Source organism: Martinezella multihospitum (genome assembly GCF_900094585.1).
Classification (GTDB): domain Bacteria; phylum Pseudomonadota; class Alphaproteobacteria; order Rhizobiales; family Rhizobiaceae; genus Rhizobium; species Rhizobium multihospitium.
Genome location: NZ_FMAG01000008.1, coordinates 56733 through 113779, shown reverse-complemented (window position 1 = coordinate 113779; position 57047 = coordinate 56733). Strand labels below are relative to the sequence as shown.

Sequence of the window (57047 nt, the reverse complement as noted above, 5' to 3'; positions counted from 1 at the left end):
CTGGTAAAGCCGATGGCGAGGCTTCCCTCCTCTCCGCGGGCATTGCGTCTCGTTGCCTCTATTGCAAGATCGACCTCATGCAGGATAGTCCTTGCCCTCTCCACGAAGGTCTGCCCGGCATCCGTCAGCTCGACGCCTCTCGGCAGACGCCTGAAGAGCGAGGCTCCGACGGTCGCCTCCAGCTTGGCTATCTGCTGGCTGAGCGGCGGCTGCTGGATGCCGAGCCTTTCCGCAGCGCGGGTCATATGGCCCTCGTCGGCGACGGTTACGGCATAGCGAAGATGTCGAAGCTCGATCATGGCATATCTCAAATATATGGATACTCATTAATCCATATATTGGACGCATGGTCGATGAAAGCCTATTTTGCCGTCTTGTTCGACATGAAGCACATAGGCCAAGATATGGACGCCATTTCCCCTCACAGCACCGTTCAACGCGAAGAGCCAACCGTCGCCGAACTCTTCTTCGGTTTTTTCAAGCTCGGCCTCATCGGTTTCGGCGGGGTCTTGCCGCTCGCGCGCCGCATGGTGGTCGAGGATCGCAGGTGGCTGACCGGGGAGGAATTCACCGAGCTCCTCGGGCTCTGTCAGTTCCTGCCAGGCGGTAATATCATCAATATGTCGGTTGCGATCGGCTCGAAATTTCAGGGCGTGGCGGGCGCTTTTTCAGCTCTTCTCGGCCTGATTGTCGCGCCGACGGCGATCGTCATCGGTCTCGGCGTCATTTACGATCAGTTCAACAGCGATCCGCGCATCCAGCACATGTTTGCCGGTCTTGCCGCGGCCGCAGCCGGTCTGTTGATCTCGATGGCCGTCAAGATCGTCCTGCCGTTGCGCCGCAGGCCTGTCGCCTTGGTCATTGCCGCCATTTGCTTTGCTGCCATCGCCATCGTCGGATTGCCCCTGCTGCCGACCATGCTGGTTCTGGCACCTCTCAGCATTATCGCCACCTGGAAGCTTGAACCATGACCTCGACCCTGCTCGCTCTCGCAATCATCTTCACCCAGCTTTCGCTGCTGGCCTTCGGCGGCGGCAATTCCATCCTCCCGGAAATGCACCGGCAGGTCGTCGACGTGCAGCATTGGATGACGGCGCAGCAATTCGGTGCGCTGTTCGCGTTGGCGCAGGCAGCTCCCGGCCCGAACCTGATGGTCGTGCCTCTGGTCGGCTGGCATGTTGCAGGATGGGCTGGAGTGCTGGTGACTTCGGTGGCAAAGTTTGGGCCTTCTTCGGTACTGACCTATCTGGTGCTCCATCTCTGGAACCGCTTCAAGGACAGGCCGTGGCGAAGGATCGTCCAGGCCGGGCTGGTGCCGATGACCGCCGGGCTCGTCACCGCCAGCGCGGCCGTCATCACCGAGGCATCAACTCAGGGCTGGATTCTGGCGGCCATAGCGGCAGCCGGCGCACTTGTTCTTTCGACGACGCGCGTTCATCCGCTCGTGGTTCTGGGCGTTGGCGCGTTGATCGGGCTGAGTGGCATCGGCCAGGTATGAGCAGGAAGTCGCTCGTATCGGATTTGGGATAAATACCCGTTCTGACTGCCGAGACTCATTTTCGCGTAAGGCACGCTGCGGCCATTCGACTGGCTGACGGCCGATGAAGCTCATCGTCGAGCTGCGCCCGTCGGTTGCTTCATGCATTCGCCAACACGTCTGCCGCTTGAAATAACCCGTCTTCAGTGGCTCGGTCGCAAAGGAGGGCTGTTGATATCGGCAATAATCGCAGCGCTCGTGTTTTTAGAAACCAAAATGCAAACAATCCATGCAATATTCCACCGGGAAAGATTGCCGGCAATAAAGCCGGGATAGTCTTTCGATCAGCTGGTGAGGGCCTCCAGTGTCTTGCGATGGAAATGCGATACTCGATCCACAGGCAATCGGCTCCCGCGAGTTCCTGCATTTGCGTGAATTGTTTGATCGATCGTTCAAGGCAGCTCGCATTGGGGTATGGGAATGCAGCCTCCCCGACCAGACGCTCAGCTGGACGGATATGGTCTATGAGCTCTTTGATCTCGCGCCGCAAACGCCGCTGACGAGGGAGGAGATCCTTAAACTTTATACCCCGGAAACGAGAAGACGTCTCGATGAGGTGCGCGAGAAAGCAATTCGCACCGGCGAGGGCTTCAGCCTGGATGCGCAGATCATTACTGCAAGGGGTAATCATCGGTGGATCAGAATAACCGCCTGTGTCGAGTTCGCGAACGGAGCTGCGACCAGAATTTTCGGGATGAAACAGGATGTCACCGCCGAGAAGACGATGGTCGAGCAGCTTCGTCAACTGGCCGAATATGATATGCTCACCGGGCTGACGTCCCGCACCAGATTTGAAACGTTCTTCAACGAAATATGTGCAGCCGAGGGCCGCACCGGCAGAGCGCTCCTGCTGGTGGATCTCGACGGCTTCAAATCCGTGAACGATACTCTCGGGCATCAGGCGGGGGATGATTGTCTCAAAGCGGCAGGGCGCAGGCTTTCGCGCGCGGTCCCCAAGGCCAACATGGTGGCGCGAATTGGCGGTGACGAGTTTGCCGTCATCCACGAATGCCTCTCGATCGAGCATCTTGCAAAAATTGCCGATCGTGTTGTCAGGGGATTGAACTGGACCGTCTCCACGCCGGCGAAGACCATTCGCATCGCAACCTCCGTTGGCGCGGCGATAATCGTGCCCGGCCATTCGTCCAAGGACATATTTGCGAAAGCGGATCGTGGCTTGTACGAAGCGAAGTCGTCGGGGAAGAATGGCTTCCGGATTGCGCCACCGACATGGTCTGCATACAACGCTGCTCTTTAGATCGAGCCTGCCAATCGCTCGCCAATCCAAGCATCGAATAGCGATTTGCCGGCGAGCGGCGGAGAAAAATATTTCTCCATAGAGTATATAGACATTATGCAATTACTTTTCGAATAGCATTGCCACCCCTAGCTTGAGCGCCGGTCTAATTCGTCCGGAGCTGACATGACAAGGTATATTCGATTCAACGCGTTCGACATGAATTGCGTCGCGCATCAGTCTCCCGGGCTATGGAGGCATCCGCGCGACAAGTCGTGGAAATACAAGGATTTGGACTATTGGCAGGATCTGGCGCGGACGCTGGAACGCGGCATTTTCGACGGCATATTCATCGCCGACGTCATCGGCTACTACGATGTCTACAAGGGCTCGAACTATCATGCGATCGAGCAGGCCGCGCAGATACCGGTCAATGATCCGATCCAGCTTGCGGCGCCGATCGCGCTTGCGACCGAACATCTCGGCATAGGAATAACCGCCTCCACGTCCTTCGAGCATCCCTATACGTTTGCTCGTCGGCTCGCGACCGCCGATCACCACACCAAGGGCCGTATCGGCTGGAATATCGTGACCTCCTATCTCGAGAGTGGCGCCAAGAACATCAGTCAAGGTGGCTTGAAGACCCATGACAACCGTTATGAGATCGCCGCTGAATATGTGGAGGTTCTCTACAAGCTTTTCGAAGGAAGCTGGGAGGAGGGCGCCGTGCTGCGCGATGCCGAGCGCGGCATTTTCACCGATCCCACCAAGGTTCACGAGATCGGCCACAAGGGCAAGTATTTCGACGTTCCGGGCTACCATCTCTGTGAGCCGTCGCCGCAGCGGACGCCGGTGCTTTATCAGGCAGGTGCATCCGGGCCTGGCAAGGCCTTTGCTGCCGGCCATGCCGAATGCGTATTCGTCGCGGCTCCGACGAAAAACCTGCTGCGCGCCTACGTCGCCGATATCAGGCAGAGGGCTGCGGCGGCTGGCCGCGATCCGCGGAAGATGCTGATCTATAACCTCACGACGCTGATCATCGCGGAGACCGACGCAAAGGCCCAGCAGCTTTTCGAGGAGTATCAGAGCTACGCGTCCTATGACGGCTCGCTCGTATTCATGTCCGGCTGGAGCGGCATCGACTTCGGCCAATATGCGCCGACCGACGAATTGAAGAAGGTCGAGACCAATGCCATCGTCTCGATGATCGAGCATTTCGGCGGCAAAGACCGAGTCTGGACGGTCGAGGAGCTCGCCAAATGGGGTGGGATCGGCGGCACCGGGCCGGTCTTTGTCGGCTCACCCTCGACTATCGCCGACATCCTGCAGGAATGGGTCGAAGAGACAGACATCGATGGCTTCAACCTCGCTTATGCGGTGACACCAGACAGCTTCGAGGCGGCGGTCGATCTGCTCGTTCCGGAACTGCAGAAACGCGGGGTGTATCCGACCGCCTATCGTCCGGGCACCCTGCGCGAAAAGCTCTTCGGCGAGGGACCTTATCTGCCGGCGACCCATCCGGCCAATGCCTATCGCGATATCGAGGCAGTTAAGCGTCGGGATGCGGAAGTGGCCACACCGTTGCGCCAGTCGGCCGGCGTCTAGGTTTTGCCATATCACCGTTTCGGTTGAAGCATGCGCATATTCGGCCCACTTTGACGATGCTCTCAGGGCCGACGAGCCGGATGGATCGCGGAGATATTCCGTGCAATCAGCTATTTAAGGTAGTAATGCGTTAACGTTCTGTTCACCTTAAGATTACTAAGGTTTCCTGATGAAAAGGAAGGAAGCCCAATGAAAAAGATCTTTGTTCTCGCCATGGCTGCTGTAACGCTGGCAGCGCCCTTTGCCAATGCGCAGGAATGGCCCCGTCATCATCGCGATCGTCCCGACGAAGTTCATCGCAAGATGCCGCCGCGGGGACCGGGACGCCCTGGATGGGGACCATATCGGGGCAAGGACCGTTCGGGTTACTATCACGGCTACAGAGGTTACCACGATCGCCGCCCGGGCTATCGTCGTCACAGCGATGGTCTTTGGTATCCTGCCGCGGCCTTCGCACTTGGCGCCATTATCGGCGGCGCTTTGAACAATTAAAGCGCGTCGCGATCTTTCAGATTCACTAAGCTATTGATTTTGCTTATGTCGCTGACGCAAAACCGCTGAGCACCTTTGCGCGACATGCTTTGGAGCTCCTCCGCTTTTCCGGGAGTTGCTCTTAAGCTTTCGATGATCATTGAAGCGGTTTGGGGGAATGCGATCCGTCATTTCCCCAAACGCACAGGCGGATCGAAGTTCGCCGCGAGCCGGAACAACGAGCGAATTTGCGTGTCTCTTTGGCTGGGGAATATCGGCCGGCACTCGGGCGGTCCGCTTCGTGATGTGTCGCTGAACGATGGTTTCGCTCCGAAATGGAGGAGTTGACCGTTGGACAGTCGTGGTCATTCGGGCCACTAGAAAAAGCCGCTTTTAAAATCGCTCCATCTCGCGGCCGACCTTTGTCAGAAACTGGCTGCGGGAACCTTCCGTCGAGCGGTTCATGTCGTAATGGGCGAGGAAGACGACCGGGGCGAAAGGCTTGATCTGGGCGCGCAGCACACGCTTGACGATCTTCTTTGGCGGGTTGCCAGCAATGAAGGCGCGGAACGGGTCGGCGCCATAGGTCAGCACGGCGCCGAGCTTGCGGATATGCTGCAGCTTTGAGCGCACCTTGCCGTTGACGAGTTCGAAGGAAACGCCCGGAAGCCAGACCCGATCGAAATAGCCCTTGAGAATGGCCGGAAAGCCGAAGTTCCAGACCGGAGTGACGATCACAAGCGCCTCGGTGCGTTCCAGCCGTTCGACATAGGGTTTGAGCGTCTCGGTATTGTCCGGATAGTCATGATAGATCAGCCGATCATGGCGTGAGAGCACCGGGTCGAAACCCTCGGCATAAAGGTTGCAGTCGTCGACCTCATGCCCCGCACGTTTCAGGCTCTCGACGGTCTGGCGATGCAGCGCGCCGCCGAAACTTTCTTCGACCGGATGGGAATGAAGGACGAGAACCTTCATGAGGCCTCCATCAGCGCGGCAAGGCCGGGAAAGAGGTAGTTCTTTCCGGATTTGAAGTCGAAGTTCGGATCGTCCCAGGCGATCATCTTGCCGGGATTGAGCAGGCCCTTCGGGTCGGTTTCCTTCTTGAAGGCAAGCTGGACGGCATCGGTCTGCTTCATGCCGCCTTCCTCCAGCGTATAGCGATGCGGATTGAAGATCGGGCAGCCGTGATCCTGGTGGATCTTGATGATCTCCTCAAGCCGCGCCTCGGAGGTATAGCGCACAAGTGGCAGTCCGGAACATTGGATCTGCCCATCGAACTTGATGAATTCGAGATGGCCGGGCACCTCGTCGCCGAAGATTTCGACCATCTTCTGGACCTTGGCAACGTGATCCGGCCCCGGATACTGCACCTGCAGATAGGTGATCGACGGATCGACCTTGATGGCGCGCAGCGTCGTGTGGTTCCAGGCGAGCTCATAGGCATGCGGGATGCCCTTCATGCTCTCCACCTTGTCGGAGCGGAAAGTGATCTCGCCCTTCTGCTGCGCGGTGAAGGCGACGAATGGGCCTATCGAATGCGGTGCGATCATCAGCGCTACGATCGACTGACCCTCTCGGATATAGGGCTTGTGGCGGCTGAAATATTCGTACGGAATGGGGGCTGCGATCGGCGCGATTTCCTTGACCAGAATGCCGTTGCATTTGGCGAGCGCGTCCGAGAAGCGCACGGCATCCATGAAATCGTCATAGCCGACCAGCACGTCGACCCAGTCATAGGCCGGCGCCAGCGGCATTTCGATCTCGGTGATGATGCCGTTGGTACCATAGGCGTGGCTGACTTTGGTCAGATCCCAGCCGGTGAGATCGAGAGTGCGGGGTTCTGCTTCCATTGTCACGACACGCAGCCGCAGGATATTGCCGAGATCGCGCAGGCCGCCCCAAGTGATAGAGCCGACGCCGCCCGAACCGCCGGCAATGAAGCCGCCTATGGTCGCCGTCTGCGCGGTCGAGGGATGGAAGCGGAGTTCCTGGCCCGAATGGGCTTTGGTCTGCCGATCGAGCTCGGCGATGACGATGCCGGGCTCGCAGATGACACGGCCAGTGTGGATTTCCTTGACCTTGTTCATGGCGGCGAGGTTAAGCACGATGCCGCCGGAAAGCGGCATGGCCTGACCGTAATTGCCGGTGCCGGCGCCGCGCGGCGTGACGGGGACGTCATGCGCATAGGCGACCTTCAGGATGCGGATCACCTCTTCCTCGGTCTTCGGCGTTACGACGAGATCGGCTGTGACATTGTCGAGCTGGGCCTTCAGGATTGGCGAATACCAATAGAAATCGCGACTCTTCTGGCGCACGAGCGCCGGATTGTCTTCGATAGCGATGCCTTCGAGTTCTTTTTTGATGCGCTGATAATCCGGCATGTCAGGCTCCAATAACGCTGTCGAGTTCACGATAGTCCGGCAGGCTGCGGTCGATTACCTTGCCCTTGCGAAGGACGACGCGGTCTGACTGCGGACGGGAGAGGAATTCGCTCCAGCGCCTCGCGCTGAAGAGGACGAGGTCGGCCGGGCTGCCGACGGCGATACGCCCGATATCAGGACGGCCGAGAATGGCTGCGGGCGAGGTGGTGACGACCCTTGCAGCCGTATCCAGCGGGTGGTCGAGATGCAGGATGCGCACGGCCTCGCGGAACACTTCGACCGGATCGAGATCGCCATAGGCGTAGAAGGGGTCGCGGGTATTGTCGGAGGCAACCGCTGTCGGCACGCCGGCGGCGGCAAGCTCGTGCAGCAGGGTGACGCCGCGCCAGCGTGGCGTTCGGCCGGGATGGCGGTCCTGCAGATACATGTTGCACATCGGCAGCGAGACGACGGAGATCCCGGCCTTGGCGACGAGCTCGATGGTGGCACGGGCAACGTCTTCATCCTGCCGGGCAAGCGAGCAGCAATGGCCGGCGGTGATCTTGCCGGTGAAGCCATTGCGAAGCACGGCCTCGGCAATCGCCTTCAGCGTCAGAACTTCTTGATCCTCGGTCTCGTCGACATGCAGATCGATGTCGAGGCCATTGTCGGCGGCGGCGCGGATCAGCTTGTCGAGCTGCGCATCGATATCTGGATTCATCTGCGTGACGCCGCCCATCAGGCCACCCGCGTCACGCACGACTCTTAACAGATCCGCGAAGAAGGCATCGTCCGCCATGCTGTCGAGCGGGAAGAGGGCGACCGCCTGCAGCGCGATCTTATCTTTCCACGCTTCACGGACGGAGGTGAAGACCTCGAAAGAAATGCGGTGCTGCGGCGCCAATGAATCGAGATGGGTGCGAATCAGGCCGGTGCCGTGGGCGTAGGCCGAGCGCAGCGAAAATTCCATGCGCTTGCGCACATCATCGGCCGACCAGTTGGCCTCGCGGTCGGTGCGCACGGCATCGAGCGCGCCCATGAAGCTGCCGTCCGGGTTGGAGCGCCGTTCCCATATATGGCCCTTGTCGAGATGGGTGTGCATGTCGGCGAAGGTCGGCCAGACCATGCCGTCGCGCATGTCGACCCTGGCATATTCGACTGGCGCGGTGCCGGGCGCACGGATATCGCTGACGAGACCATCGGCAACGACGATATCGGCCTTGACCAGCCCCTCGCTGGAAGGCGCCTTGAAGCCCGAGAGCGTCACGGCGGGAACGGTGGCATTGCTCAGCACGAAGCGGGCGGCATTCGGTGGTGACATGAAGGCGTGGGACATCAGTTCTCCCGCTTGAGGCTGCTCTCATGCCAGCGATGCAGGCTCAGCCATGAGATGAAGGAGGTGAAGGCGAAGATAGCGACGCCGAGCGCCGACAGAAGCAGGAGTGCCGCAAACAGGCGCGGCATGTTTTGGCGATATTGGGCTTCCAGCAGGCGGAATGCGAGGCCGGAATTGGGACCGCCGGAGCCGGCGGCAAACTCGGCGACGACAGAGGCGATCAGCGACAAGCCGCCGCCGATCCGGAGCCCGGTCATGAAATAAGGCTGGGCGGCGGGCAGCTTCAAATGCAGCAAGGACTGCCAGCGCGAGGCGCCGTAGAGATCGAAGAGATTAAGGAGATTGTGATCAACACTCTTCAACCCCTGCACCATATTGGACAGGATCGGGAAGAAGGCGACGAGGAAGCCGCAGATCAAGAGCGCCGCTTCGCGCGTCGGCGCATAGATCAGGATCAGCGGTGCGATTGCGACGATCGGCGTCACCTGCAGGATGACGGCCAGCGGATAGAAGGCGAGTTCGATCCAGCGCGATTGCACGAGAAAGATGGCAAAGCCGACGCCGCCGATCAGCGCCAGGACTAGCGATATGAAGGTGATCTGCGTGGTCACCCAGAGTGCCGGCCAGAGAATGCCCCAGTCGGATACCAGCGCTTTGGCGACGGCGATCGGGCTCGGCAGGATATATTGCGGAATGCCGGTGCCGACGACGAGAAGCTGCCAAAGGGCAACCAGGACGACGACGGTCAGGAGCGGCACGGTAACGCCAAGGAGGCGTTCGGCGCTTCTCTTCCCGATTGCCGGCGCAGCTTCGGAGGGGCTGGTGGAAAGATCGGCGGACAGGCTGGTGCTTTCGCTCATCAATGGGCCTCCGGCCAGCCAATGGCTTCGATCAGGGAACGGGATACTTTTTCGCAAACCTGCCGGTACTCTTCCGATGAGCGATAAAGCGGATCGCGCTCGCCGCTGGTTTCCAATGGAAAGTCGGTGTGGACGCGGCCCGGCCGTGCCTTCATGACGACGATGCGGTTGGAAAGATAGGCGGATTCGTAGACCGAATGCGTGACGAAGATCACGGTGATGCCCGTCGTCTGCCAAAGGCGCAGCACGTCGTCATTGAGCTTCTGGCGGGTGATCTCGTCAAGCGCGGCAAAGGGCTCGTCCATTAAGAGCAGCTTTGGCTTCGTCACCAGCGCGCGGGCAATTGACACCCGCATTTTCATGCCACCGGACAATTCGCGCGGGTAGGCTTGGGCGAAATCCTGGAGACCGACCGTTGCCAGCGTCTCCATGATCTGATCGTGCGCCGCTGCTTTCGACACGCCTCGCAGTTTCAGCGGCAGATGGACATTGCCAAACACAGTCTTCCAGGGAAGCAATGTCGGCTCCTGGAAGACGAAGCTGATATCGCCCTCCGGCAGGCCCTTGGCGTTGATGCGCGAACTGGGCCAATCGATCCTGCCGCCCGAAGCACGGCCAAGGCCCGCGATGATGCGCAACGCCGTCGACTTGCCGCAACCGGAAGGGCCGAGCAAGCTGATGAACTCGCCGCTTTCGACGTTGATCGACATGCCCGATAGCGCCAGCGTGCCATTGGAGAAGACCTTGGAGACCTGTTCCATGACGACGAGCGGCCGCTTGCGGGCTTCCGTTCGATTTGTCGCAATGGTTTCCGATAATGTCATTGTTCGGCTCTTTGTGGATCCACCCTCCCCTTGAGGGGGAGGGTCGGAGCGAAGCTCCGGGGTGGGGTGATCTTTTGCAAATCCGAGAACATCACCCCACCCGCCGCGTTGCGGCGACCTCCCCCTCAAGGGGGAGGTGCTAGGGCTTACTTCTTCAGCGACATTCCAACGCCCTTGCAGACGAACTGTGTGTCGAAGGCCTTCTTATAGTCGATGTCAGCGTCGAAGAGCTTGATCTGTACCATCTCGTCGAAGAACTTCTTGTAGTGGGCTTCGGTGATGCAGCCGATGCCTTTATCGAGCGCATCGCCGGACTCGACGATGCCATATTCCTTCATCTTGGCAATGGAATAAGCGATCTGGCCATCCGTCATATCGGGATTGTCCTTCTTGATCAGTTCGTTGGCCGCCTTGTTGTCGCCGTAGAGATAATTGTACCAGCCCTCGATCGAGGCGCTGACAAAGCGCTGCACGAGATCGGGGTTCTTGTCGACCAGCGCTTTCTGCGCCGTGATCATCGTCGAATAGGGCGAATAGCCGGCGTCGGCGATCAGGAAGACTTTCGGCTTCCAGCCGGCCTGCTTCTCGATCTCATAGGGTTCCGAGGTCACGTAGCCCTGCTGTGCGGACTGCTTGTCTGCCAGGAATGGCGCCGGGCTGAAATTGTACGGCTTGAACTGTTCGTCCTTGAAGCCCGGGAAGTTCGCCTTCATCCATTCGAAATAGGTGATGTAGCCGTCCTTGCTCAGAAACAACGTCGGCAGCTTGGCAAGATCCTCGAATTTTTCGACGCCTGCATCCGGGTGGGCGATGAGGACCTGTGGGTCCTTCTGGAAGATGGCCGCGACATCGACGATCGGAATGCCCTGCTTGACCGCATCGATCTCCTGCTGCGGACCGCCCATGTAGAAATCTAGCTTACCGGAGATCAGCAATGCCGAATTGGCCGCGTTGGGGCCACCCTGTACGATGGTGACGTCAAGGCCATATTTTTTGTAGGTGCCATCGGCGACCGCCTGATAGAAGCCGCCGTGCTCGGCCTGAGCAAGCCAGTTGGTGCCATAGGTGACTTTATCGAGCGCATTTGCGGGCTCGGCGGCCATGATCGCGGCAGCGAGGCCGATAGCGGCGAAGAATGCTTGTGTCTTCAATGCTTTATACATGGCTGACTGTTCCCTTTATCTGCCATGGGACGTCGTTGTTGGCGCCCATTTCCTGCATTTGAGCGGTTGCCTTGCGCTTTGAAAAGCATCAAAATTCGTGCGCATTGATGCCTTTTCGGCATCTGTTTCCAGGTCTGTGCCTAAATTGTGCGGCCTGGGCAAAAATTAAGCAATGGGAACTCGCATGCTGCACTCAAGACGGCTTCTCTACATCAATGAAATCGCCCGCTGCGGGTCGATCCGCAAGGCGGCAGCGCGGCTCAACGTGGCTTCGTCGGCGATCAACCGGCAGATCTTGGCGCTGGAAGAGGAAATGGGCGCGCCACTCTTTGAGCGCCTGCCGCGCGGGCTGCGGCTGACGGCAGCGGGCGAACTCTGCATCGAGCACATCCGCGAGGTCCTGAAGAACTACGAACGGCTGGAGGGTCGCATTCGTAGTCTGAAGATGCAGCAGGCCGGCAAGGTCCGCATCGTGGCGACGGTCGGCCTGGCATCAGGGCCGTTGCCGGAGATCATCGCCCGATTTCTTTCCGAGCATCCGCGCGTCTTCATTCAGCTTCGCAACGATTCCGGTTCGACAACGATGGCGCCGGTGCTTTCGGGCGAAGTCGATATCGGTCTCGGTTTCAACATACCAGCGACGCCCGGACTGCGCTCACTCGGCAATTTCGACATCCCGATCGGCGTCGTACTGCCGCCCGGCCATCCCTTGATCGGGCCGGGGCCGATCAACCTGGCTGATGTTGTAGAGGAGCGGCTGTTGCTGGCCCAACCCGGCACGAGTCTGCGCGAAGTCATAAACCTGACGCTGGCGCGGCTTTCGGTGCAGGTTGAGCCGGTGCTGGAGAGCAATGCATCGGAAATGCTGAAGCAACTGGTGAAATGCGGGGCGGGACTGACGCTGCTTAATCCGCTTGATGTCATTACCGAATGTCGGCGCGGCGAACTGGTCTTCCGGCCGATCGCCGAACCGCATTCGCGGTCTCAGCCGATGAAGCTGTTTGCCCGCACGCGGGCACCGCTCGATGCCGCGACCAGCCTTTTCGTCGAATATCTGCTCGCCGAGCTCGCCGGCATGGTCGAGGAGCTGCAGGCGAAAGGGCACATCCTTCCGCCTTCGGAACGTCGCCGCTCCGACGCTTATTTCGAATAGAGATTGGCAAGCGGATAGTCGCGGAGATCGCGCAGCATTTCGATGAAGCCCTCGACCTCATGGTGGCAAATGAGCGCGCCCTTCTCCGCCGTACCGTTGGCGGCATTGCCGACGACGCCGTTCGGATTGAGATCATGAGCGATCCAGGCGAGCGAATGCGGCGGCAGCGGCTGCAGATATTTGGAATGTTCCTTCATCCACTCGGCTTTGGAAGCGAAGTTCTCAGCCTTGTCCATGCGCACGAGTTCCGGTCGGAAATGGAGCATGAGCGAGGTTTCGACATCGCCGCCATGGATGCCGAAGCGCTGTTCGTGCTCATCGATCATGCCGTCAGGCGTACCGAAACGGGTCCATTGGGTGGCAACGACGGCCATCTGATATCGGACGCGCAGTTCGCGTGCGACAATACCCATGATATCGAGATTGCCGCCATGCGAGTTGACGATCACCATCTTGCGCAGGCCCGCCTCAGCTACCTTTGCGCCGATCGCTGTCCAGGCCGGGATCAAAAGCTCCGCGCTGAGCGACAGCGTGCCGGGGCCATAGACGTGCTCATTGGCCTTGCCGATCTCCTGCAGCGGCAGCACGAGGAAATCGAGATCGTCGGGGCGCTGGACTTTCAGTTCTGCCAGCATGCCTTCTGCGATCGCGACATCGGTTGCGATCGGCAGGTGCGGGCCATGCTGCTCCGTCGAGGCGATCGGCAGGATCGCGATGGTGGTGTCGGGTGAAAGATCGGCGAAATCATAGGTGTTGAGTTCATTCCAATAGAAGGGCTTCGCCATTGCCGTGTCCTCTCGTCAGCGCCGTATTTCCCAACGGATACGGCAAGGATGATAGCGGTGGAAAGCATCAATTTGCGGCCGTGCCGCTGCCTTTTTGCGTACGCACAAGGCGAAGCCGCCGGACCTGCGCCTCAGTTATTGATCTTCCGGTCTGACAACTAGGGCCTATGCAGGACATGCGCGGCCTTCACTGCCGCAGATGCACGGTTTTCGACGCCGAGCTTCACATAGATCTGTTCCAGATGCTTGTTCACCGTGCGGGCCGAAAGGCCGAGGATCTCGCCGATGTCGCGGTTCGACTTGCCCTTGGCAAGCCAGAGCAGCACTTCGGATTCGCGCTGCGTCAGCGCAAAGCTCTGACGCAAGGTCTCGTCATCGGCGCTCTGATTGCTGGCCGTCAGGCGAAAGAGATACTCGTCGGCGCCGATGGCGCCGAGGAAGGTGAATTGCAACGCGGCCTGGCGGCCATTGCTGATCGACAGAAGATTGTCGCGTGCCGGGCCGAGCCGTTCGCGTTCGAGCATGAAGGCGGCGATATGTTTCGATGCCAGTTCCAGACCGTCGTCGCTGCCGGTGGCGGCGTTGATCAACCGGGTTGCCTGCGGCGTCGACCAATGGATGGCGCCGTTGCCCTTGGCTGCCAGGAGATGGCGTCCCGCTGCATCAAGCGCCACTCTGGCGCTCTGGGCGGAGCGGGCATTGCGCAGGTGAACGCGGATGCGCGCACGCAGCTCGTCGACATTGATCGGCTTGGTCAGATAATCGACGCCACCGGATTCGAGCGCATGCACCACATGTTCGGTTTCGGTGAGCCCGGTCATGAAGACGACGGGAATCTGGGCAATACCCGCATTGGCCTTCAACCGGCGGCAGGTCTCGAAGCCGTCCAGCGACGGCATGACGGCATCGAGCAGGATAAGATCAGGGGTGATGCGCTCGACGATGTTGAGCGCCGCCGATCCGGAGGTAGCGATCAATACCGAGAATCCGGATTGCTCGAGCGCATCGGTGAGGAAGCCGAGCGCCTCGGGTGAATCGTCCACCAGCAAGACTATGTCGCGGGGAAGGGCGGGCTCAACCAATCTGTTCTACCTTTTCGGTGTCGAAGCTACGCAGCACATTCAGAAAGCCGTCGAGATCGAAGGCCTGGACATGCGCACGCAAGGCATCGGTGAAGGGTTTGTTTTCGTCAAGCTTGGCGAGATCTGCAAGCTTTGCCTCGATGCCTCTGACATAGCCGATTTCACCGAGGCGCATCAGTTCCCGAACATGCTCTATTCCGGGGCTCTTCAAAGGTGGTGGCGGCTTAATCACGATCGGGGCGGAGGCGTCGGCATAAGTCCATTTCAGTCCGAGATGCAGGGCAAGCTTGTCGCGAAGCTGGCGGATGTCGACTGGTTTGGAGATGGCGTCGTTATGGCTGTCGTCGCTGTCGGCGGCAGCAGCGGCATCGCCGATATTGGCCGACAGCATCAGGATCGGCGCTGTCTGACCATTTTCCCGAAGACGCGAGACAAGCTGCCAGCCGTTCATGCCGGGCATAGAGATATCGACCAGGAAAAGATCCGGCTTGATACCCTCGATCAGCGCCAGGCAGTCCGGGCCGCCGGCGGCGGTGAGCACGATGAAATCGAGGGGCGACAGGATCTCGCGCATCAGCTCGCGGTGATCTTCGTTATCGTCGACGACGACGAGCGTGCGCCGTGGTCCTTCATAGCCTGTAATCCGCTGCTCCTGTGCCGGCGGTTTCATGGGGCGGATGACGGCCGACAGCATTAGGCGCACCCGGAAGGTCGAGCCCTTGTCCTTCTCACTGGTGACGGAGACCTCGCCACCGAGCGTATTTGTGAGCAGACGCGTGATGGTCAGGCCGAGGCCGAGGCCGGGCATGGGCCTGACGCTATCGGCCTCGCCGCGCTGGAAGGGCTCGTAGATGCGGGTGAGGTCCTTTTCGGCGATGCCCCGGCCGGTATCCGAAACGATGAAGGTCGCCACCTGATTGCGATAGCCGATCTCGAAGCGGACGCTGCCCGCGTCGGTGAATTTGATGGCGTTGGAAAGCAAGTTGACCAGGATCTGCCGCAGCCGCTTCTCGTCTGTGCGGACATAATCGGGCAGGGCAGCGGAACGCTCATGGATGAAGCTCAGCCCCTTGGCCTGTGCCTGAGGCTGAAACATGTCGGCGATCTGGTCGAGAAAATCCTGGATATTGATCTCGTTGGAATAGACCTGCAGGCGGCCGGCCTCGATCTTCGAAATATCGAGCAGTCCGTCGATCAGGCCGGAAAGATGCTCGGCACTGCGGCGGATGACCTTCAGGGAAGATTGCCTGGGGGCGGGAATGGTCTCGTCACGCTCCAAGATCTGCGCATAGCCGAGCACGGCGTTGAGCGGCGTGCGCAATTCGTGGCTGAGGCCCACGACGTAGCGGCTCTTGGCGCGGTTTGCCGCCTCTGCCGCCTCCTTGGCGCCCTGCAGAGCGGCATCCGTCTTCTTGTGCGCGGCGATTTCCTTCAAGAGTAGCGTGTTCTGGCGCGAGGATTCCTCCTCGGCGACCACGCGGCTGTCATGGGCAAGCACGTAGAACCAGCAGGCCACACCGGCGATGACGGCAAAGACGAAGAAGACGATCAGAATAGTACGGTCGACCACGGATGCTGTCTCGGGCGAGGCGCCGCCGACCTGATGTGCGATCATCGCGAGGATTGCACCCATGGCGGTCAATGCCAGGGCAACGGCAATACCATAGCGGCCGAGGCGCGTGGCCAGCTTCGCGACGATGCTTTCCGGCAGCAAGGTCTTTGCGACGGTGGCGACCTGGGTATTGAGCCGAGCCTTGGGCTTGCACATGTCGTGGCAGCGGCTATCGAGCGAACAGCAGAGCGAGCAGATCGGCGCGGCATAGGCCGGGCACCAGGCCATGTCCTCCGGCTCGAACGGGTGCTCGCAGACCGAACAGGTGATGGTGCTGAGGTTTTTCCAGCTTTGGCGCGGCTTGCGGGCGAGATAATATTTGCCCTGGGTGACCCAGGCGATGGCAGGCGACGCGATGAACGCGACGATCAGGGTGATGTAGGGTGCAAGCGACGCTGCAACCGAGCCGAAGGCGCCGAAATGCGCCATCAGGGCGATGGTTGCTGACAATGCCATCGCGCCGAGGCCAACGGGGTTGATGTCATAGAGATGCGCGCGCTTGAATTCGATGCCGGGTGGTGCGAGCCCCAGCGGCTTGTTGACGAAGAGATCGGCGGAGACGGTACAGAGCCAGGCCATGGCGATGATCGAGAAGATGCCGAGCGTCTCCTCCAGCAGCCGGTAGATGCCAAGTTCCATCAGCAATAGCGCAATGGCGACATTGAAGACCAGCCAGATTACCCGGCCTGGATGGCTGTGCGTCAGCCGCGAAAAGAAATTCGACCAGGCGAGCGAGCCGGCATAGGCATTCATGACATTGATCTTCAGCTGCGAGATCATGACGAAGGCGGCCATCAAGAGCAGCGCGGCATTGTGCCAGGGGATCATATAGCCGAAGGCGGTCAGATACATCTGCGCGGGATCGGCGGCGTGATCGGCCGGTACGCCCGAGGTCAGCGTCAGAACGACGAGGAAGGAACCGGCGAGCAGCTTCGGTGCGCCGATGATGACCCATCCCGGCCCGGCAAGGAAGACGGCGAGGCGATGGCGCCATTTGCGGTGGCCGTCCGGCGGCAGGAAGCGCAGGAAGTCGGCCTGTTCGCCGATCTGCGACATCAGCGCCAGGATGACAGCGGATGCAGCGCCGAACTCGATCAGATCGAAGGGGGCGGCGGTGCCTGGTGCGCTTGCGGGATGATGGATGCCGGCAAAAGCACGCCAAAGATCGAATTTTCCCCAATCGGCAAAGGCGATGAAGACGAAAGGCAGGATGTTGAGAACGATCCAGAAGGGCTGCGTTAGCAGCTGGAACCGGCTGATGAGCCGCACGCCATGAGTGACGAGCGGGATCACCATGACGGCGCTGACGATGTAGCCGATCCACACCGGTATGCCGAGCGTCAGCTCCAGCGCCCCGGACATGATCGACGCCTCGATCGCAAACAGCATGAAGGTGAAGCTGGCATAGATCAGCGAGGTAATGGTCGATCCGATATAGCCGAAGCTCGCGCCGCGCGTCAGAAGATCGATGTCGACGCCGTGGCGAATGGCATAGCGGCTGATCGGCAAGCCCACAGCCAGCATGACGATGCTGGCGACGATGATGGCGTAGAATGCGTTGGTGGTGCCGTAGGAAAGCGTGATCGTGCCGCCGATCGCCTCCAGCGCCAGGAAGGAAATGGCGCCGATCGCCGTTTGCGAGATGCGCTGCGAGGAAAATTGCCGCGCGCTCTTGGCGGTGAAACGCAGGGCGTAGTCTTCCAGCGTCTGGTTCGCGACCCAGCGGTTATATTCGCGTCTTACTGGAATGATGCGTTGCCGCGCCGCCATGCTTACCCTTCAGCAGTCCCGCCATAGTCACTCCGGCAGTTCAGAGATGTCGTAACATGGATCGATACCGTGCTTAAGGGCATGAAGGTGCCGAAAACTGCACATTTCGCCCCGGCGCCTACGTCATTTTACGTATGTGGTTTCCCGAAGGAGCGCCGGATAGTCGCTGAAGGCAACGGTTAATCCTTGTTTACCGGCCGTTGCGGCAGACAAAAAGAGGGGAACCAACGGATGAAATTCAAGACTCTCGTCTCCGGCGCGCTGCTTGGCGCCATCATGTCAACGACGGCATTTCACGGCGCTTTCGCGGCCGACGACACCATCAAGGTCGGCGTCCTGCATTCGCTTTCCGGCACCATGGCGATCTCTGAAACGACGCTAAAGGACGCCATGCTGATGCTCATCGACGAGCAGAACAAGAAGGGCGGCGTCCTCGGCAAGAAGCTCGAGCCTGTCGTTGTCGACCCGGCTTCCGACTGGCCGCTCTTCGCCGAAAAGGCTCGCGAATTGATCCAGAAGGACAAGGTCTCCGCCGTGTTCGGCTGCTGGACCTCGGTGTCGCGCAAGTCTGTTCTGCCCGTCTTCAAGGAACTGGATTCGATCCTGTTCTATCCGGTCCAGTTCGAAGGCGAAGAGTCCGAACGCAACGTCTTCTATACGGGTGCGGCTCCGAACCAGCAGGCAATCCCGGCTGTCGACTATCTGATGAAGAACGAAGGCGTGCAGCGCTGGGTGCTTGAAGGCACCGACTATGTCTATCCGCGCACGACCAACAAGATCCTCGAAGCCTATCTGAAGTCGAAGGGTGTCAAGGACGAAGACATCATCATCAACTACACGCCGTTCGGCTTCTCCGACTGGCAGACGGAAGTCTCCAAGATCAAGGCGTTCGGCGCAGCCGGCAAGAAGACCGCCGTCGTCTCCACCATCAACGGCGACGCCAACGTTCCCTTCTACAAGGAATTGGGTAACCAGGGCGTCAAGGCCGAGGATATCCCGGTCGTCGCCTTCTCGGTCGGCGAAGAAGAGCTGGCTGGCGTCGACACCAAGCCGCTGGTCGGACATCTCGCTGCCTGGAACTACTTCCAGTCGGTCGACACGCCGGCCAACGCCGCCTTCATCAAGGAATGGCATGCCTATACCAAGGACGACAAGCGCGTCACCAACGACCCGATGGAAGCCGCCTATATCGGCTTCAACATGTGGGTGAAGGCTGTCGAGAAGGCCGGCACCACCGATCCGGACAAGGTCATCGACGCGCTTGTCGGCGTCACCGTTCCGAACCTTACCGGCGGCTACGCGACGATGATGCCGAACCACTACATCACCAAGCCTGTCCTGATTGGCGAAGTACAGGAAAATGGCCAGTTCGATGTCGTCTCGCAGACCCCGGCGGTCGTCGGCAAGGAATGGTCGGATTACCTGCCCGACAGCAAGGACCTGATCTCGGATTGGCGCATGCCGATGAACTGCGGCAACTTCAACGTTTCCACCGGCAAGTGCGGCGGCAAGGGCTCCTGATTTCAGCCGATGCAAGACCGCCGCGGGCAGGCTCTTCTGCCCGCGGTAGCTTGAGGGGACTAGCGCAATGTTCGACAAATTCGTTTACCGCATGGCCTTGGCGCTGGTCGCCGGCTTCTGCCTGATGCTGGCGCTGACGGTGACAAGCCTGCGTGCCCAGGAAGATGCCCATGGTCTCATCAATTCCCTCGGCCAGGCCAATTTTCAGAAGGCCGGCGATATCGTCCAAAGCCTCGCGAAGACAGGCGACCCGAAGGTGGTGCCGGCATTGCAGGCATTTTCCGATGGCGATCTCTATGTGAGAAAGTCGGACAACCAGGTGTTCATTGCCAAGTCCTCCGGCGACATGATGGATCTGGTGGACCCGGTGACGGGTCAGGCGGCCGGCCAGGAAGCCAAGGACAATCTCGGCAAGATCAAGATCAACAATAATCTTCGCCGTGCGGTTCGCGCGGCTCTCGGCGGTCTGACGCTGATGAGCCCGGATCGCGCGACCCGCCTGGAGGCGGCCCAATCCATCCTGAAGGCGCCGAGCGCGGATTCGCTCGAAGCCGTTGAGACGGCGCTGCAGGGCGAGAAGGACACGGAAATTCGCGGTGTGCTCGAAAGAGCAAGGGCTGTTGCGATCCTCGGCTCTGACCGTCCGATTGAAGACAAGAAAGCGGCGATCGAGACGATCAAGACCGAAGGCGGAAGGGATGCGATCGGCATTCTGTCTTCGGTTTCCGTCGATGACAGCCTCAAGCCGGATGTCGCAGCCGCCATTGCCGGCATTCAGGAACAGTTGAAGTTCTGGGATGCGGTGCAGAATGTCTGGTACGGCCTGTCGCTTGGCTCGGTGCTGCTGCTGGCCGCGATCGGCCTTGCCATTACCTTCGGCGTCATGGGCATTATCAACATGGCGCATGGCGAGATGGTGATGCTCGGCGCCTATTCCACCTTCATGGTTCAGAGCGTCATCCGCAATTCCTACCCGGAACTGTTCGACTGGTCGCTGGCCATCGCATTGCCGGTTGCCTTCATCGTCACCGGTGCCGTCGGCCTCATCATCGAGCGCGGCGTCATCCGCTTCCTTTATGGCAGGCCGCTGGAAACGCTGCTCGCCACCTGGGGCATCTCGCTGATCCTGCAGCAGGCGGTGCGCTCGATCTTCGGGCCGACCAATCAGGAAGTCGGTAACCCCTCCTGGATGTCCGGTTCCTTCGATCTCGGCTATCTCTCGATCACATGGAACCGTCTCTGGATCATCGTCTTTTCGCTCGGCGTTTTCGTGGCGCTCCTGCTCCTCCTCAAACGTTCGGCCTTCGGCCTGCAGATGCGGGCGGTGACGCAGAACCGGCGCATGGCCTCCTCGATGGGCATACGTACATCCTGGGTCGACGCCTTCACCTTTGCACTGGGGTCCGGCATCGCCGGTATGGCGGGTGTCGCGCTCTCGCAGATCGACAACGTCTCGCCGAACCTCGGCCAGAGCTACATCATCGACAGTTTCATGGTCGTGGTATTCGGCGGTGTCGGCAATCTCTGGGGCACGCTCGTCGGCGCCTTCTCGCTCGGCATCCTCAACAAATTCCTTGAGCCCTATGCAGGCGCGGTGCTCGGCAAGATCCTGGTGCTCGTCCTCATTATCCTCTTCATCCAGAAACGTCCGCGCGGCCTGTTCGCCCTCAAAGGAAGGGCAGTGGAAGCATGATCACCGCCTTCATCCTTCGCTCGCTCGACCGCCGTATCAGCATCGCCATCGCGATCCTTCTTGCCGTCGCAGTGCTCGTGCCGCTGTCGAACCTTTTGCTGCCGGAAACGAGCCCGTTGCATGTGCCGACCTATCTGATGTCGCTGTTCGGCAAGTATCTGACCTATGCGCTGCTCGCCTTGGCGCTCGATCTCGTCTGGGGCTATTGCGGTATCCTCTCGCTCGGCCACGGCGCGTTCTTCGCGCTCGGTGGTTATGCGATGGGCATGTATCTGATGCGTCAGATCGGCTCGCGGGGCACCTACGGCAATCCGATCCTGCCTGACTTCATGGTGTTCCTGAACTGGAAGGATTTGCCCTGGTTCTGGTACGGCTTCGACAACTTCTGGTTCGCGATACTGATGGTGCTGGTTGCGCCCGGCCTGCTTGCCTTCGTCTTCGGCTGGTTTGCATTCCGCTCGCGCGTCAATGGCGTCTACCTGTCGATCATCACACAGGCGATGACCTATGCGCTGCTGCTCGCCTTCTTCCGCAACGACATGGGCTTCGGCGGCAACAACGGCCTGACAGACTTCAAGGATATTCTCGGCTTCAACATCCAGGCCGATGGGACGCGCGCGGTGCTCTTCGCGGTGACAGCGGTATTTCTGGCGTTTGCCCTGATGCTGTCCTCGGCCATCGTGCGCTCGAAATACGGCAAGGTGCTGGTCGGCGTGCGTGATGCCGAAAGCCGAACGCGTTTCCTCGGCTATCGCGTCGAACACATGAAGCTCTTCGTTTTCGTCGTGTCGGCGATGATGGCCGGGATCGCCGGCGCGCTTTACGTGCCGCAGATCGGCATCATCAATCCCGGCGAGTTCGCGCCGGCCAATTCGATCGAAGTCGTCATCTGGACGGCCGTCGGCGGGAGAGCGACTCTGATCGGGCCGATCATCGGCGCCATCCTCGTCAATGGCGGCAAGACTGTTTTCACCGGCCTGTTTCCTGATTTCTGGCTGTTTGCGCTCGGCGGCCTGTTCGTGGCGGTGACGCTCTTCCTGCCGAAGGGCATCGTCGGCACGATAGCGCACTATTTCGGCAAGATGCGTAGGCCGGCAAGCCCGCCGCCCAAGGCTGCGAAGGATGAAGCCAGCAAGCCCGTACAGGCGGCGGAGTGAGATCATGATCCCGGATATCAAGCCCAATAGCATGCTCTATCTCAACAATGTCTCGGTCTCCTTCGACGGTTTCAAGGCATTGAATTCGCTGTCGATCGTCATCGAGCCGGGAGAGCTTCGCGCCATCATCGGTCCGAACGGTGCCGGTAAGACGACGATGATGGATATCATCACCGGCAAGACGCGGCCCGACGAGGGCGAGGTGTTCTTCAATGGTCAGATCGACCTGACGAAAAAGGACGAGGCCGATATCGCCCAGCTCGGCATTGGCCGGAAATTCCAGAAGCCGACCGTCTTCGAAAGCCATACGGTCTGGGACAATCTCGAACTGGCGCTGAACCGCAATCGCGGCGTCTTTGCAACGCTGTTCTACCGGCTGACGCCCACTGATCGTGACCGTATCGACGAAATCCTCGAAACGGTGCGGCTGTCGCATCGGTGCGACGAGCTGGCGGCCAATCTCTCGCATGGCCAGAAGCAATGGCTGGAGATCGGCATGCTGCTCGCGCAGGAGCCAAAGCTGCTTTTGGTCGATGAGCCGGTGGCGGGCATGACGGATGCCGAGACGGCGGAAACGGCCGTGCTCTTGAAGGAAATCGCCAAGACGCGTTCGGTCGTGGTGGTCGAGCATGACATGGGCTTTATCCGCGATCTCGGGGTCAAGGTGACATGCCTGGCGGAAGGCTCGGTCCTGGCGGAGGGCTCGATCGATTTCGTCAGTAGCGATCCGAAGGTGATCGAGAATTATCTGGGGCGGTGAGATGCTGACAGTCGAAAACGCAAATCTGCATTATGGCGCCGCTCAGGCGCTGCGTGGCATCTCCATCAAGGCCGAGATGGGCAAGATCACCTGCGTTCTCGGGCGCAACGGCGTCGGCAAGAGCTCTCTCTTGCGCGCTGTCACCGGACAGCACGCATTGTCGGCCGGTACGGTTGCCTTCAATGGCATAACGTTGAACGGCATGGCGCCGTTTGCCCGCGCCAAGCAGGGGATCGGCTATGTGCCGCAGGGACGCGAGATCTTTCCGCTGTTGACGGTGAAGGAAAATCTCGAGACCGGTTATGCGCCGCTTTCCCGCCGCGACCGCAGCATTCCGGATGACATCTACAGTCTGTTCCCCGTTTTGAAGTCGATGCTGTCGCGTCGCGGTGGCGATCTCTCGGGGGGGCAGCAGCAGCAACTGGCTATCGGCCGAGCGATGGTGACGCGACCGAAGATCCTGGTTCTGGACGAGCCGACCGAGGGCATTCAGCCGTCGATCATCAAGGATATCGGCCGCGCGATCCGCTATCTCAGGGATTCCACCGGCATGGCGATCCTGCTGGTCGAGCAGTATCTCGATTTCTGCCGCGAGCTTGCCGATTACGTCTACATCATGGATCGCGGCGAGATCGTGCATGAAGGCCTGGCGGAGACGTTGGATACACCGGAGGCCCGCCGCCATCTGACCGTCTGAGCAAAGGATATTGCTCATAGCTGGAGTTTTGGATTGCAGACGTTTTAGCCGCAGTTTCAAGCGTTGTGGGCGGCTATCTGCGGATTCGTCTCTCAGACGACCTTGCTGAGAACGATACGGCTATTTCGTACGATGATATCTGCGCTCCATGGAAGCGACCCTCACGCATTTGTGACAGTTTCCCGAATTCCTGGGATATCTTTGCGACAAATCGCGGCTAAAGTGCTGGCAGTCATTCTATCTCTTGAAGGCGCCCCGACTTTTGAAAGAGAATCCCATGCAGCAACGTAAAAGCGTATCGGTCGAAGAACTCCCGGAAAATACGGCACTTGCGATATATGAGCTAATCGGCGGCACGTTCCGCAACTATTCCGAGATCCTTTACATCCGTGTACCGGATGTGACTGATGATGGCAGGTCCATGGGTGGCATCGAAATCACCATTCGCAAGACGACTTCTGCTGCATCACTGCAATGATGCGCGGCTAAACGCGTGTAAAAAATCCTTTTTAGGTGAAATCCTGCATGTGCTAGCGGTAGTGCAACGATCATACAAAACTGATCTAAAATTGCATCGTGAGTATGTAGCAATCAATGAATCGCTGCATCATAAACCGTGATCGTGCACGCATAAATATAGATACTCATTGTAATGATGAGCATAAGCAAGATTGAGTAGATAGTGATATACAAAATCACATAGAGCTATTTCATAAATAGTCATATCAATACCAGCTGACACACTTTGACCATTTTCCGGCAAAGCTATGCGACAAACCAAGAGTAATCCTGCTGTAAGAGCATGTTAGATAGGGCTTAAAGCGGTGATCATCAGTTTCATATCGGGCAATTGGATAGACAAGAAGTTTAGTTCAATCAGAGGGCATTATGGCTCTGTGCCTGCGATTTATCCATCTATTCCATGTAATGCCGATACAAGCATAACCGAGGAGATCGTCGATATCGGTCCTGACATGCTTATCCATCCATTTGATCCACGTACCGATTCTTGCGCAGATCGATCGGATCTTCGTGAGAATATGTTCATTCAGCGAGAGCGATGAATAACATGAATCATGGTCGATCCGCTGCCTGCTCCACCATGTTCAACGGAACCAGAGCTCGCGATACCGGGGCAGCAGTCGCAAATGCAATTCACAACTCAAGCAAAGCACGGGCGGGAAGCTATCCGATTGCGCCAGACACGCTGCCTTATGCCCTATCCGGGCAGACTTGACGATGATTTCCAGAGACGACGGGATTGTTGCGAGTTTGCGCAGAGCCGTGCCGCCGGCAAACAGCCTTTTCGCTCCCTCCTTCCCTTCAGATTTAGATCCGCACGCAACGAGGAATATATGAAACGACATCTAATGCGGGCCGTGGTTTCGGGATTCGTGGTCACATTGTTGGCTGGCTGCAACCAGCAGCCTGCAGCACAGAATGGCGGCAGAACGGTGAAATCCGAGGTCAGTGCGATGACATTGCATCCGCAATCGGTCGCCATTACCGCCGATCTACCCGGTCGCATCAGCGCCAATCTCGTCGCCGAGGTTCGGCCGCAGGTTGGCGGCATCATCCGCAGCCGCAATTTCAAGGAAGGCAGCGAGGTCCGGGAGGGCGATGTGCTCTACGAGATCGATCCGTCCTCCTATCAGGCATCCTATGACAGTGCAGTTGCCGCCTTGCAGAAGGCGGAAGGTGCCGTGCCGAATGCCCAGGCCAAGCTGGACCGCTATGCGGGTCTGAGTGCGCAGAGCGCCGTCAGCCAGCAGAATTTCGACGATGCGAAGTCCACCCTGGTACAGGCTCAGGCCGATGTCGCCTCCGCCAAGGCGGCGCTCGAGACGGCGCGGATCAACCTTGATTACACCAAGATCCGGGCGCCGATCTCCGGCCGCGTCGATGCCTCCACGGTGACGGTTGGTGCGCTCGTCACGGCCGAGCAGACGACGGCATTGACCACCATTCGCCAGCTCGATCCGATCAATGTCGACGTCACGCAGTCGAGTACGAACCTCCTGAGATTCCGACGTGCGGTGGAGGAGGGGCGCCTGAAGACAAGCGGGGACAATGTTTCGGTCCGTCTGACCTTGGAGGACGGCACTCAGTATAAGGAAAGCGGCACGCTGGAATTTGCCGAGGCCGCTGTAGCCGAGACTGTCGGAACACTCAATGTCCGCGCCAGCTTCCCCAACCCGGAGCGGGTTCTGCTGCCGGGCATGTATGTGCGCGCCACCATCCAGGAAGGCGTTGCCGAAAACAGCTTCCTCGTGCCGCAGCGCGCCGTGACCCGCAACACGAAGGGCGAACCGATCGCCTTCTTCGTAAGTGCGGACGGCAAAATCCAGCAGCGTGTGCTGACCGTTCAGCGCAGCATCGGCAACAGCTGGCTCGTAGGCAAAGGAGTAGAGGAGGGAGATCGAGTCGTCGTCGAAGGCATACAGCGCGTGCGTGACGGCCAGGAGGTAAACGTCGCGCTGGTGACGGTCGATGATGCCAGCGGAAATCTTGAACAGGCATCGGCGGCCGGCACATCCCAATCCGGCCAGCAGAGCAAGGCCGACGGCACGGACAAGGGCGCCGTCACTGGTTCGACGAATTGAGGGTAAATCATGTCTCGCTTCTTCATTGACCGGCCGGTCTTTGCCTGGGTGATCGCCATTGTCATCATGCTGGCAGGCGCCTTGTCGATCCTGACACTGTCGGTCGCGCAATATCCGCAGATCGCACCGACGACGGTGCGCATCACCGCCACCTATTCCGGCGCCGACGCCGCAACTGTCGAAAACTCGGTGACTAAGGTCATCGAGCAAGGCATGACCGGTATCGACAATCTAGATTATATGGCGTCGACTTCGACGGCGACGGGTCAGGCCTCGATTTCTCTGACCTTCACCAACAAGGCCAATCCCGATGTCGCGCAGATGCAGGTGCAGAACAAGCTGCAGCTCGTCACCGCCCAGCTGCCGCAAGTTGTCCAGAATACAGGTATTACCGTTTCGAAATCGACCAGCAGCTTCTTCCTCGTTGCGGCGTTTGTGTCGACGGATCGCAAGCTTATGCCGACCGACCTTGCCGACTATGTCGACAGCACCCTCAACGATACATTGAAGCGTGTTCCAGGCGTTGGCGATACCACGCTCTTCGGTGCGCGCTATGCCATGCGCATCTGGGTCGATCCGGACAAGCTCGTCAAATACCAGCTGATGACATCGGACGTCGTCTCCGCCATCCAGGCGCAAAACGTACAGGTCTCGTCCGGGCAATTGGGTGCCCTGCCACAGCTTGGCGGCCAGCAGCTCAATGCGACGGTCACGGCTGGCAGCCGCTTCCAGACGCCGGAGGAATTCGAGAACATCATTCTCAAGAGCCTGCCTGACGGTTCCATGGTTCGCGTCAACGATGTCGCCACCGTGCAACTGGGCGCCGACAGCTACGTCACGTCGGGTGTTTATAACGGCATGCCGGCCGCTGGACTTGGCATCAGTCTGGCGACCGATGCAAATGCGATCGATACGGCGGCGAGGGTTCAATCGACGATCGATAGCCTGCGCAGCACGCTGCCGCCGAATGTCGAGATCGTCTATCCCTACGACACGACGCCCTTCGTGAAGCTGTCGATCGAGGACGTGGTCAAGACGCTGTTCGAAGCCATCGTGCTCGTCTTCATCGTCATGTTCGTCTTCCTGCAGAACCTGCGCGCCACGCTGATCCCGACGCTCGCCGTCCCGGTCGTGCTGCTCGGCACCTTCGGCGTGCTGGCGATGTTCGGCTATTCCATCAACACATTGACCATGTTCGGCATGGTGCTGGCGATCGGCCTATTGGTCGACGACGCCATCGTCGTCGTCGAGAATGTCGAGCGTGTGATGGAGGAAGAGGGATTGTCGCCGCGCGAGGCGACGATCAAGTCGATGCAGGAAATCACCGGCGCGCTGATCGGCATCGCCACGGTCTTGTCGGCCGTGTTCATCCCGATGGCCTTCTTCTCCGGTTCGGTCGGCGTCATCTACCGGCAGTTCTCGGTGACGATCGTCTCCGCGATGGTGCTCTCGGTCATCGTCGCCCTGGTGCTGACACCAGCCCTTTGCGCCACTATCCTCAAGAAACCGGCGCATGGGACACGTGAGCGCGGCCTGTTCGGCTGGTTCAACCGCAACTTCGAGCGGGGAACCCGCGGCTATCAGCGCACCATCCATGGCATGATCCGCCGCGGTGCCGTGTTCCTCGTGATCTTCGTGCTGATCGGCGTCGGTGTCGGTTATCTCTTCAATCGCCTGCCGAGCTCTTTCCTGCCGGAAGAGGATCAAGGACGCCTTCTGACCAGTATTCAGCTGCCTCCGGGCGCGACCGCCGAACGCACCCGCAAGGTGCTCGGTCAGGTCATGAATTATTATCTCACCAACGAGAAGGATTATGTCGACGGCGTGTTTGGAAGCGTTGGTTTCAATTTCAGCGGTCAGGGCCAGAATGTCGCCGTTGCTTTCGTCGACCTGAAGGACTTCGACCAGCGCAGGACACCGCAAGCTTCCGCGCAGGCGATTGCCAGACGCGCCATGGCGGCCTTTGCCAAGATCAAGGACGGGAACGTCTTCGCGCTGGCACCGCCGGCAATCCCCGGCTTCGGCAATAACAGCGGCTTCGATTTCTACATCAAGGACATTAACGGCGCTGGCCATACGGCATTGATCGCTGCCCGCAACCAATTTTTGGGGGCGGCATCGGGAAGCACGAAGCTGAGCGGCACGCGCCCGAACGGACTGGACGATACGCCGCAATATTCAATCCATATCGATCAGGAGAAGGCTCGCGCCTTGAATGTCGATCTGGCGGATATCAACTCGACCTTGTCGACTGCCTGGGGCGGCACCTACGTCAACGACTTCATCGATCGCGGTCGCGTCAAGAGAGTCTATGTGCAGTCGGACAGCAAGTTCCGCATGCAGCCGGAGGATTTCGATCGCTGGTATGTGCGCAATTCCGGCGGCGACATGGTGCCATTCTCCGCCTTTGCTTCGGGTATCTGGACCTTCGGTTCGCCCCGCCTGGAGCGCTATAACGGTGCTTCCGCCGTCGAAATTCAGGGTGCAGCCGCCCCCGGCGTTTCTTCCGGCGATGCCATGAACGAGATCGACAGGATCATGGCGACCTTGCCGCCCGGCTTCAGCCATGACTGGACCAGCCTGTCCGCTCAGGAAAAGCTTTCGGGCAATCAGGCGACCCAGCTCTATGCGATCTCCATTCTGGTTGTCTTCCTGGCGCTCGCAGCCCTCTATGAGAGCTGGTCGATCCCGTTCGCCGTCATGCTGTCGGTGCCGATCGGCATCTTCGGCGCACTGCTGGCGGCCACCATCTTCGGCCAGTCGAACGACGTCTACTTCAAGGTCGGCCTGCTGACGACCATCGGCCTGGCGGCGAAGAACGCCATCCTGATCGTCGAGTTCGCCATCGAGCAGCAGGACAAGGGCAAGAACTTGATCGATGCGACGCTCGAAGCGGCAAGGCAACGTTTGCGGCCGATCCTGATGACCTCATTCGCCTTTATCCTCGGTGTATTGCCGCTGGCAATCGCCAATGGGGCCGGCTCCGGTAGCCAGAACTCGATCGGTATCGGCGTCATGGGTGGCATGATCTCGGCAACCGTGCTCGGCATCTTCTTTATTCCGCTGCTCTTCGTCTCCGTCCGCCGCGTCTTCAAGGGCAAGAGATCGACCGATGCAACGGGGCAAGAACCAGACGTTGCCGCTGCAACGCCGGATACGCCGTAGTCAGCATGCAACAGGCCCAGCGTCAAAGCTGGGCCTGTTGCAGCACGAGGAGTATTCTATGGAAGCGAGCCTATGTCGGGAGCATCGGAGGCCGGCATGGCCTTCAGCTCAGTCAGTTTAGGTGGCTACTTTGTTTCGAGAGTGCAAAGCACTCCACATTCGCCATGCTCGAAGGCCGATTTGAACATGAGCGCTTTCTCGTGTTCAGCGCCGGCTAAAGCCGGCAAGATTGCCTCGGTTTGAGCGACTAGTGCGGCCCTGTCGGCGCGAGGGGTCGAGGCGGCCATGACTGGGGCGTTGTCTGCAAGCGCGCTCAATAGAATGTCCCTGTTGGCAGGGTTCAGACCCGGCGAGCGTACCATCAAGATCACGCTCGTGACCATTTCATTTATGCCGAGGCGTACTTGCTGCAATCCTGCCCGGCGTGGTGCGGTCATTTCGGCGGCCGGAAGCGTGCTGACAAAGTCGGCCATCGCTTCGAGCTCGGCTGCTTGAACCTTTAACAAATAAGCGGCGGCCCGAGAGACCTCGTCCTGATACTTGGCCGTATTGGCGGCCGTATCGGGCAAAGTTCCGGGTTGAGATGTAAACAGCAAGTAGGTCTTGTAGAGCGCGCCTGCGCGATCACCAATCGGCAAAAGTGCCGGTACATCGGACGATCTGTAAGGCGGAGCACCCAGCGTGGCCTTCACGTTCCAAAAGCGTTCGAGGACCTTTGCGTGATCTGGTACTGACCAGCGTGGCAAATCACCTTGCGCGCGGGTCTGGCGCGCCAGCGCATCAAGCGCTTGATACGAAGCCGCCGCCTCACTTTGGTTTGACGGCGACATGCTTGCAGAAGCCGTCGATGACAAAAGGCCGAACCAGATTGCGGCGAGAAGTGTTGGGAACGCGTATCTCAAAAATCACCCTGACTGTTTCAGTGATGTTGGTCGTCTTGACACATGTTCGTATAAGTAGCGCGACCCTGATCCGTGACAACCAGACGCCGATGACGCGCTCGGTGCTTTTCTAGCCGTAATAAAAGCTGTCTTTCTATTCGGCTACGGGGTCCCTCTATTGGCGATACGCTGCCCACTTTCGTCGAAGAGATGGACGGCGTTATGAGCCGGAGCGATACGCAACGTATCGCCGGGTGCGGCCCTGATCCGCTCGCGGAAAACGCAGGTGATTGTCTGCGTGCCGAGGCGGGCAATCACCATCGTTTCGGATCCCGTCGGTTCGACGACGACGGTTTCCACTTCGATGCCGTCAGTCACAAGCTTGATGTCCTCGGGGCGAATGCCATAGGTCACGGCAGTCGGCGGATATTGTTCGCTCGGCAAGATAAGCCCGTCCGTGGTGCGGAAACCGGAGTTCGTCATGTTGCCCTTGATGAAATTCATGGCGGGAGAGCCGATGAAGCCCGCAACGAAGAGATTGACCGGGTGGTCATAGAGCTCAAGCGGCGATCCGGATTGCTCGATCAGGCCGTCCTTCATCACGACGATCTTGTCGGCCATCGTCATCGCCTCGATCTGATCGTGCGTGACGTATATGGTCGTGGTCTGCAGCCGCTGGTGCATTTCCTTGATTTCTGATCGCATCTGGACGCGAAGTTTCGCATCGAGGTTCGATAGAGGCTCGTCGAAGAGGAAGACGGCGGGATCGCGCACGATTGCGCGGCCCATGGCAACGCGCTGCCTCTGGCCGCCAGAGAGCTGCTTCGGATAGCGCTCAAGAAGGTTTTCGAGGCCGAGGATCTTTGCGGCATTGCCGACGCGCTGATCGATTTCCGCCTTGGGCATCCGCTTCAGCCGCAGGGAGAAGCCCATGTTCTTGGCGACCGTCATATGAGGATAAAGGGCATAGTTCTGGAAGACCATGGCGATATCGCGATCCTTCGGCGCGAGATCGTTGACGATCTGTTTGCCGATCTGGATATCGCCTGAGGTGATCCCCTCCAGGCCGGCGATCATTCTGAGCAGGGTGGATTTTCCGCAGCCCGAGGGGCCGACGAGTACGACGAACTCACCGTCGCGGATATCGACCGACACACCTTTGATCGCTTTGAACGCGCCATAATCCTTGCGCGCGTTGTTCACTCTGACATGTGCCATTTTCCGTCCTCCCGGATAGCTTCAAAGCCCGTTCAAGACATTTCGGAGATAGGCAAGGCCGAGGCGTTCGCCTTCCTTCCGTTGGGCAAGATCCTTGCCCGGCCAACCGAAAGCTGCATCCTCGTGCTCGATCGAAAGCGTGCCGTCAAAGCCATTGGCGCGCGCCTGGCGCAGGAAGCGCGGCCAATCGAGAAGTCCATGGCCCGGCAGCTTGTATTGCCACCACCCCTTGCCGTGATAGCCGACGGCCTGCTGAACGGCTGCATCGATCGCCGTATCCTTGGCATGAAGGATGGCAATGCGATCCTTGACCACATCCATGGCGGTATAAGGATCGACACCGATACGGATGAGATGGGAAGGGTCGAATTCAAGACCGAAACGTCTGTCGGGAATTCGCTTGAAGAGCTCCTGCCAGCCCTTCGGTGTGGTCCCGATGAAATTGTCTTTTGGGCCGGGCCAGTTCTCGATCGAGAAGATCAGCCCGCTCGATGTCGTGCTGGCGATCAGCCGGTTGGCGAAGTCGGCGAAATCGTCATAGTTGGTATCCTCGTCTGCGCTGTCGTCGCGGCCGGGAAAGATGATGAAGATCGGCACGCCCGCTTCGCCGATCGCGTCGGCGAATTCCTCGGTGATGGCTCGAAGCTCGCCGCGTTTGGCCCGGTCGGCATCGAGCTGATTGCCGAAAAAGGCAATCGAGGAGACGAAGAGGTTGCGATCGCGGGCAAGGGCGACCGCCGCTCGCACCTTGTCCGGCGTCTTGATATGGCCGCGCACATCGATTTCGATCGCATCGAAGCCGGCGGAAGCGGCGAAGTCCACCACCTCCTCGAATGGCCTGTCATTGAACGTCGACGTATAAAAACCGATCCTCATCAAAATCCTCCCTGCGGCCGTGGCGGCCAATTCAGTTATTCATGTTCAGTTGTTCAAGCGGTCCATGAATTTGAGTGGTGAACGCGTGCGCTGCACCTCGTCGGCCGAGGCGAGCATGAGCGCTGCCGCCATCGGCATTGCGGCGGCGCCGATCGCGCAGGCGTCCTCGCCGAGCGAGGCACGGTGGATCGATGGCAGCGCCGTATCCTCCATATCAAGGTGGTCATGGACATAGCGCAGCAGCTCATCGATCATGCGGATGGGCAAGCGGCCGCCGAGGATGATGGCATCGGGATCGACGATCATGCCGATGTGCTTGACCGCAATGGCAAGATGCGCGCTCATCCCTTTCAGCCATTGGGAGACCAGCTTCCTGCCGCGGGCATCCAGCGTGAGGAGGTCCGAGGGCACGCTTGCCTTGATGCCGTGTTCGCCCAAGAACTTGTAGAGGAAGAAGAGCGAGAATATCTCGCCGAGAAGCTCGACCTTCTGGGTCCCCTTGTCCTGAGGATCGGCGATCGGCAGCCAGCCGATCTCGCCGCTCAAGCCCATGGCACCGCGATGACCATTGCCGTCGAGCACGAGCCCACCTCCAGGACAGGCATTGATCGAGATATAGAAGAAGCTGCGGCTTTCGGCGCCAAGCCCGTAGTCGAGTTCGGCGAGCGCTGCCGCATTGGTTTCGTTCTCGATGAAGACCGGATGCTGTGTCAGGTTCTCCAATGCGGCCCGCACGTCGAATTCCATCCACTCCCAATAGTCGTCGGGCTTGCCCATGAAGGCGATCTCGCCGAGCCAGTCCGGCATCGCAAGGCCGATGCCCGCCAGATGCGCGTCATCGATCAGACGGCTTCGCTGGAAGTGCGATATCGTATCGGCGGTCAGCTGCATGAATTCGCCCGGCAGGATGTAGCGCTTTTCGTGGTGGACGCGGGCGCGCACGTTGCCGACGGCATCGACGGCGAGGATCGTCAGATGGTCACGATCGATGTTGATGCCGATCGCAAAGAAGGCGTCGGGGTTGATCTCAAGCTCGATCGCCGGCTGTCCTCTCAGACCATGGCGCCGGCGAGCTTCGATGATCAGGCCTTCGTCGAGCAGGCGATCGACGATGCGGGCGATCGCCGGCTTGGTGAAGCCGGTCTGCCGGGCGACTTCGGCTCGCGAAATCGGCGCTTGCCGATGGATGCAGCGCAGGACGACAGCTCGATTGTGCTCGCCCGCATCTTCGACATTGGCTCCCGTCAGGTCGGGAGACAGTCTGACGCCCGTCGTTTGGTTCATCATCGGGTTCCTCTATCAGTCTGGCACGCGCAAACCGGCCTCACCCCTTTACCGAGCCACTGGTCATGGAGCCAAGGATCAGCCGCTGCAGCGACAGAAACGCCACGATCGCCGGTACGACGGAGATGAGGCAGGCTGCCGCCAGCAGCTGGATGGACGAGTCGGTTTGCATGCCACGGAAGTTAAAGATCCCGACGCCGATCGGCATCAAATTGTTTTGCGTGAGCAGCAGAAAAGGCACGAGAAATTGCGACCAGCCGGCAATGACCGTGATGATGAAGACGGAGGCGATGCCCGGTGCCGACAGCGGCAGCACGATTCGCCAGAAGACGGAGAAACGGTTGCATCCGTCGATCATCGCGGCTTCGTCGAGGCTGCGCGGAATGCCATCCACCGTGCTCTTCAGAAGCCATGTCGCCAGCGGCACGCCGAGCGCGATATAGACCATCGTCACGGCGAAATGCGTATCGAGCAGGCCAAGGCGGTTCATATAGCGATAGAGCGGCACCATGATGACCAGCGGCGAAATCATCTGAAAGAGCAGAAGCCCCATCATCGACAGGCCTTTGCCCCGGAACTGGAAGCGCGAGAAGGCGTAGGCCGCGGGCATGGCGACGATCAAAACACCGAAGCCGCTCAGAGCCGCAAGCTTCAGGCCGTTCCAGAGATAGAGCGGGAAGTAGCTGTTGTTGAGTACGGTGATGAAATTATCGATCGTCGGATTGTGCGGGATGTAGCGCGCCACGCCGCGATAGATCTCGCGCTTGTCGCGTAGCGCCATCGACAGCAGGTAGGTGAGGGGGCCGGCGAAGAAGACGAACATCGCCAGCATGAAGAGATAGCTCAGGAAATCGCCGAAGCGCGTGCCGGTGCGCCTGCTCATCGTTCATCCTCCTTTGGCAGGAATGATGCGTAGACCACAGCTAGTCCAAGGCTGATGATGAGCATCAGCACCGAGAGCACGCTGCCGCCGGACAGGTCGTAGTTGCGGAAGACGATGTTGAAGACATAGAGCGATATGACTTCGGTGGCGCGGCCAGGCCCACCGCCCGTCAGCGTGATGATCGCGTCGAAAGTGTTCAGCGTCATAATGGTGATGAGGATCATGTTGACGAGCATCGCTGCGCGTAGCTGTGGAAGAGTGATGAAGAGGAACCGCTGCATGCCTGTAGCGCCATCGACGTCAGCCGCTTCGTAAAGCGAGGGATCGATTGCCTTCAGCGCGGCATACATGACGACCATCGAGAAAGCCGTTCCCCGCCAGATGTTCGAAATGAGGGCCGACCAAGGGGCGATCGCCGGATCGGAAAGCCAGGCGACCGTCGGCAAGTGCATGAGCCGCAGAATGCTGTTCAGCGCGCCATAGGGCGCTTCCGAAAACAGCATCTGCCAGATGATGCCGCCGGCAATGCCGGGCACGACCCAGGCGATGAGCGCCGTGGTTCTCAGGATCGTCGTCCCAAACAGGCCGCGCTTCTCGCCGCGAACGACAACGACCGCGACGGCAAGGCCAAGGATCTGCTGACCGATGACGCTGCCGCCGACGAAGACGAGGGTTGCCCAGAGAATGTCGGGAAGCTGCGGCGAACTCAGCATGTTGGCAATCGAGCCGAGCGTATAATCCTGATTTTCACCGATGAGCGTTGCGTTCGTGAACGATAGCCGAAACACGTCGATCACCGGATAGAGATAGAAGATGCCGATGACGATGATCACGGGCATGATCCAGGGCAGCGGCGCCCCGGCGAAACGGCGCATGAACGATCTGCTGTGCGGCCGGCTGGCAGCCTCGATGGCGATAGGGGTCATTGGGCTTCTCTGTCCGGGTTGATACTGTCGGCAACGCCCGCAAGGGGCGCTGCCGCGATCACAATCGTTAGAGACGCTTGTAGGCCTCCATCGTCGCCTTGAATGCCGCGTTCAGGGCTTCTTCCGGCTGCTTGGTCCCCGACAGGACGTCGCCCATCATGATCTGGATCTGGTTGGAGATTTCCGGATAGATCGGCGCGCCTGGACGGGCCTGACCGTTGGCGAGCGCTTCGGCAAAGGTCTTGTTGGCTTCGGTCGCAAAGACCGGATACTTGTCGAACAGCGACTTGCGCGTCGGCAATTGCTGCTGAAGCGCGTTGCCCGGCCCCATATAGATATCGCGGGCGAGGTTGGCGCACATCTCGACCTTGTCCTTATCCTTGCTGAAGGAGGCGATCGTCCAGCCGCCGGTGCCGGTGGAGCGCTGATCGGCCGTCGGGCCGGGGATCGGCGAGAAAGTCCAGTTGGCGAATTCGTCTTCGTCGAGCGTCGCCTTCAACTGGGCGAGCTGCCAGTTGCCGCCGATGAAGAGCGCGGTGGTTCCAGCGGCCGCGGCCGCGTTCAGGTCGTCGTAGTTGCCGATCGTCGTCACACGTTTGGGCGCGGCACCGGAATCGACGAGATCCTTGTAATAGGTCAGCGCCTTGAGGAACTTCTCCTTGTTTTCGCCCTCGCCGAAGACGGGCTTGCCGGTATCGTCGACCAGCTTGCCGCCGAGCGCCCAGTAATTCGCAAGCCAGTCGAAGGTCGAACCCTCATAGCGGCCGGCGTTGAAGAGGATGCCCTCCATACCTTCCTTGACGGAAGCAACACCGGCCTTCTTCAGGTCATCCCAGGTCTGCGGTGCATCGGGGACGATGGATTTGTTGCGATAGAGGACGCGAAGGTCGGTGTCCCACCACCAGGCGCGGATCGTCTGGTCCTTGTCGGTAATGCCGTTGCGGATGAAGGGAAAGAGGTCGGCGACCTCGTCCTTCGAGAAATAGGGAGTGAAGTCGGCGAGCACATGGTTGACCATGAACTGCGAGAGGACGAAGGAGTCGACGGCGGCGCAATCCGGAGCATTGCCGGCCTTTGCCTGCTCGAGCATTTTTGCCTGTTCGGTACCGATATCAGCCGACATGAACTGCATCTGCAGCTTCCAGTCGGGATGCTTCTTGATGAAGTCGACGAAGAGCTTTTGGTAGCCTTGGGCAATCGCCGGATCGGCATTATTGGGACTGTCGTTCGTAAGGCGGACAGTGAGTGTTTTCGGCGCGGCGGCAAGGCCAATCCTGTCCTTTGTCGCCAGTTCTTGGGCAAATGCGGCAGGCACTGAAAACAACATTGTGCTCAGCGCTAGCGCGCTGACGAACGCTCTCTTCATGATGGGTCTCCTCCCCATTTTAAACGGATACAGCATGGTGGCCAGTTGACCTCTCCTCATTTCCATGCTGCATTAATTAGATTAAGTTACTTTGGTTTGATGTCAAGTCGCAGCTCGGGAGGATTGAGATGCTGGTGACATTCAACAGCAGCTAGCGGCCTCAAGCCGCATTTCCCGATCACGGAACAGTCGAGCCATCGTGGGTATCTGCGATGGGCGGTGAGGTTTTGCCCCGGTTATGAAAATAGCCAAACCTGACATCTATGGAGGATCAGATGCGCCTACTCATTCTCGGCACTGGCGGAATGGCCAACAAGCATGCGGCAAGTTTCAAGGAGATCGAGGGTGTCAGCGTCGTGGGCGGCGTTGACGTCGTGCCTGAGCGGCTGGCCGCCTTTTGTTCGGAACACGGCATCCCCAATCATTTCAGCTCGCTTGAAGAGGCGCTCGCCTGGGGCGAGTTCGATGCCGTCGCCAATGTGACGCCTGACGCTATTCACCACCCGACGACGCTGCAGGCGATTGCGGCCGGCAAGCATGTCTTCTGCGAAAAGCCGCTTGCGACCGATGCGACCAAGGCGATGGAAATGACCGAGGCTATCGAGAAAGCCGGCAAGGTCGGCATGGTGAACTTTACCTATCGCAATTCGCCTGCCTTGCAGAAGGGCCGGCAGATGGTGCTCGCAGGCGAGATCGGTGCGGTGAGGCATGTCGAAGCCTCCCATCTGCAGAGCTGGCTTGTCGGCAGGCATTGGGGGGACTGGAAGTCGGAGAGCAAATGGCTGTGGCGCCTGAGCAGGAAGCACGGCTCGAACGGCGCGCTCGGCGATATCGGTATCCATATCGTCGATTTCGCGTCCTATGGCTCCGGGCTCGATGTCGCCCATGTCTTTGCGCGGCTAAAGACCTTCAACAAGGCGCCGGGCGATAAGATCGGCGAGTATGATCTAGATGCGAATGACAGCTTCACAATGAACGTCGACTTTTCGACGGGAGCGATCGGCACGATCCAGGCGACACGCACCGCCGCTGGCCAAATGGATCAACTGCGTCTCAGGGTCTACGGCGAGACCGGTTCGATCGAGATGATCTACGACACAGGAAAATCGACGCTCCGCGCCTGCCTCGGCGAGGACGTTCATACGGCAACATGGCATGATATCCCCTTCGATGATGTTGAGACGAACTACCAGCGATTCGTCCAGGCCGTCAGAATGGGCAAGACCCAGGAACCCTCATTCCGCCGCGCGGCAAACATACAGAAGGTCCTGGACAAGGCGCTCGCCTCGGACATCAGCCATAAAGACGAGGCGCTTGCCTGAATCCGGAGGCAAGGTTCAGCCGGAGACCGGCGGCAGAAGAGTGTTTAGGAAAGGCAGAAGTGCCGCCCCCAGCGCCACACCGCCGCCGCTGAAGCTTGCCGGCTTCATCGGCGAAATCCAGGGCGTCAGGAAAGGCCGTTTCGACGTGTCGCGGCGCTCGACGGAAAGCTGATGGATCAGCGCCTCGATGGTGCCGCGTGGGAGGTCGCCGCCGATCATGATCACGCTCGGTGCGATGAAGCCGGCAATCGCGATGATCGGGTCGAGCAGGTGGCTTGCTGCCTCGCGTATCCACTGCGCTATCAGCGGGGAAGATGGCTCCTCGCCCGCCAGGAGGCGCCTGAAATCGTCATCGCTCACCAATCTGCGCAGCGCATCGAAGCCGACGACCGTGTTCAAGCGGAGATTGTCGGGGCCGGTGCGCATGTCGCCGATATTGCCCGCGCGTCCATGAACGCCCGAATAGGGAACGCCGCGAACGAGGAACCCGGCCTGGACATCCTCGTCGATGATGATCATCGCGAGTCCGCCTTTCGGCGCCGGCGTGCCGATCGTGCGCTCGGCGAGCAGGCTTGCCGTGCATTCGTTCTCGACATAGCTGCGCGGGAGTTTCGATGCGGAATTCAGCTGATCGCTTTCTTCCGGGCTCCAGTCATTCGAGCCGATACCCAGGCCGATGATCGGCAGGTCGGCATGGCGATCAATCATGTCTTCGATCGCCGACAGGATCGATGCGACCCTCGTTGTTCGGGTGAGGGGGAAATAAATGCGATCGTGAACCTGGCCGCTGAGATCGACGAGAACCGCTTCGCCTCGATTTTGACGGGCACGAACGCCGATCGAGAAGGCTCCTTCTGGCCGCAGGGCAAATTCCGTTGAGGTCGCACCGCCGCCGGCGCCATTGCGCCGGTGCGATGTCACCACCCCTTCATCGCCAAGCCGGCGCAGAATGTTGGTGATTCCCGGCCCGGTCAGTCCGGAATGCTTTCCGAGCTCCATGCGGGTCAAAGGGCCGTGGCGGCGGATCGCCTCCAGGATGACACGAATATTTCTGTCGGCGATTTCTCCCGACCGCAGACCGAGTGTCTTGCCCCGCGTAACGTCCGTCTCCTCAGGCTGGCGCCACCGTGGCCCGGATCGAAGATACCGCATGACTGATTTCCTTGCGTATCTCGACGCTTGTGTATCACGGACTGACGATGCCCCTAACTATTTTCCAATCGACCCACACAAGTCATTGATTTTATTAGGGCCACAACCATCCGATTTTGAGTGACTTTCGGAATGTCCGGTTATGTTATGCATGCATCTGACCATAATCAAACGCAAGCCGCAAAAAGGCCCGACGATGTCGGACCTTTTTTGTCAGTCTCGGAGTTTACGGGCCGCCCGGAATTGAAACGGTTCGCTTTCGGGAAGACGGTCTCGTTCGCCCTAACGAATTTGGCTCTCAACCTACGGACACCCGGTTTCCAATAAAGAATTGGAGCTGTTCTTCAGCGAAAATTGCCGCCATCGAGTTAACGCCGGCTGCCCGGCCATTCCAGATCGCCTCGATCCTGCCCTCCTGACGCGCGCTCGCCGCAATCATGTGCGGCCTGGCGCTGCGTTCTACCAGTTCACCTACATGAGCAAATGTCCGATGCCTCAACGGATCCTCGATCAACTCGACCTGAAGGCAACGTTGGTGGGCTGTACCCTCCTGAATCCCCCGCCGGCGGCAGTCTATCGGATTACTGCTCGCTGAAGCAGACAGTATTGCATTGGCGGACTGCGCAACGCGATTGACGTGTTCTGTGACTGCAGGATTGCCTCCCTGCCAATAGCCTTGCTTGCGTTCGGAGATAGCAATCTCACCGGACGTATCAGGCCCATGCAAATGGGCCTGCAACACAGTTGCGCGAGAGCGGGAACACGGATCGTTACAGCCCGTGGCCCTTCCTTCGCCGATTGCATCAACATTGGTTCATTCAAGAGGTCTCAGTTTATGGACGTGTCAAAGGTCTCAAGGCGATCTGCCGTATTTCTGGCATTGGCAGCGATCGGACTGGCCGCCGCACCGGCAGCTTATGCGCAACAAGCCTCGCCGGCCGACGCCATTGTCGGCGTGTGGCAGGCGGACGATGGCAGCGTGAAGCTCGATATGTTCAAGGCGGGAACGGAATTCCGTGCACGCCTGCTTTACGGCAATCAATTGGTGGAAGCCGACAATGTCACCTTCAAGAAGGACGCGAAAAATCCCGATCCTGCCTTACGCTCCCGATCGATGAAGAATGTCGTGTTCATCACCGGCCTGCGCTGGAATGCGGGGAGTTGGACAGGTGGCTCACTTTACGACGGCTCTTCGGGCCGTACGTATAACTGCCAGATCACGATGCAGGGCGGTAAAATGAACCTGAGAGGCTATATCGGCATTTCCGCACTTGGCCAAACCAGGACTTTCCATCGGGTCGGCGCATAGCCCGCAATCATTGATTACCTGAACAAGCCACCGTCTTTTGCCAACCGAGGCGCCCCCAACAAATCGGTCGTGGTCAGGTGGTTTGGCGTCGGGCGGGTGCAGCATGAGGCTGTGCTCGCCCGATTTGCCCCTTGCCGCGGCCACGGAGACCGTTGGCCATGAACAGCCTGCCCCTAAACTGGTTGCTCGATTTCGGGCTGGCTGGCGTCGCAGCAACAAGCTTGCTCGAGAAATTCCTTCCCATCCTGCCATCATACGTCCTGTTCGTCTTTATTGGTCTAGCGACGGTCGACAATGCGCTGGATCTGTTCCGAACGGTTCTGATGGCCAGTCTCGGTTCTACCTTAGGCGCCGCAGGCTGGTATTTCATCGGCCATGTTCTCGGTGGATCGCGCTGTGAGGATATCATCGGCCGTTACGGCAGATTTGTCTTCCTGAGACCTGAACTCTATCATCGGCTGGCGGCTGCCTACCGGAGGAACCATTTTTGGGTGACGGTCATTGGTCAGACAATACCGACCGTGCGTATATATCTCGCCCTGCCGGCAGGCATCCTTAGATTGCCTTTGGGCTCATTCCTGCTCGCGACAGTGATTGGGACGCTTGCATGGAACACGCCTCTTATTGCCATCGGTTATCTGCTGCGCGACAGCGGCTGGGATCCAGTCGCCGCAGGTATTGCCGTCGGGCTATCGATGATGGGTCTGGAATTGCTGGTGGCTTTTCTGGTCGCCTATGCACGACGCCGCTCGGCCGGGAAGCAGTTTTCCTGAAGACGATGTCATCGAACATTGGCGTAATATGCAACAGCGATGGCATGTTCCGTCAATGATTGGGCGTTGGCGAGCTTATATTTGTGATCTTGCGAACAGAGAGGCTGATATGAGCAATACACGCAAGAAAACAGCGCTCGTGACCGGTGCATCCTCCGGCATGGGCAAGGAAATCGCCAAGCGCCTCATCAGCGATGGCTTCAGGGTCTATGTAGCGGCGCGCAGCGTCGACAAGATGCTGGATCTCGAACGCCTTGGAGCGCGCGCCCTGCAGATGGACGTGTCGGACGACGACGAGATCAAGGCAGCCGTGGGGATCATCCTGGCAGAAAGCGGCGGCGTCGATGTCCTCGTCAACAATGCAGGCTTCGGACTGTATGGACCGGTCGAAGATATCGCCATGGACGAGGCGAGATATCAGTTCGAAGTCAACGTCTTCGGGCCGGCTCGCCTCACTCAGCTTCTCTTGCCGGCGATGCGGCAGAGGGGGTCGGGTACCATCGTCAACATCACCTCGATGGGCGGCAAGATCTATACATTGCTCGGAGCCTGGTACCACGCCACCAAACACGCGCTCGAGGGCTGGTCGGACAGCCTGCGGCTGGAACTGGCCCCGTTCGGCATCGACGTCGTTGTCGTCGAACCAGGCTTGATCGAGACGGGATTTGGCGATGTGGTTGCTGACGGTCTTCTGAAGCGCTCCGGGGCAGGTCCCTATGCGAAGGTCTCGCAAGCTGTCGCCAAGACCACAAGGGCGACCTATGGCCATGGGCGCGGTACGGATCCGAAGGTGATCGCAGATGTCGTTTCGGCCGCGGTGCATGCAAGAAGGCCGCGGACGCGCTACGTCGCCGGCAAATATGCCAAGCCGATGATTGCGATCCGCAAATGGTTCGGAGATCGGATGTTCGATCGTATCATCATGAGCCAGATGCGCTAACATTCCCGCAGGCGGATGACAGACCAGCGTACTTCTGCGAGATCAGGCTTAGAGGACCCGACTGAGATGAGTGTGATGCCAGCAGACAAATGCAAGGTGCCGCAGGCCTTCTGGCGTGCGGTCGAGCGGATCGGCCTACCACCGTCCGCGGTTCTGCGTCAGGCCCGTTTGCCTGCCACATTGCACCTGGGCGAGAATGGCATGGTGACGACCTCCCAGTACTTTGCGATCTTCAGGGCGCTTGAGGAATTGGTGCCGGAACCTGCACTCGGACTTCGGCTCGTCCGCGAGGCAGACACGGCGGTTCATCCGCCATCCACCTTGGCCGCCTTTCACGCCAGGGATTATCGCGATGCACTTTACCGGGTCGCGCGCTTCAAGCGGCTCTGCACGCCCGAGCAGTTGAGTTTCCATGAGGAAAAAGGCGAGGTCTCGATCACAAGCAACTGGGTTTACGCGACCGAGCTTGAGCCCGGGATCGCCACTGACGTTGCCTTCGCCTTCCTAGTCGAGCTTGGTCGCCGCGGAACCGGCCAAGCCCTGACGCCGGTTCGGGTCGAGTTCATGCGCACTGGACCCAAAAGTGATCTGTATCAGCTCTTCTTCGGGTGCCCCGTCAAGTATGGTGCTCCGCAGAACAAGCTCGTCCTGAAATCGGCCGATCTTGACCGGCCGTTTCCGGGGCACAATCCCGAGCTGCTGGAAATCCTCACGCCAGCGCTCGCTGCCGCCATGGGTGAACTGCAGGCCCGCAGTTCCATTGGCGACCAGGTGAAAGTCGTCCTGAAGCGATCGCTTGCAAGCGGGCGTCCGGAGTTGTCGCAGATAGCGCAGGATCTCAATATGAGCGAGCGAACGCTGCAACGGCGCATCACCGATGAAGGCAAGACCTTCCGCGAGCTTCTGTCGGAAGCGCGCCAGGAACTCGGACGGCAACTGCTGTCCAATCCGTCCACCGACATCGACGAGGTCGCGTGTCTTCTGGGTTATCAGGATCGCAGTTCCTTCTATCGCGCGTTTCGCGACTGGGAGGGGCTGACGCCTCTGCAATGGCGCGAGCAGAACGGACCGGACGCGTCGCAATTCAATTCGCTGCATTGATATTGATACGGATCAGGCCCTGCATGCTCCCGCCGTGGCGGCGGGGCAGAGGCTATTTCCAGCTATCGAAGACAAATCCTTTGGCGCCCGCTGCAACACGATTGGCATCGTCTGCCACTGCGTCGGCATGCCGTCGCTGATACCTCAGGATGCCGGGAAATTCAAAGCAGCTATCAGTTCAAGGAGACTAAAATGTCTGGCAAAGTATGGTTCATCACCGGCGCATCCCGCGGTTTCGGTCGCATCTGGGCCGAAGCCGCTCTGAAGCGCGGCGACAAGGTCGTGGCAACGGCTCGTTCTCTCGAAAGTGTTGCCGACCTCAGCATTCAACATGGCGATGCAGTTCTGCCGCTTGCGCTTGACGTCACGGACCCCGACCAGGTTCGCAGCGTGATCGAGCGCGGTCATAACCATTTCGGCAGGCTGGACGTCGTCTTGAACAATGCCGGCTACGCGCTTGTTGGCGCCGTTGAGGAAACGGCTGAAGCCGACATCAAGGCGGAGTTCGAAACCAACTTCTTCGGGACACTGCGCGTGATTCAGGCGGCGCTGCCATTGCTGCGCAAACAGGGCAGCGGCCATATCATCGGCGTCTCCAGCGTCGCGGGCCTAGTCGCCAGCCCGATCGTCGGATTCTATCACGCCTCCAAATGGGCATTCGAAGCGTTGCATGAAAGCCTGGCGCAGGAAGTTGCCAGCTTCGGTATCAAGGTTACGATGCTGGAGCCCGGCGCCTATGCGACCGGCTTTGCCAGCCAGACCTCTCTCAAGATCTCGGCTGGTCTCGATACCTACTCGGATATCAGGGCCGGAATCTTCGCGCGCGCCGCCAGCATTGCCTTTGGCGATCCTGAGGCAACGGTGCAAGCTGTTTTGGCAACCGTCGACATGGATACCCCGCCGCTGCGGTTGTTCCTCGGCACCGAGGGACTTCCGGTCGTACGCGCGGCCTATGCAGCACGTTTGGCAACTTGGGAGGCCTGGGAAAGCGTCTCGAACGCGGCTCAGGGCGAGCCGAAGGTTCGGGAAATCGCTTCTCCGTGAATGCTACCGTCTTCGGGCATTTTGTCCGTGTCACACGCCTCAAGCGGCGACCCAAAACGGATCGTCGCTTGGGGCATTCTTGGACTTTGCGGGCGAGCCAGTTATCCAGTTATAAAGTGTGTCGGCATCACTTATATCCTGGTTGACGAAGTTCTCCCGGCGGATGGTCACGCTCTCGAAGCGCCGCATCCTCAGTTTGGAGAACGAGTAGGGCACCTCCTTCTCCGAGAAGGGAAAGGCTGGATAATCAAGCAATTGCGATCCTGCTTTCCCTTGTTCACCACGCACATTCGACGGACGACTTTGAAGAGGCGCGGATCGAATTGGCCGATCTCAGTTGCGATTTCGAGACGTCAGAGAGTCGCCGGGAGAAACTGCCAAGGGTTCGATGCCGGAGGATCGTACGACTGACTTCTCAAGGATGGCCTGATCTCAATGGATGATCTCGCATCTGAGATACAGAGCGTCCGCGACCGACTGGTTGAACTGTGCGATAAGCCCGAGCCAACATAGGAATTGGCTGTATCCGGAATAAACGAAGAAGCGCAATGGCGCTCAGGTTCGCCTCTGCAGACGATGGGACTCCGCAGTTCGAAGACGGCATCACGGACGAGATCGATTGCTGGGTGATCGGCTATCGCGACGAGTTTGGCTGGATCTATATTCTAGGTACATAAATGAGTAAGGCTCGTCGATCCGTAAAGGGGTGCGTCTCCGGTGAAAGGCCTCGGGTGATCCTGGCAGCGAAACCAGGTGTCCGTGCCGATCATGGAGATTGGCAATGGTGCAGGAACCATAATAATCTACCAGACAGCGTGTTTCAGCCGAATGGAGGACGCCCCGAATGGCCGGTTGAAGCTGGCTGCTGAATGGCAGCTATCCGCTGGGTTGGCCCTGAACCGGATAGTCTGCAATCGGCTCCTAAGCCATCATTCGGCTACCTCAGGAACTGTTTAAAGGCTGCCGGCGTCTACGGAGGCTTTGCGACAACGGCGACGACCAATCAGGCTCTATTCCGTGTTGGTGAACTGCAGGTCTGCGCCGCTCAGTTAGGAATGATGCCGATCGTCCGCAACCAGACTTCGCCTTGCACAGGCCAGCTCGTGATGGGTAACTCCGTCCGCCGGAACCCGAATGCATGGCCTCCATTTGCATATAGATGCATCTCTGCCGGGACGTGCGCCTTCCATAACGCGGCATAATAGACTAGCGATTGATTTACGCCATCCTCGTCGTCGTCTTCTGCCTGAACCAAGAACGTCGGCGGCGTCTGATTGGATACTGGAATATTCGGGTTCAGCCTCATGTCATCCCCCTTCGCAGGATGACCAGGATACTTCGCAAGATGTCCGGGATAGATTGGCATCGCGAAATCAGGCCGAGCGCTTTCATTGTCGGCGTTGTCTACCTTTGGATACAGTGGGCGGTCGAAGAGCGTGCTGATCTCCGCCACAAGGTAACCGCCTGCCGAGAATCCCAGAACGCCAACCTTATGCGGATCGATATGCCACTGCTCCGCATGATAGCGCACCATCCTCATCGCCCGCTGCAGGTCCTGCAAGGACGGCTCCGATATGGATAGATTGTCCGGGCGGCAATCGCATTGCCAGCTATATGGAGGACTGGGGACGCGATACTTCAGCAGCACGCATGTCATGCCTATCGAGTTAGCCCAATCACAGGCCTCGGTGCCTTCAAGATCAATCGCTAGAACCTGAAACCCTCCTCCCGGAACCACGACCACTGCCGCTCCTGTATTCTTTCCCTTGGGCAGGTAAACCGAGATCGTCGGACCAGTTACATTGGTGACGTTAGTATTTGGCTTACCCGCTACGCCTTTTGTCGTTATTGAGACGTCCTCCGATCCCGATACGGGCTGCGCATCTGGGACCGCTCCCGGCCAAAGTGCAATTTGCGTAACCCCCTCTGCGGGTTGCCAGATCATTGGTTTCGCCTGTGCGCTTCCACCTACGGCTACCAATCCCAAGATCACGCTCAATTGCTCCATGAAGCTCCGCACGGTCAGCAGTCGCATTCGCTTTTCCCTCCTAGACGCGCATTTCGAATAGAATCCGCTCGGGCCATCGCTCATTTCACAATCGAATCCGGACTGGCACGATATCAGCCAGCCGAAAATGACGGCTCCAGTTCGGGGATATCCTGAACTCTAGGCAGCTTGCGCTGACTTGGTATAGGTCAAATCCAATCACTCAACGGAAAGTGATTTAGAGGTGCGCGCCAATCTCGATGGCCGGTGTTGCCGCAAGCCGCAGCACTTCAAGCTGATGATGGCTTGCGCAGAAATCTGTCGGATGTCCGTGCATTTCGTGCTGGTCGGTTCTGGGCACTGCAAACATGTCTGCCGGGAATGTGCCGAAATCTGCGCCCAATGCGCGGAGGACTGCGAGCGGATAGGCGATGTGCCGAGCTGCTCGATACCTGCCGTCATCGCGCCGGGAGCTGCCGCAAAACGGCGTGACTAGGGGAGGGTATTCGCCTTCGTGCTGCCTGAATGAGAGGGGATATCGCTGGCAAGCGGCACGATGGATTCGGAGCGTAGCCTTGAGACGGACACTTTTCCTGAACATGTTCGGATTGCTCTGCGCCGTGGTAGCGGTTCTCATGACGGTGGTTCCGTCGCCGGCAGCCGAGGATGTCGTAACGCTTCGGCAAGCTGACATGAAGGCCATGGCCGCGGCGGCAAAGACGATCTCCGGCATGTTCAAGAATCCGGAAAGCTATAAGGCCGCCGAGTTCCAATCGGCGGCAGACACCATCCGCGACAGATCGGGTACCGTTCTCTCCAGCCACTTTGCATCGGAGACGATCAGCCCGCAATCAAAGGCTATGCCGAACATTCTTGAGGAGCACGAGCGGTTCGACCGCATCGCGAAAGACCTGCGCGACTATGCCGTCGCGCTCGACGCCGCCGCGCGGAATAACCCCGGACCGATGCCGGCCAGCATGCGCATGAAGCCCGGAGAAGCCATGGGCGGCGGCCCGTTCGGCACCCATGCCGGAAGCGAGCAGGAGCTGTCGGTTATGTCTGCGGAGCACATCTTTCACCCCATGCTGCAGACCTGCACGACCTGCCATGCGAGGTTCAGGGTAAGCCAGTGAGGTGCCGGACGATAGGGCCGGCTACTCGCTCCTGAATCCGTTGGCGGCCAGGCCGCGTCAATTGCAAGCCAATCATTTCATCGCGGGCGATATTCGAACACACCTCGTATTTGTGTGATCTACAGTTCTAATCCCATCAAGAGCTTGCAATAGACAAGTCCGTACTTAGGCGACGAAGCGAACCACGCCGCCATCGACGCGTAGAGCCGCGCCCGTGGTCGCGGAAGCCTGTTCGGAACATACGTAGACAATCATGTTGGCAACCTCATCGGTCGTGGCGAAACGCTGGATGAGGCTCGTCGGGCGGGCTGATTTCAGAAACGCTTGCTCGGCATCTTCCTGTGTGATTCCCTAGTCGTTAGCTTGCGCAGCCTTCCAGTTCGACAGGATCTATGATCTCGTCGGACCTGGAAGGACGGCGTTGACGGTAACCCCCATACCCGCACCGACTCCGCCAGGCCGCGGGAGACCGCAAGCTTCGTCGTCCCATAGTCGATCATCTCCTTGGGAATGTTGACGGCGGACTCGCTGCTGACGAAAACGACGCGACCCCAGCCCTGTCGCACCATCCTCGGCAAATGGTGCCGTGTCATGCGCACGCCGCTCATGACGTTGAGCTGGAAAATGTCCAGTCAGTCTTCATTGGTCGTGTCCGCGAAGTCTCTGAGCACTGCCGTTCCGACATTGTTGACGAGGATATCGGCGTCCGGCACCTGTCTGAAGAAAGTCGCCGCGCCCTCGTCGAGAGATCGGCGCCGATGCCCGATATGTCGCTCCCGGGAAAGGCCTGCCGCATCTCTGTGCAGCACGGCCTCATCGACCCGGGCATTCCCGTGGCCATTGATGACGACCGATGCGCCGGCACGCGCCAGTCCCTCTGCCGTGGCCCGGCCGATCCCTGCCGTTGACCCCGTGACGATGGCCTTGCGGCCCCAAAGTTCGATATTCACGTCATCGTCTCCAGCCGTAGATGGGCAAGATGATGAATTCACTGACATAGGCCGAGAGGGCTGATGCCCAGACAACGCGGCAGAGATGTCGGGCAAACATGCTTGGCCTGCCTTCATCGTCCGTGCGGATCATAACCCAGCCTTGACGGTCGCTCGGGCCAAGCCAGATCATCGTACATTCTTACCGCTCCTTCTTGAACAGGTCCTGGAAGATCAGCGGTGCCCAGCTTCGGCCGCGCGCTTGCACGAGCTGGCCGCCTTCGGCAATTTTGCCGAGGCTCACCGGCGCGTAGCCAAGCTGTTCGACCAGGGCAGCGACTGTCGAGGCCGCGCCTTCATCGTCGCTCGAGAGGAATATCACGCGAGGCCCACCCCTGACGGCCGGGTCTTCCGCAAGGAGGCCCGCAGGCAGATGATTGAACGCTTTGACCAGTCGAGCGCCGGGCAGGGCCTGGGCTATCACTGCGGAAGAGGGAAGGCCGCCTAGATCTTCGACAGGGACGCCAAACGCGTTCGTCGCGTCGATGATTATCTTGTCGTGCCAGTTCGTCAGGGCCTTGGCGACCCCGCGATGTTCCCAGAACGGGACCGCCAGGACGATGGTGTCGGCCTTGATTGCATCCTGCAGCGCCTTGGGCACGATCGTTGGCCCGATCGCGCGCGCCTGCGGCACGAGCGCCTCGGGTGGTCGCCGGCTGGCAACAGTCACTTCGATCTTCCGTCGGGCGAAGGCGAAGGCGAGGGCGAGGGCGAGGGCTTGGCCCACAGCGCCGAAACCGACGATCGCGTAGTTCATGGTGATTTTCCGATCCGTATTGATGTTGATTACCCCTGCCTTCTCGGTGCGGGGAGTTATCTCGCGAGACCTGCCGCATATCGGTCGGCTCCTTATCCTGGAACTATTTAGGGAGCGTGCGACTGGGTGCTATTCCCGAATTCTCGACATCGGTTGTGCAATTGTGCACCACCTGCAAACACCGGCCGGCAGGGCGGATTGCCGCGTTGCCTTCGTGTGGCTGTCCATCGTCTCCCCCGAGACGGGTGGTCGCGTCATTCGTTTGCGATCGAGCGGTTGCTTGTCAGTCGCTGGGAACGGCAAGGCCCGCGAGAAGTGGCGTATATGTGGAAAGCCTGCGGGAGAGGAATTCGGTGAAGAGCCGCACTCGCTTGGTCTTGCGCGTTTCGCCTTGCGTCAGAAGCCAGAGCGTTCCGTGCATGTGCAGGCGGGTGCCTGGAGCCCTGGCGAGCAACGGGTCGGCATCTCCGACGAAGCAGGGTAGCACCGTCATCCCGATTCCCTGCCGCAATGCTGCGAGATGCGCGCCGGCGTCGATTGTCCTGAAGGGAACCTTGGCGATCGGGATGTCACCCTCACGCGCCCAATCGGGTATGCCGTCGAATTTCTTGATGACCCAGCGGACGCGCTCATGCATGCCAGCGCGCCAAGCGTTGAGGAGATCGCGCGATATGTAGACAGCCCCGAATAGATCCGGCCCTTTCAGCCCATGAAGATTGAGCGGAAGGGTGCTGCGATTGTAGACGACACGGATGGCGACGTCGGCTTCCCGGTTGGTCAAATTGACGGGTTCGTCGGACGACACTATCTCCATCTCGATTTCGGGGTGAAGTCGCGCGAAGTCGGCGAAGTCCGGCATGAGAAGGTGTGTCGCGAGGATCGGTGACAGTGTCACCCGCAACGGCCCGCGCACGCTCTGGTCGCGTCCAAAGACACGCGTTGCCAGCCGGTTCGACGACGCCTCCATTTGTTCGGCAAACTCGAGAACTTCTTCTCCGGCTTCAGTCAGCCGATAGCCAGAGGGTAGTTTCTCGAACATCTGCGCACCAAGATGCTCTTCCAGTTGGGCGATGTGCCGCAGCACCGTTGCGTGATTGACCTCAAGACGCTCTGATGCCGCCCGAACCGAGCCTTCCCGCGCGACAGTCAGGAAATAACGGATGTCATCCCAATCAGTCATCTATTCGTTCCATGGCTCAGTCTCATGGAATGCCTACACGGTGTCCTTGATATCGAAGCGGGTGATCTTGCCGTTTTCCATGTGAAAGATGTGCATGACCGTCTTGTCCTTCAACCCATGCGTCTGACCCGTTAGCGGCTGGCCTCTAAGATCGAACACGGACTGGATCACTTCGACAGCGACGACACCGTCATCGGTTGTCTGAATTGCAACCGGTTCGACGTGTGGGCTGATGATCGCCCATTGCCGTGTCCAATAATCACGCACAGCCTCACGTCCATTGACGTGGCCTCCCTCCATGCCGTTTGCCCAGACAACATCATCAGCAAGCTCGATAAGCACTCCGTCGATATCTCTCGCGTTAAAGCGGTCGTAGATGCGTTTGATCAGTTGAGTATGAGTTTCCGACATATCGTTTCCTCACGATGGATTGAAAAGGACCCTTGGGTGACGCCGAGGCGAGCTTGTCAGCGCCAATGAAACTACATATGTACATATATAGTTTTTGGTCAACCACGGGCAAGGAGATAAGCGGAAGATGAAAAAAGACGTGCTTTCTACGCCGGGGCATCTCATCATCCTTGCGGCGCGGGGGTTTGCCCGTCTCAGCGAGGCACGCCTGAAGCCCCTTGGGTTCGGCGTCGGCCAATTGCCGGTGTTGGTCGCGCTGCAGAATGGCAAGGCAAGCACGCAACGCGATCTTGCCCGTTTCGCCAAGGTCGAACAGCCGCCGATGGCGCAAATGCTCGCTCGCATGGAGAGGGACGGTTTGATCCGACGAACGCCGCATCCGGAGGATGGCCGAAGCAGCCGCATCGTCCTCACGAAAGCTGCGCAGGCCCGTATGCCTGACGCAATTGAAACCCTGTTCAAAGGAAATCGTGATGCAATGGATGGGTTTTCGCAGGAAGAATCGACACAACTCGTCGCCTTGCTCACCCGGCTGATCGCAAATCTGGATCAGATCACTGGTACGGAGCCATCGTCGCAGACATCGTAGGCTTTAAACGAGGCTTACGATTGCGCTTTCGACGTCCTATGGCCGGCTGCTTAAGCTAAGACTTGCTCGCGGTTGATAGGTATTCAACCATCCATCGTCCCGCCGGGCCTAGTCGCTGATCAGCTCGATATGCCGCACCCATGGCGAGATGGATGAGACGAGCATCGAAGTCAGCCGGGCAAATCGTCTTCAACCGCCCTCGCGCGATATCATCCTCGACGAGATGCGAGGGCATGTTCCCCCATCCAAGACCCGACAACAACATGGAATACTTCGCGCCAAGATCGGCCAGGCGCCAAGTCTGGCCCGACAAGACACCATAGTCCCGGCCGGCGGTCATTGACGACCGGTCCGTCAGCACGAGCTGGACATAGCGCTGCAACTCATATGTCTCGATGGGGCGATCGAATTCGGCTAAGGGATGGTTTGGGGCAACCACCGGGATCAGGTCGACGGTCAACAGGGGAAAGCGTTTCAAGACGGGCCTGTCGGCGAAAAGTAACTGGAATAATCCGATGGCGCAGGTCCCGTCGAGCAGGAGTTCCGCGGCGGCACCCAACGGCTGCACATAGACGCGCGGTGTGACCGTCGGGAATCTCTCTGTAAATGCTTCCAGAGCGGCTGCGACCGACGGCATCGGAAACATTGAGTCCAGCACGATGGCGAGTTCGGCTTCCAGTCCGCTGGTCAGGCCTTTCGCAGAATCACGAAAAGCGTTCGTCTCTTCTGCGATACGCCGCGCCCGCAACAGGAGCGTTCGGCCTGCCTCGGTCAATGTCGCTCGGTAGGCAGTCCGATCAAATAGCGGCACATCGATCTGCGCTTCAAGCTTTTGTATGCCGTAGGTCACCGCTGACTGCGCGCGATTCAATCTCTTCGCGGCCTTGGAGAAGCTGCCCTCGTCGACGACGGCAAGGAAGATATAGATCTGATCGAGTGTGAGAGCATCCATCTTCTGATTTGTAGATCAAGATAGACTAAATTTCATCGGTTTTTTTGAATCAAGCAATCTCTTAGTGGTTCCTGAGCAGACAACACCTCTCACGCTGCCAAGGCCCCCAACCATGTTCAGGAGATTTGACAATGGCAACGAACAACAATGAAACGGCCGCGCTGGCCCCGACGACATATTTCATCAAATTCAAGGTCAAGCCGGGCAAGAACGCCGATTTCGAGAAAGCTATCGGCGAGGTGATGGACGGGGTTCGCGAGAAGGAGACGGGCAATGTGTATTGCGACCTGCTCCGCTTTCCCGAGGACCACCAGACATACGCGATTGTCGAGCGCTTCAAGGATGTCGAAGCAAGCGCAATACATGCCGAGGGCGAGCACATAGAGACGTTCAAAGCCGCTATCCTGAAGAACGACCTGCTGGACGGCCCTCCGGAGGTGCAGGACCTTGCGTTCATCCGCTCAAAGTAGACGTGACGCGAATGACGACGCTCGCCACGTCCACACCCAAGACCCCATCGATGACTCATATCCTGGTGCTGCTGTCCAGCCCGCGCGGCGAAGCCTCGGTATCGACGCGGTGGCGAACCTGCCTATTGACCGGCGGACGTCTGAACCGGACACGACGCTTGATATCCGTGATCTTGCGGCCGCGGCGCAGGTCGATGAGTTGAGAACCGCCGTCTTGTTCGACTCAGCTGGATCGTTTGCGCACCACCGTTGTGCAAACGTCCGCACTGAATATCCGACACCCCAGTCCTTACTTCAAGCTCCTCGGAACCGTCGCCCCGTCAATCGCTCCGTCCACCGAACAAGGAGGGCTGGATGCGCGTAGGTCAACGCCCGCAAAGGTGGCGAGGTCTTCGTTTCCGGATGATTGAGAAACGCAAATTGAAGGAAGCAGCATGTCAAGACTAGAAGGCAAAGTTGCCGTTATCAGCGGCGGAACCAGCGGCATCGGACTTGCGATTGCCGAGCGGTTCGTGAAGGAGGGCGCGTATGTCTTCATTTTCAGTCGTCGCCAGGAAGCGCTCGATGACGCGGTGAAGCTCATCGGCGGCAACGTCACTGCCATTCAGGCCGACGCAGCCAAGCTTACCGATCTCGATCGCGTCGTCGAGATCGTGCGCAAGGGGAAGGGTAAGGCGGACGTGGTCGTATCCAACGCCGGCTTCACCGAGCAGGTGCCGTTGCGCGAGATCACCGAAGAGCATTACGACCGCACATTCAACCTGATGGCCAAGGGACCGCTGTTCCTCACACAGAAGATGCTGCCCCTGATGAAAGACGGAGGGTCCATCATCCTCGTGGCCTCTGCGATCCACTATATGGGCTTGGCGAACCATTCGGCCTATGCGGGCGCCAAAGCGGCCCTACGCTCATTTGTCCGTACCTGGGCGGCCGAGTTCAAGGACAGCGGTATTCGCGCGAACCTCCTGAGCCCCGGCCCAATTCCCACGCCGATAATGGAAGGTCAGGCGAATACACCAGAGGAGCTTGCCGTGCTCCACAAGCACTATGCCTCCTACGTTCCGATGCTGAGGCTCGGGCGTCCCGAGGAGCAGGCGGCGGCAGCCGTCTTCCTCGCCTCGGATGAGAGCGCGTTCATGACGGGCTCCGACATGCTCGTCGACGGCGGCATCAGCAACATCTGAGAAAAGTCATCCCGGCACCGGTCTTCCAAAACCGGTGCCGGCGCGCACGCCCATGCCCCGGATGTGCGAGGCAAGTCAGTAAGATGCGTTTGATGCAGTCGACACACCGTCGAACCGGCGTCTGGTTAGCATCAGACCCTATCGCCGAGAGCGCAGCATCGACAGAAGTGCCGCCAATATGGGGCGGATCTGTCTCCTCGACGGATAGTAGAGATAAAAGCCGGGGAAGGGCGGCGTCCACTCCTCGAGCAGGCGAACAAGGCGGCCGTCTTCCAGATAGGGGGCGGCCTCGTGGTCGAGAATGAATGCAACTCCCAGCCCATCTAGAGCCATCTGCAACATCAGATCGGGTTCGCTTACGGTAAGAGGACCAGTTACCGGCACGGCCACTTCTTGCCCCAACCGTTCGAATTCCCAGGCGTAAATCGCATTTGCCGCGATCATGCGATAATTTATGCATCGATGCCGCATCAAATCGTTGGGATGTGTGATCGCTTCGAATTGGGCGACGTAATGGGGCGTGGCGACCACTGCCATGCGCAGTTCCGGCCCCACCTTCAAGGCAATCATATCTTGCTCGACCTTTTCGCCCAAACGAATCCCGGCATCCAGGCTGTCGGCAACGATATCTCGATATGCGTAGTCGATGCTAATTTCGACCATCGCTCTCGGGTAAGCCGCGAGAAATCCTGGCAATATGGGTCGGATCACAGCCTCGTAGGCTTGACGCGTAAGAGTGAGGCGCAATGTCCCCGAAACACGGTCACGGCTTTCCTCGAGAGTCTCCAGTGCGGTTCCAATGTTTTCCAGCGCGGGCTTGAGGATTTCAAGCAGCTCATCGCCGGCTTCCGTCGTTGACACGCTACGGCTGTTGCGCTGTAGAACTCGATAGCCGAGCCGGGTTTCGAGACGCCGGATCGTATGGCTGAGGTTTGATGTTGATGTCTTCAGGGAGGCCGCGGCCTTCGTAAAGCTGCGGGACTGCGCGACGACGGCAAAAGCCGCGAGATCATCGAGGCTTACACCGAGATCATGTAATTTCATTCAATGCCCCTTTCGATACATCCTATCTAATAAAACAATTGGTCAGTTGCTACCTCTCTATCGATCAACGATGGAGATAAGATCATGATCGACAGGAACGCCGTTTGGCTCATCACCGGATGCTCGCGTGGACTTGGCCGTGCCTTGGCCGAAACGGTTCTTCGGGGCGGTTACCGCGCTGTGATTACCGCCCGCCGTCAAGCCGACGTGGCGGATATCGTTGAGCGCTATGCGGATACCGCGTTGGCGCTCGAATTGGATGTGACCCAAAAGAACCATATAGACGCGACTATCGCGATAGCGACCAGCCATTTCGGTAGTGTGGACGTGCTGGTCAACAACGCCGGTTATGGCTATCTCGCTGCAATCGAAGAAGGGGATGACGAGGATGTTCGAGCCCTGTTCGAAACGGATCTTTTTGGTCCGCTGAACCTGATAAAAGCCGTTCTCCCGGGAATGCGGGCGCGTCGTAAGGGGCAGATCGTCAACATCACATCGATTGGTGGCCTCCTAACCTACCCGGCGGTTGGCTACTACCACATGGTAAAGTTTGGCTTGGAAGCCCTGTCGGACACTCTTGCGAAAGAAGTGGCACCGTTTCAAATCGGCGTCACCGCGGTTGCGCCAGGCGCTTTCCGGACGGACTTTCGCGGACCAGACTCCATGAAACAATCTGCGACGATTATCGATGACTATGCCGAAACGGTCGGGAAGGTTCGCACCGGCACCTTGGCGGGTCACCGTAAACAGATAGGTGACCCAATCCTCGGAGCTCGTGCAATCGTCGAAGCCATCGAGGCTGCTAATCCCCCTGTTCATCTGATTATCGGCGGTGACGCCTTGGATCAATTCCGGGCGAAGTTAGAGAGTTACCGTCGCGAGACCGATGCTTGGGAGAATGTGACGCGTAGCACCGACCTCCACGATCCTTCCTGAGGACTGAAGTGCGCTCGTATGACCCATAGCCGATGGAAATTCGACGTGAGGCCGCTATCCGACTGTCCGGTTTCGGGCGAGCAAATCGGAAAGGCGGCCGCCGACTTCATCCATACGCTCCTTGTTGATTCCCGCCAGAAATAGTCAAAATGCCTATTTTGCAGCGACCTGCGTCTATGCCAATAAAATTTTGAAATACTTGGCTTTTCCTCACGCGAGCAGGCGAATTCCAAGCGTGGCGAAATGGGACAAATCGAGGCAATAATCAATACGCACGAAACCTGTCCACCCTTTTCTGCCGAGCAGGCGCCTCATCGGCCAAGATATTCTTGGCAAGCGCGTCGTCTGCTCGGCCTCGGCCTAAACTGGCAGCCTCTCAGGCTGGACCAGATTGTCTTTCGTCTTTGTCACGCTTCCCCTTTATCAGTAGGCACGTTTGCATGAGACGGCGGACGCCCACGGCCAGACGCCATGGCCTTCTTCTTCGGCCCCGGCAACAGGCCCTCACGCTGCGCCTGCTTACGGGCAAGCTTGCGGGCGCGACGGATCGCCTCGCTCTTTTCGCGGGTGCGCTTTTCCGATGGCTTTTCATAGGCGCTGCGGGCCTTCATTTCCCGAAACACGCCTTCGCGCTGCAACTTCTTCTTCAGGACGCGAAGCGCCTGTTCAATGTTGTTGTCTCTGACCAGAACCTGCAAAGTGTCTCCTTCTCAGCTCGCGCTGCGCTTATTTCTTTGTACGGATCGAATTCGAGTTGATCCAACTCGAATTCGACGTTTGCGGTTTCTCGAGTTGGTATGTCGAAAGCGGCGATGGGGACGCCTCAAAGTCGATATCATCCTGACGGATGCTTCGCTCGTAGTTTTCGTTTTGGAAGCGGACGCGATAGTGAGCAACACCCTGTGAGACGGGTAGGACGGACACGATGCTGCCGGCGCCAACGGGTTGG

General features: G+C 59.0%; 52 protein-coding genes and 3 pseudogenes (1 of these 55 only partly in view). 27 read left to right on the top strand and 28 right to left on the bottom strand.

Annotated features, from left to right (window positions below; genetic code table 11):
* Positions 1 to 299, bottom strand: the 5' end (the start) of a protein-coding gene (locus tag GA0061103_RS27240; RefSeq protein ID WP_092716716.1) for a LysR family transcriptional regulator. The gene continues 628 nt to the left of window position 1, outside the view; only the first 299 of its 927 coding nucleotides appear in the window; the start codon lies at positions 297 to 299; its stop codon lies beyond the left edge, outside the window.
* Positions 300 to 353: 54 nt separating this feature from the next.
* Here GA0061103_RS27240 and GA0061103_RS27235 point away from each other — a divergent pair, with 54 nt between their 5' ends.
* The 5 genes from GA0061103_RS27235 to GA0061103_RS34835 all read left to right on the top strand — a co-directional run bounded on the left by GA0061103_RS27235 (position 354) and on the right by GA0061103_RS34835 (position 4871).
* Positions 354 to 971, top strand: coding sequence for a chromate transporter (locus GA0061103_RS27235; RefSeq protein ID WP_245304882.1), 618 nt, complete (start codon positions 354 to 356; stop codon positions 969 to 971).
* Positions 968 to 1498, top strand: a complete 531-nt coding sequence (locus GA0061103_RS27230; RefSeq protein ID WP_092716715.1) for a chromate transporter — start codon at positions 968 to 970, stop codon at positions 1496 to 1498. Before GA0061103_RS27235 ends, GA0061103_RS27230 begins: the two co-directional genes overlap by 4 nt.
* Positions 1499 to 1904: 406 nt before the next feature.
* The gene (locus GA0061103_RS27225; RefSeq protein ID WP_245304881.1) at positions 1905 to 2795 is read left to right on the top strand and encodes a sensor domain-containing diguanylate cyclase; all 891 of its coding nucleotides are present in this window, start codon (positions 1905 to 1907) and stop codon (positions 2793 to 2795) included.
* Positions 2796 to 2960: 165 nt separating this feature from the next.
* Positions 2961 to 4379: an LLM class flavin-dependent oxidoreductase gene (locus GA0061103_RS27220; RefSeq protein ID WP_092716711.1), complete on the top strand. Its 1419-nt coding sequence runs from the start codon at positions 2961 to 2963 to the stop codon at positions 4377 to 4379.
* A 189-nt stretch (positions 4380 to 4568) separates the two neighbouring features.
* Positions 4569 to 4871 (top strand): hypothetical protein, encoded by a 303-nt coding sequence (locus tag GA0061103_RS34835; RefSeq protein WP_113347362.1) that lies wholly within the window; start codon positions 4569 to 4571, stop codon positions 4869 to 4871.
* 372 nt (positions 4872 to 5243) lie between these two features.
* Here GA0061103_RS34835 and GA0061103_RS27210 read toward each other — a convergent pair whose 3' ends face one another.
* From GA0061103_RS27210 to GA0061103_RS27185, 6 genes are all read right to left on the bottom strand, one after another.
* Positions 5244 to 5825 (bottom strand): NAD(P)H-dependent oxidoreductase, encoded by a 582-nt coding sequence (locus GA0061103_RS27210; protein WP_092716709.1) that lies wholly within the window; start codon positions 5823 to 5825, stop codon positions 5244 to 5246.
* The gene (locus GA0061103_RS27205) at positions 5822 to 7231 is read right to left on the bottom strand and encodes an FAD-binding oxidoreductase (RefSeq protein WP_092716707.1); all 1410 of its coding nucleotides are present in this window, start codon (positions 7229 to 7231) and stop codon (positions 5822 to 5824) included. Before GA0061103_RS27205 ends, GA0061103_RS27210 begins: the two co-directional genes overlap by 4 nt.
* 1 nt (position 7232) lies before the next feature.
* Positions 7233 to 8546: a cytosine deaminase gene (locus GA0061103_RS27200; protein ID WP_092716706.1), complete on the bottom strand. Its 1314-nt coding sequence runs from the start codon at positions 8544 to 8546 to the stop codon at positions 7233 to 7235.
* Positions 8546 to 9406: an ABC transporter permease gene (locus GA0061103_RS27195; protein WP_092716704.1), complete on the bottom strand. Its 861-nt coding sequence runs from the start codon at positions 9404 to 9406 to the stop codon at positions 8546 to 8548. Before GA0061103_RS27195 ends, GA0061103_RS27200 begins: the two co-directional genes overlap by 1 nt.
* Positions 9406 to 10230, bottom strand: a complete 825-nt coding sequence (locus GA0061103_RS27190; protein WP_092716702.1) for an ABC transporter ATP-binding protein — start codon at positions 10228 to 10230, stop codon at positions 9406 to 9408. Before GA0061103_RS27190 ends, GA0061103_RS27195 begins: the two co-directional genes overlap by 1 nt.
* A gap of 146 nt (positions 10231 to 10376) precedes the next feature.
* Complete coding sequence (locus GA0061103_RS27185; protein ID WP_092716700.1) at positions 10377 to 11393, bottom strand: ABC transporter substrate-binding protein; 1017 nt, start codon at positions 11391 to 11393, stop codon at positions 10377 to 10379.
* 184 nt (positions 11394 to 11577) lie between these two features.
* On the opposite strand from GA0061103_RS27185, the gene GA0061103_RS27180 reads away from it, so the two are divergent.
* Complete coding sequence (locus tag GA0061103_RS27180; protein ID WP_092716698.1) at positions 11578 to 12546, top strand: LysR family transcriptional regulator; 969 nt, start codon at positions 11578 to 11580, stop codon at positions 12544 to 12546.
* Here GA0061103_RS27180 and GA0061103_RS27175 read toward each other — a convergent pair.
* From GA0061103_RS27175 to GA0061103_RS27165, 3 genes are all read right to left on the bottom strand, one after another.
* Positions 12534 to 13331 (bottom strand): creatininase family protein, encoded by a 798-nt coding sequence (locus tag GA0061103_RS27175; RefSeq protein WP_092716696.1) that lies wholly within the window; start codon positions 13329 to 13331, stop codon positions 12534 to 12536. The two genes, GA0061103_RS27180 and GA0061103_RS27175, sit on opposite strands and share 13 nt — an antisense overlap.
* Positions 13332 to 13489: 158 nt before the next feature.
* Entirely contained in the window at positions 13490 to 14413 is a 924-nt protein-coding gene (locus tag GA0061103_RS27170) for a response regulator (RefSeq protein ID WP_092716694.1), read from the bottom strand.
* Complete coding sequence (locus tag GA0061103_RS27165) at positions 14406 to 17795, bottom strand: hybrid sensor histidine kinase/response regulator (RefSeq protein WP_092716693.1); 3390 nt, start codon at positions 17793 to 17795, stop codon at positions 14406 to 14408. Before GA0061103_RS27165 ends, GA0061103_RS27170 begins: the two co-directional genes overlap by 8 nt.
* Positions 17796 to 18026: 231 nt before the next feature.
* Here GA0061103_RS27165 and urtA point away from each other — a divergent pair, with 231 nt between their 5' ends.
* The 8 genes and pseudogenes from urtA to GA0061103_RS27125 all read left to right on the top strand — a co-directional run bounded on the left by urtA (position 18027) and on the right by GA0061103_RS27125 (position 29391).
* Positions 18027 to 19316: an urea ABC transporter substrate-binding protein gene (gene urtA / locus GA0061103_RS27160; protein ID WP_092716691.1), complete on the top strand. Its 1290-nt coding sequence runs from the start codon at positions 18027 to 18029 to the stop codon at positions 19314 to 19316.
* 67 nt (positions 19317 to 19383) lie between these two features.
* Positions 19384 to 21009 carry an urea ABC transporter permease subunit UrtB gene (gene urtB / locus GA0061103_RS27155; protein ID WP_092716689.1) on the top strand — a complete coding sequence of 542 codons (1626 nt, stop codon included), beginning with the start codon at positions 19384 to 19386 and terminating at the stop codon, positions 21007 to 21009.
* Positions 21006 to 22092: pseudogene (gene urtC / locus GA0061103_RS27150) on the top strand (urea ABC transporter permease subunit UrtC); the annotation flags it as partial. The gene urtB and the pseudogene urtC, both read left to right, overlap by 4 nt.
* 78 nt (positions 22093 to 22170) lie before the next feature.
* The gene (urtD, locus tag GA0061103_RS27145) at positions 22171 to 22926 is read left to right on the top strand and encodes an urea ABC transporter ATP-binding protein UrtD (protein ID WP_092716686.1); all 756 of its coding nucleotides are present in this window, start codon (positions 22171 to 22173) and stop codon (positions 22924 to 22926) included.
* A 1-nt stretch (position 22927) separates the two neighbouring features.
* Positions 22928 to 23623 carry an urea ABC transporter ATP-binding subunit UrtE gene (gene urtE, locus GA0061103_RS27140; protein ID WP_092716684.1) on the top strand — a complete coding sequence of 232 codons (696 nt, stop codon included), beginning with the start codon at positions 22928 to 22930 and terminating at the stop codon, positions 23621 to 23623.
* A 277-nt stretch (positions 23624 to 23900) separates the two neighbouring features.
* Positions 23901 to 24101: a hypothetical protein gene (locus GA0061103_RS27135; protein ID WP_092716682.1), complete on the top strand. Its 201-nt coding sequence runs from the start codon at positions 23901 to 23903 to the stop codon at positions 24099 to 24101.
* 877 nt (positions 24102 to 24978) lie between these two features.
* Entirely contained in the window at positions 24979 to 26226 is a 1248-nt protein-coding gene (locus GA0061103_RS27130; protein WP_245304880.1) for an efflux RND transporter periplasmic adaptor subunit, read from the top strand.
* A gap of 9 nt (positions 26227 to 26235) precedes the next feature.
* On the top strand, positions 26236 to 29391 hold the full coding sequence (locus tag GA0061103_RS27125) for an efflux RND transporter permease subunit (protein ID WP_092716679.1): 3156 nt from the start codon (positions 26236 to 26238) through the stop codon (positions 29389 to 29391).
* Positions 29392 to 29516: 125 nt separating this feature from the next.
* On the opposite strand, the gene GA0061103_RS27120 is transcribed toward GA0061103_RS27125, so the two are convergent.
* From GA0061103_RS27120 to GA0061103_RS27090, 7 genes are all read right to left on the bottom strand, one after another.
* Positions 29517 to 30293 (bottom strand): hypothetical protein, encoded by a 777-nt coding sequence (locus GA0061103_RS27120; protein ID WP_092716678.1) that lies wholly within the window; start codon positions 30291 to 30293, stop codon positions 29517 to 29519.
* A 141-nt stretch (positions 30294 to 30434) separates the two neighbouring features.
* On the bottom strand, positions 30435 to 31490 hold the full coding sequence (locus GA0061103_RS27115) for an ABC transporter ATP-binding protein (protein WP_092716676.1): 1056 nt from the start codon (positions 31488 to 31490) through the stop codon (positions 30435 to 30437).
* 21 nt (positions 31491 to 31511) lie between these two features.
* Positions 31512 to 32366 (bottom strand): sugar phosphate isomerase/epimerase family protein, encoded by an 855-nt coding sequence (locus GA0061103_RS27110; protein ID WP_092716674.1) that lies wholly within the window; start codon positions 32364 to 32366, stop codon positions 31512 to 31514.
* Positions 32367 to 32411: 45 nt separating this feature from the next.
* Positions 32412 to 33650, bottom strand: coding sequence for an ROK family transcriptional regulator (locus GA0061103_RS27105; RefSeq protein WP_092717108.1), 1239 nt, complete (start codon positions 33648 to 33650; stop codon positions 32412 to 32414).
* A gap of 40 nt (positions 33651 to 33690) precedes the next feature.
* The gene (locus GA0061103_RS27100; protein ID WP_092716672.1) at positions 33691 to 34533 is read right to left on the bottom strand and encodes a carbohydrate ABC transporter permease; all 843 of its coding nucleotides are present in this window, start codon (positions 34531 to 34533) and stop codon (positions 33691 to 33693) included.
* Complete coding sequence (locus GA0061103_RS27095; RefSeq protein ID WP_092716670.1) at positions 34530 to 35459, bottom strand: carbohydrate ABC transporter permease; 930 nt, start codon at positions 35457 to 35459, stop codon at positions 34530 to 34532. Before GA0061103_RS27095 ends, GA0061103_RS27100 begins: the two co-directional genes overlap by 4 nt.
* Positions 35460 to 35526: 67 nt before the next feature.
* Positions 35527 to 36825 carry an extracellular solute-binding protein gene (locus tag GA0061103_RS27090; RefSeq protein ID WP_092716668.1) on the bottom strand — a complete coding sequence of 433 codons (1299 nt, stop codon included), beginning with the start codon at positions 36823 to 36825 and terminating at the stop codon, positions 35527 to 35529.
* Between the two features lie 275 nt (positions 36826 to 37100).
* On the opposite strand from GA0061103_RS27090, the gene GA0061103_RS27085 reads away from it, so the two are divergent.
* Positions 37101 to 38147, top strand: coding sequence for a Gfo/Idh/MocA family protein (locus tag GA0061103_RS27085; protein WP_092717105.1), 1047 nt, complete (start codon positions 37101 to 37103; stop codon positions 38145 to 38147).
* Between the two features lie 15 nt (positions 38148 to 38162).
* Here the strand turns inward: GA0061103_RS27085 and GA0061103_RS27080 are convergent, their stop codons facing one another.
* Complete coding sequence (locus GA0061103_RS27080) at positions 38163 to 39299, bottom strand: ROK family transcriptional regulator (protein WP_092716666.1); 1137 nt, start codon at positions 39297 to 39299, stop codon at positions 38163 to 38165.
* A 721-nt stretch (positions 39300 to 40020) separates the two neighbouring features.
* On the opposite strand from GA0061103_RS27080, the gene GA0061103_RS27070 reads away from it, so the two are divergent.
* The 5 genes from GA0061103_RS27070 (at position 40021) to GA0061103_RS27050 (ending at position 44466) form a co-directional block, all read left to right on the top strand.
* A complete protein-coding gene (locus tag GA0061103_RS27070; protein WP_245304879.1) occupies positions 40021 to 40608 on the top strand; it encodes a DUF2147 domain-containing protein in 588 nt (195 codons plus the stop codon).
* A 158-nt stretch (positions 40609 to 40766) separates the two neighbouring features.
* A complete protein-coding gene (locus GA0061103_RS27065; RefSeq protein ID WP_092716660.1) occupies positions 40767 to 41381 on the top strand; it encodes a DedA family protein in 615 nt (204 codons plus the stop codon).
* 109 nt (positions 41382 to 41490) lie between these two features.
* Positions 41491 to 42321, top strand: a complete 831-nt coding sequence (locus GA0061103_RS27060; protein ID WP_092716658.1) for an oxidoreductase — start codon at positions 41491 to 41493, stop codon at positions 42319 to 42321.
* 66 nt (positions 42322 to 42387) lie between these two features.
* Positions 42388 to 43422, top strand: a complete 1035-nt coding sequence (locus GA0061103_RS27055; protein WP_092716656.1) for an AraC family transcriptional regulator — start codon at positions 42388 to 42390, stop codon at positions 43420 to 43422.
* A 192-nt stretch (positions 43423 to 43614) separates the two neighbouring features.
* Positions 43615 to 44466, top strand: a complete 852-nt coding sequence (locus tag GA0061103_RS27050) for an SDR family NAD(P)-dependent oxidoreductase (protein WP_092716654.1) — start codon at positions 43615 to 43617, stop codon at positions 44464 to 44466.
* Positions 44467 to 44505: 39 nt separating this feature from the next.
* On the opposite strand, the gene GA0061103_RS27045 is transcribed toward GA0061103_RS27050, so the two are convergent.
* Complete coding sequence (locus tag GA0061103_RS27045; protein ID WP_092716652.1) at positions 44506 to 44721, bottom strand: hypothetical protein; 216 nt, start codon at positions 44719 to 44721, stop codon at positions 44506 to 44508.
* 293 nt (positions 44722 to 45014) lie between these two features.
* Between GA0061103_RS27045 and GA0061103_RS35585 the strand changes: the two genes are divergently transcribed.
* Entirely contained in the window at positions 45015 to 45143 is a 129-nt protein-coding gene (locus tag GA0061103_RS35585; protein ID WP_280949804.1) for a hypothetical protein, read from the top strand.
* 368 nt (positions 45144 to 45511) lie between these two features.
* On the opposite strand, the gene GA0061103_RS27040 is transcribed toward GA0061103_RS35585, so the two are convergent.
* Positions 45512 to 46501, bottom strand: coding sequence for an alpha/beta hydrolase (locus GA0061103_RS27040; RefSeq protein ID WP_208603571.1), 990 nt, complete (start codon positions 46499 to 46501; stop codon positions 45512 to 45514).
* Between the two features lie 229 nt (positions 46502 to 46730).
* On the opposite strand from GA0061103_RS27040, the pseudogene GA0061103_RS35475 reads away from it, so the two are divergent.
* A pseudogene (locus GA0061103_RS35475) lies at positions 46731 to 46945 on the top strand (four-helix bundle copper-binding protein); the annotation flags it as partial.
* A gap of 107 nt (positions 46946 to 47052) precedes the next feature.
* Entirely contained in the window at positions 47053 to 47586 is a 534-nt protein-coding gene (locus GA0061103_RS27030) for a cytochrome c (protein ID WP_425349554.1), read from the top strand.
* Between the two features lie 165 nt (positions 47587 to 47751).
* Here the strand turns inward: GA0061103_RS27030 and GA0061103_RS35470 are convergent, their stop codons facing one another.
* The 5 genes and pseudogenes from GA0061103_RS35470 to GA0061103_RS27010 all read right to left on the bottom strand — a co-directional run bounded on the left by GA0061103_RS35470 (position 47752) and on the right by GA0061103_RS27010 (position 50923).
* Complete coding sequence (locus GA0061103_RS35470) at positions 47752 to 47877, bottom strand: SDR family oxidoreductase (protein WP_245304888.1); 126 nt, start codon at positions 47875 to 47877, stop codon at positions 47752 to 47754.
* A 23-nt stretch (positions 47878 to 47900) separates the two neighbouring features.
* Positions 47901 to 48536 (bottom strand): annotated as a pseudogene (locus tag GA0061103_RS27025) (SDR family oxidoreductase).
* Positions 48537 to 48717: 181 nt separating this feature from the next.
* Positions 48718 to 49332: an NADPH-dependent F420 reductase gene (locus GA0061103_RS27020; RefSeq protein ID WP_092716651.1), complete on the bottom strand. Its 615-nt coding sequence runs from the start codon at positions 49330 to 49332 to the stop codon at positions 48718 to 48720.
* A 283-nt stretch (positions 49333 to 49615) separates the two neighbouring features.
* Positions 49616 to 50512, bottom strand: a complete 897-nt coding sequence (locus GA0061103_RS27015; protein ID WP_092716649.1) for a LysR family transcriptional regulator — start codon at positions 50510 to 50512, stop codon at positions 49616 to 49618.
* A 33-nt stretch (positions 50513 to 50545) separates the two neighbouring features.
* The gene (locus GA0061103_RS27010) at positions 50546 to 50923 is read right to left on the bottom strand and encodes a nuclear transport factor 2 family protein (protein ID WP_092716648.1); all 378 of its coding nucleotides are present in this window, start codon (positions 50921 to 50923) and stop codon (positions 50546 to 50548) included.
* Positions 50924 to 51050: 127 nt separating this feature from the next.
* Between GA0061103_RS27010 and GA0061103_RS27005 the strand changes: the two genes are divergently transcribed.
* A complete protein-coding gene (locus GA0061103_RS27005) occupies positions 51051 to 51512 on the top strand; it encodes a MarR family winged helix-turn-helix transcriptional regulator (protein ID WP_092716646.1) in 462 nt (153 codons plus the stop codon).
* A 55-nt stretch (positions 51513 to 51567) separates the two neighbouring features.
* On the opposite strand, the gene GA0061103_RS27000 is transcribed toward GA0061103_RS27005, so the two are convergent.
* The gene (locus GA0061103_RS27000; RefSeq protein ID WP_092716644.1) at positions 51568 to 52464 is read right to left on the bottom strand and encodes a LysR family transcriptional regulator; all 897 of its coding nucleotides are present in this window, start codon (positions 52462 to 52464) and stop codon (positions 51568 to 51570) included.
* A 131-nt stretch (positions 52465 to 52595) separates the two neighbouring features.
* Between GA0061103_RS27000 and GA0061103_RS26995 the strand changes: the two genes are divergently transcribed.
* Both GA0061103_RS26995 and GA0061103_RS26990 read left to right on the top strand, forming a co-directional pair.
* Positions 52596 to 52934, top strand: a complete 339-nt coding sequence (locus GA0061103_RS26995; protein ID WP_092716642.1) for a putative quinol monooxygenase — start codon at positions 52596 to 52598, stop codon at positions 52932 to 52934.
* Between the two features lie 434 nt (positions 52935 to 53368).
* A complete protein-coding gene (locus GA0061103_RS26990; protein ID WP_092716641.1) occupies positions 53369 to 54118 on the top strand; it encodes an SDR family NAD(P)-dependent oxidoreductase in 750 nt (249 codons plus the stop codon).
* Between the two features lie 138 nt (positions 54119 to 54256).
* Here the strand turns inward: GA0061103_RS26990 and GA0061103_RS26985 are convergent, their stop codons facing one another.
* A complete protein-coding gene (locus GA0061103_RS26985) occupies positions 54257 to 55162 on the bottom strand; it encodes a LysR family transcriptional regulator (RefSeq protein WP_092716639.1) in 906 nt (301 codons plus the stop codon).
* A gap of 84 nt (positions 55163 to 55246) precedes the next feature.
* Here GA0061103_RS26985 and GA0061103_RS26980 point away from each other — a divergent pair, with 84 nt between their 5' ends.
* Complete coding sequence (locus GA0061103_RS26980) at positions 55247 to 56098, top strand: oxidoreductase (RefSeq protein WP_092716637.1); 852 nt, start codon at positions 55247 to 55249, stop codon at positions 56096 to 56098.
* A 407-nt stretch (positions 56099 to 56505) separates the two neighbouring features.
* On the opposite strand, the gene rpsU is transcribed toward GA0061103_RS26980, so the two are convergent.
* The gene (rpsU, locus tag GA0061103_RS26975) at positions 56506 to 56796 is read right to left on the bottom strand and encodes a 30S ribosomal protein S21 (RefSeq protein ID WP_092716635.1); all 291 of its coding nucleotides are present in this window, start codon (positions 56794 to 56796) and stop codon (positions 56506 to 56508) included.
* Positions 56797 to 57047: the final 251 nt, after the last annotated feature.

Coding starts and splice junctions, on each gene's coding strand:
- GA0061103_RS27235 (WP_245304882.1), top strand. CDS start 354: ATGAAAGCCTATTTTGCCGTCTTGTTCGACATGAAGCACATAGGCCAA.
- GA0061103_RS27230 (WP_092716715.1), top strand. CDS start 968: ATGACCTCGACCCTGCTCGCTCTCGCAATCATCTTCACCCAGCTTTCG.
- GA0061103_RS27220 (WP_092716711.1), top strand. CDS start 2,961: ATGACAAGGTATATTCGATTCAACGCGTTCGACATGAATTGCGTCGCG.
- GA0061103_RS34835 (WP_113347362.1), top strand. CDS start 4,569: ATGAAAAAGATCTTTGTTCTCGCCATGGCTGCTGTAACGCTGGCAGCG.
- GA0061103_RS27210 (WP_092716709.1), bottom strand. CDS start 5,825: ATGAAGGTTCTCGTCCTTCATTCCCATCCGGTCGAAGAAAGTTTCGGC.
- GA0061103_RS27205 (WP_092716707.1), bottom strand. CDS start 7,231: ATGCCGGATTATCAGCGCATCAAAAAAGAACTCGAAGGCATCGCTATC.
- GA0061103_RS27200 (WP_092716706.1), bottom strand. CDS start 8,546: ATGTCCCACGCCTTCATGTCACCACCGAATGCCGCCCGCTTCGTGCTG.
- GA0061103_RS27195 (WP_092716704.1), bottom strand. CDS start 9,406: ATGAGCGAAAGCACCAGCCTGTCCGCCGATCTTTCCACCAGCCCCTCC.
- GA0061103_RS27190 (WP_092716702.1), bottom strand. CDS start 10,230: ATGACATTATCGGAAACCATTGCGACAAATCGAACGGAAGCCCGCAAG.
- GA0061103_RS27185 (WP_092716700.1), bottom strand. CDS start 11,393: ATGTATAAAGCATTGAAGACACAAGCATTCTTCGCCGCTATCGGCCTC.
- GA0061103_RS27180 (WP_092716698.1), top strand. CDS start 11,578: ATGCTGCACTCAAGACGGCTTCTCTACATCAATGAAATCGCCCGCTGC.
- GA0061103_RS27175 (WP_092716696.1), bottom strand. CDS start 13,331: ATGGCGAAGCCCTTCTATTGGAATGAACTCAACACCTATGATTTCGCC.
- GA0061103_RS27165 (WP_092716693.1), bottom strand. CDS start 17,795: ATGGCGGCGCGGCAACGCATCATTCCAGTAAGACGCGAATATAACCGC.
- urtA (WP_092716691.1), top strand. CDS start 18,027: ATGAAATTCAAGACTCTCGTCTCCGGCGCGCTGCTTGGCGCCATCATG.
- urtB (WP_092716689.1), top strand. CDS start 19,384: ATGTTCGACAAATTCGTTTACCGCATGGCCTTGGCGCTGGTCGCCGGC.
- urtD (WP_092716686.1), top strand. CDS start 22,171: ATGATCCCGGATATCAAGCCCAATAGCATGCTCTATCTCAACAATGTC.
- urtE (WP_092716684.1), top strand. CDS start 22,928: ATGCTGACAGTCGAAAACGCAAATCTGCATTATGGCGCCGCTCAGGCG.
- GA0061103_RS27135 (WP_092716682.1), top strand. CDS start 23,901: ATGCAGCAACGTAAAAGCGTATCGGTCGAAGAACTCCCGGAAAATACG.
- GA0061103_RS27130 (WP_245304880.1), top strand. CDS start 24,979: ATGAAACGACATCTAATGCGGGCCGTGGTTTCGGGATTCGTGGTCACA.
- GA0061103_RS27125 (WP_092716679.1), top strand. CDS start 26,236: ATGTCTCGCTTCTTCATTGACCGGCCGGTCTTTGCCTGGGTGATCGCC.
- GA0061103_RS27115 (WP_092716676.1), bottom strand. CDS start 31,490: ATGGCACATGTCAGAGTGAACAACGCGCGCAAGGATTATGGCGCGTTC.
- GA0061103_RS27110 (WP_092716674.1), bottom strand. CDS start 32,366: ATGAGGATCGGTTTTTATACGTCGACGTTCAATGACAGGCCATTCGAG.
- GA0061103_RS27105 (WP_092717108.1), bottom strand. CDS start 33,650: ATGAACCAAACGACGGGCGTCAGACTGTCTCCCGACCTGACGGGAGCC.
- GA0061103_RS27100 (WP_092716672.1), bottom strand. CDS start 34,533: ATGAGCAGGCGCACCGGCACGCGCTTCGGCGATTTCCTGAGCTATCTC.
- GA0061103_RS27095 (WP_092716670.1), bottom strand. CDS start 35,459: ATGACCCCTATCGCCATCGAGGCTGCCAGCCGGCCGCACAGCAGATCG.
- GA0061103_RS27090 (WP_092716668.1), bottom strand. CDS start 36,825: ATGAAGAGAGCGTTCGTCAGCGCGCTAGCGCTGAGCACAATGTTGTTT.
- GA0061103_RS27085 (WP_092717105.1), top strand. CDS start 37,101: ATGCGCCTACTCATTCTCGGCACTGGCGGAATGGCCAACAAGCATGCG.
- GA0061103_RS27080 (WP_092716666.1), bottom strand. CDS start 39,299: ATGCGGTATCTTCGATCCGGGCCACGGTGGCGCCAGCCTGAGGAGACG.
- GA0061103_RS27070 (WP_245304879.1), top strand. CDS start 40,021: ATGCAAATGGGCCTGCAACACAGTTGCGCGAGAGCGGGAACACGGATC.
- GA0061103_RS27065 (WP_092716660.1), top strand. CDS start 40,767: ATGAACAGCCTGCCCCTAAACTGGTTGCTCGATTTCGGGCTGGCTGGC.
- GA0061103_RS27060 (WP_092716658.1), top strand. CDS start 41,491: ATGAGCAATACACGCAAGAAAACAGCGCTCGTGACCGGTGCATCCTCC.
- GA0061103_RS27055 (WP_092716656.1), top strand. CDS start 42,388: ATGAGTGTGATGCCAGCAGACAAATGCAAGGTGCCGCAGGCCTTCTGG.
- GA0061103_RS27050 (WP_092716654.1), top strand. CDS start 43,615: ATGTCTGGCAAAGTATGGTTCATCACCGGCGCATCCCGCGGTTTCGGT.
- GA0061103_RS35585 (WP_280949804.1), top strand. CDS start 45,015: ATGGCGCTCAGGTTCGCCTCTGCAGACGATGGGACTCCGCAGTTCGAA.
- GA0061103_RS27040 (WP_208603571.1), bottom strand. CDS start 46,501: ATGCGACTGCTGACCGTGCGGAGCTTCATGGAGCAATTGAGCGTGATC.
- GA0061103_RS27030 (WP_425349554.1), top strand. CDS start 47,053: ATGTTCGGATTGCTCTGCGCCGTGGTAGCGGTTCTCATGACGGTGGTT.
- GA0061103_RS27020 (WP_092716651.1), bottom strand. CDS start 49,332: ATGAACTACGCGATCGTCGGTTTCGGCGCTGTGGGCCAAGCCCTCGCC.
- GA0061103_RS27015 (WP_092716649.1), bottom strand. CDS start 50,512: ATGACTGATTGGGATGACATCCGTTATTTCCTGACTGTCGCGCGGGAA.
- GA0061103_RS27010 (WP_092716648.1), bottom strand. CDS start 50,923: ATGTCGGAAACTCATACTCAACTGATCAAACGCATCTACGACCGCTTT.
- GA0061103_RS27005 (WP_092716646.1), top strand. CDS start 51,051: ATGAAAAAAGACGTGCTTTCTACGCCGGGGCATCTCATCATCCTTGCG.
- GA0061103_RS27000 (WP_092716644.1), bottom strand. CDS start 52,464: ATGGATGCTCTCACACTCGATCAGATCTATATCTTCCTTGCCGTCGTC.
- GA0061103_RS26995 (WP_092716642.1), top strand. CDS start 52,596: ATGGCAACGAACAACAATGAAACGGCCGCGCTGGCCCCGACGACATAT.
- GA0061103_RS26990 (WP_092716641.1), top strand. CDS start 53,369: ATGTCAAGACTAGAAGGCAAAGTTGCCGTTATCAGCGGCGGAACCAGC.
- GA0061103_RS26985 (WP_092716639.1), bottom strand. CDS start 55,162: ATGAAATTACATGATCTCGGTGTAAGCCTCGATGATCTCGCGGCTTTT.
- GA0061103_RS26980 (WP_092716637.1), top strand. CDS start 55,247: ATGATCGACAGGAACGCCGTTTGGCTCATCACCGGATGCTCGCGTGGA.